This is a genomic window from Streptomyces sp. NPDC057694, assembly GCF_042799415.1.
In the GTDB taxonomy this organism is placed as follows: domain Bacteria; phylum Actinomycetota; class Actinomycetes; order Streptomycetales; family Streptomycetaceae; genus Streptomyces.
Window position 1 is genome coordinate 25,786 of the sequence record NZ_JBHVIX010000033.1, and the last position, 54,121, is coordinate 79,906.

Below are 54,121 nucleotides of genomic sequence, written 5' to 3' on the forward strand. Positions count from 1 at the left end.
GGGGGACGCGTTTTAGTTTCTTCCTGTCGGGATCCTCCTCTTTCCCCCCCCAACCCTTTTTCGGCCCCCCACTTTGCTGGTGCGGCCCCGGAAACGGTTCAGGCGGGATCGGGGATCCGCTCGAGATTCTCGTGCAGATCGTCGGTGATCTCCGCCAGAAGGGCGATCTGGCTGGGTGTGAGGTGGTCGAGGAAGAGCCGGCGCACGTCCTCGACATGACGCGGCGCGGCCGCCTCGATGGCCGCGTAACCGGCCTGTGTCACCTGCACATACACCCCGCGCCGGTCGTAGGAACAGCTTTCGCGGTCCACCAGACCCCGCTTCGCCATGCGCGCCAGATGATGGGACAGCCTGCTCTTCTCCCAGCCGAGTTCCTTGGCCAGCTCCAGAACGCGCAGTCGGAAGCCGGGCGCCCGGGTCAGTTCGGCCAGCACCGTGTAGTCGGCGGCCGACAGGCCGAACTCGCTCTGCAGCGGCCGCCCGGTCCGGGTGACCAGGCGCTCAAACACACGGAGCATGCCACGCCATGCCTGCTCTTCTGTTCCCGTCAGCCAGCGGGGTATTTCGGCTGCCATGACACCCCCATAAGTTGATGCATCACATACCCCCTCGCCCAAACTGTAGTCGTGGAACATGCGCTGGGACCATGCCTGCTACCGAGTCGCCCTGCGCAAGCCCGCCGGGATCAGCGCGCTGATCAGGACCGCGAGCGCGCCGACGGTGAAGGCCGCGGTGATTCCCTGATGGTCAGTCAGCAGGCCGCCGACGAAGGAGCCGACGGCGAGGAAGGTCTGCGACGCGGTGACGAGGAGAGCCAGGGCGGCGTCCGTGGCCTGCGGGTACAGGCGCATCACCCGTGCCTGGGCGATCAGGGGGACAGAGCCGAAGGACGCGCCCCACAGCAGGACGAGGACGACGACGACGGGGGTGGAGGCCGTGACGGTGAGCAGCAGGACCGCGGTGGCGAGGACGAGGGCGGTGACGGCGGCGAGGACTTGGAGGGAACGTCGGGCGACGATGAGGCCGACGAGGAAGTTGCCGGCCAGTCCGGCCAGCCCGTAGCCCAGCAGTACAGCGGTGACGGCGTCGGGGCCGAGGTGGGCGTGCTGCTGCAGGTAGGGGGTGATGTAGGTGTACGCGGTGAAGTGTCCGAAGAAGACGATGGCGGTCGTCACCAGGGCGAGCGCGACGGGTGGTGTCCGCAGGGCGTTGCCGAGCGTGGCCAGGCGAACCGCTCCGTTGGGCGGCAGGGCGGGCAGGGCGAGGACGAGGAACAGCAGGGCGAGGGCCGCGGCGACGGCGGCGATGACGAACACGGTGCGCCATCCGGCGACGTGGCCCACGAAGGCGCCGAGCGGGAGGCTGATGACGGTGCCCGCGGAGATGCCCGCTGTGATGAGCGAGGCCGCCCGGTCCGCGTCGGCGGAGGGAACGAGCCGACTGCCGACTCCCGCGCCCATGGCCCAGAAGCCGCCGACGCCGAGGCCCAGGAGCAGGCGCGCCGCGATCATGACCGCTATGTTCGGCGCGAGCGCCGCCAGGACGTCGGAGACCGTGATCAGGGCGGCGAGGGCGAGAAGCACGTGCCGGCGGTCGAGCCGGCCCGATGCCATGGTGAGAAGGGGCGCGGCGACCGCGGCGGCCAGGCCGGGGACGACCACGAGAAGTCCCGCGGTGCCGGTGTTCACATTGAGGCTGCCGCCGATGGCGGGCAGCAGGCCGACGGGCAGGAACTCCGAGAGCACCAGTACGAACGACACCGCCGCGACGGAGACCACGGCCGGCCAGCTGCCGCGGGCGCGCCGCGGGCGCGCTGCGGGCGCGTTCTCCGGGGAAGAAGCGGTCGGCGTGAGACGACTGCTCATAACTCTCCTTGTGTAACGGTGCGTGACGTCGTGTGGCCCTCGCGGGGGCCGGATCTGGGCATGAGCAGGGCTCATGCCCGCAGGTTGGGCGGGGGCCGCGGTGGGGGTGCCGCGGCCCGTGCCGTGTGTGGTGCTGTGTGGTGCTGTTTTGTGTGGGTTTTAGATTTGGTTGGCGCCGCCGTCGATGAAGATTTCGGTGCCGGTGATGAAGCTGGACTGGTTGGTGGCGAGGAAGAGGGCGAGGTTGGCGACTTCGCTGGGCTGTCCCATGCGGCCGAGGGGGACGGTGGCGGCGAGGGTGTCGCGCAGCTGTGCGGCTTGTTCGTCGTTGGGGGCGAGGCCGTCGATGCCGGGGGTGTGGATGGGTCCGGGGGCGATGGTGTTGACGCGGATGTTGCGGCCGCGCAGTTCGTTGGCCCAGGTGCGTGAGAGGGCGCGGATGGCGGCCTTGGAGGCGCCGTAGACGCCGAAGGCTTCGTTGCCGACGGTGGCGGCGGTGGAGCCGGTGAGGATGATGGAGGAGTTGTCGTTGAGGTGGGTCAGGGCCTTCTGGACGGTGAAGAGGGTGCCCTTGACGTTGATGTTGAAGGTGGTGTCGAAGTGGTCTTCGGTGACGTCGGCGAGGGTGGCGAACTCGCCGCCGCCGGCGTTGGCGAAGAGGACGTCGATGCGGTGTCCGGCCTCGGCGATGGTGGCGTAGAGGCGGTCGAGGCTGGCCAGGTCGGCGCTGTCGGCCTGCACGGCGGTGACGTTCCCGCCGATCTGCTCCGCGGCCTGGTCCAGGGCCTCCTTGCGGCGCCCGGTGATGTAGACGTGCGCACCCTCGGCTGCGAAACGCTGCGCTGCGGCCAGGCCGATGCCACTGGTACCGCCGGTGACCACCGCGGTCTTGCCGTCAAGCTGTCCCATGATCTGCTCCTGCGTGCTCGCGGTGGTGGCCTGGTCGGCTGACCCGCCATCCGTTCCGTTCAACGTTCAATCACCATAGATTCCGGAAGGTGACGTGTCAACTATAAAGGTGATGCTTCACCTACGCACGCTGTTCGCCCGGCCCCGGGCTTGACGCGCCATGGGCATACGTATTTGATGAGTACTATTCGGCCATGACGGAACTCTCCGCGGCGGGATCCGCCGACACTCTGCGCTGGTCAGAAGAGATTCAGGACATCACGGCGGGCGATCTGGTCACCGCTCTGTCCTATGGAACCCCGGCCGGCGGCGCGATCGCCATCCCGGTCTCACCCCTCGGACTGGTCGACCCCGAGGCCGGGACGATCGGCGTCACCACATCCCTCGCCTTCAACGGCAAGCTGCGCAACATCCTGCGCGATCCGCGGGTGGCCATGGCCTATCACACCCGTGACCACGGATTTGCGACGGCGGACGGCTTCGTGCTCGTCCAGGGGGCGGCCGATGTCCCCCTGAAGCCGTCACCCAAGGCCCTCGAAGCCCTGCAGCCACGCCTCACCCGCTTCCTCGGCCCCATGCCCACCGGCCGCTTCTGGGACTGGGCGCTCGGTGACTACCTCGATACGCGTGTCGTCATAGATATCGATGTCAAGCGCGTCGCCTCCTGGCCCGACACGCACGGTGCCGGTGACCTCACCGTCTCCGGCGCCGCCTGGCCCAAGCCGCCGGCTCCGCAGTCGGCACCGGCCAAGGGCAGCGGCCCCCGGCTCGACACGGGCAAGCTCCACCGCCAGATGGCCAAGCTTCCCCACCAACTGCTCGCCTACCGCGGAGCCGACGGCCACCCGGTCGTCCTGCCGGTGCGCGTCATCGGGCACGACGAGAGCGGACTCCACCTCGACATCCCCGCCGGACTGCTTGAGCAGGGTGGCCGCCGGGCGGGTCTGACCGCCCACTCCTTCGGCCCGCAGGCCGTCGGACTGGCCAACCGGATCTGCACCGGATGGCTCGAGGTGTCCGAAGCGGGCGACACGGCGGTGTACGCGCCGCACACCGCCGCCGGGTTCGCCGCGCCGGCGGTCAAGAGCATTCAGTTGTTCGCCAACGGGATGTTCGCCAAGCGCCTGTGGCGCAAGGCTGAACGGGAGGGCACGCTGGCGCAGCTCGCCGAGCTGAAGGCGGCGGCGCACCGGTCGGCCTAGGGCGTGTCTTCCAAATCCCCTCGTCGCCCGCGGGGCAGAGGGGAGTTGGAAGACAGGCCCTGGGGCCTCGGCCTCCTTCGCGGCGGTCGGTGTCGACTGTGGAGGAGGCCGGAGCCGGACGGAGGGAGCTGTCCCGGTGTGAGGCGATTCGGTACGCGGATGAATCGATGCCCAGCGAGAAACATATGATCGCGTATTTCGGCCACACCTAGTACAGTCGGCCACTGTCTGAAGTCAAATCGGCACCTCGGTGGGGAGGGGCGTTATGCGCGGCTCGTGCACCCGGCACCGTTTCGACCGCGTACATGTGTGTGCCCCTCTCCTGATCGCTCCCGGGGCCGGCTTCTGATGGCCATTGACGGGTTTGGCGCGGTTGTCGTGTTGGCGTTGACGGGGATGCGCCCCCCGAAGGGTGATGCGGGGCGGGTGCGGGCTGAGGTGGAGTACCCGCATGTGGAGTTGGCGGATGGTCTGGGGCGGGTGCAGGAGCTGATCGCGCAGGTGGCGGGGTCGGTGGCGGGGACGGCTGAGGGTGAGTGGAGTGCGGCGTATGTCGCTGCGATGAAGAAGTTCGCGGGGGGTGAGGGAGCGGATTACATCGCGGCGTTGCGGGAGACGGCGGTGCGGTTGGCTGAGTATGCGCATGAGTTCGCGTATCAGCTGGATTACACGAACCGGATGATCATCGCGCAGGTGGTGCAGTTCCTGCTGGAGTGGGCGTTGACGCTGGTCATGGCGGTGTGGAATCCGATCGGGGCGTTGATTGAGCAGTCGTTTCTGCGGGCGTTGTACCGGGGGGTGTTGCGGAGTTTCCTGTTGCGGTTCTTGGCGGCGGTGGCGACGCATGAGGTGTTGAACGTGGGGTTGGCGGCGGCGATGGACGGGTTGGTGCAGTGGTCGTTGGCGGCGGACGGGTTTCATACGTCGCAGGGGGGTCGGTATACGAAGCAGGCGGTGGAGTTTGGTGCGGTGCAGGGGGCGTTCGGGGCGTTTGTTCCGTTGTTGGGTGGGGTGTTGGGGTCGGGGTTGGGTCGTTTGGTGGGGCGTGATGTGGCGGGGGTGATCGGTCGGGACGTCGAGCGGGCGTTGGCTGGTGTGCCCGGTGCGGGGGGCCTGGGCGGTGTGGGGGGTGCGGCGTTCGGCCGTCGGGTGGGTGGTCTGGCGGCGGGGATGGCGCGGGGGTTCAGGTCCGGTGGGGTGCCGCATGAGGTGGGGCGCCAGTTTGTGCGGGAGGCGGGGGACGCCTTCGAGGCGGGCTTGGGCGGTGCGGTGGGGCGGGACGTGGCGCGGGAGATGGGTGGTGAGTGGGCGGAGACGCTGCTGCGGAACATCGGCAGGAAGGATCTGGGAGAGCAACTGTCGGGTTCGGTGGCGCGGTTGCCCGGTGGCGAGGTGCGTGGGGCGTTGTCGGACGGCGTGGCGCGAGCGCTGTCGGGAGACATGCGCTGGAAGGTGGCGGGGCTCGCGGGGGACGCGCTCGCGTGGGGGATCCACCAGAACATTTCCGAGGGGTTCTACAACCTGTTCACGACGGGGAAGTTCAAGACGTCGTGGGAGACGTTCGTCGGGGGTGTCGTTCCGGGGCTGGTGTCGCACGGGTTGACGCGGAACGCGACGTGGTTGGGGGCGGGGCTGCGGGAGAAGGCGACGTGGGGGCGGTTGCCGAGTCTGCCGGATCTGTGGGGGCGGCCCGGCGGCCCGGGCAGTGGTGCCGGTGCCGGTGGTGGCACCGGAGAGGGCGTGAACCGGGTCCCGGCAGGCGGGTTGAGGGTGCCCGAGGTGTTCCGGGTGCTCGCCCGTCCTGTCACTTCCCTCTTCGGCGGGCCGCGTACGGCGCGTGACACGGGTAGCGGCGCGGTGCCGCTGCTGTCCGACACCACGGCCCTGACCAGTAGCGGCGACGTCTCCGGCTTCTCCGACGCCGGTTCCGTCTCCGACGTCTCGGTGACAGGGCCGGTCATGGACGTGGGGTCGGTGGCGGGCTTCGGCCTGGGCCCGCGCTCTGACTCGGACGGGGAGTCGGATGCCTGGTCGGCCTCCGACTTCGACCCGGACTTCGACCTGAGTTCCGACTCCGGCTCGTACCTGAGCTCCGACTCCGGCTCGTACCTGGGCTTGAGCAGTGACGGTGATCCGAGCAGTCACCCCGGCTCCCTCGCGGGCTTCGACGCGGTCTCGACGGTCGGTTCCGACGTCGGCTCGGGCACCGGCCGCGACCCGCGTGGTGATTCCAGCCTCGGCGCAGATTCCGACTTCGATTCCGACTTCGGCTCCGACTCCGGGTCCGGCTCCGACATCGGGTCCGTGACGGGCCGGGCCGTGGATGCCGATCCCGTCATCCGGTCCGGCTCGGACTTCGGCCCCGGCGATGGTCCCGACCTGCACCCGGCGGCTGCGTCCCGCGCTGACGGAAGCGATGCGGAGTCCTCCTTCACCGATGACGAGGGCACGGGTGAGGGCGAGGGCGCGGCGGCCTATGGGGCGTTGGCGGATCCGCGTGCCGCGACGGGTGCGTCGGCTGCTTCCGGTGCTACGGCAGGAGCCCCGGTGGGTGAGGGGCGGAGCGGCTCCGGTGAGCCGGAATTCGCGGGAGCCACCGACCCCGTGTCCGCAGGGGACGAGCAGGGGGCCGGACCGGAGGACCGGGCGCTGTCGTACGACGAGACGGCGGCGCGGCTCGCGGCGTTGCGGGGGCCGTCCGGCCCCGTGGGCGGGTCGGACGGTTCTGCCGCGCGCGGGGCGGTCCGGGGCGACGAGACGAAGCCCGGGCCGGAGGGGCCCGGCAGGAGTGCGGCCGGGCCGGACGGCGCCGGAAGAGCCGCGGACGTGGCGGGCGCGGCGGACACGACGGAGACCGCGGACGGCGGCCACGATCCGTCGTACGACGAGACGGCGGCGCGGCTGGCGACGGTGAGCAGGACACCGTCCGACACGGGGGGAGTGGCCGACTCCGTTCCGCGCGCGATGAACCGGAGCGAGCTGGAAGCGGACGCGGACGGGGTCGGCACGCACGCGGACCCGGCGCCCGTACCGTTCGACCGGTCCGGCGCGGGGACGGACGGTTCCCTCCCCGAGAGCGGGCGGCCGGCGGCGGACGAACCGTCGACCGGCACGGAACGCGGGGCCCCGGAGGACGAGTCCGCGCGCGCCGTCTGGACGGACCCCGACACGCTGTCCGGGCGACTGACGGACGCACCGTCCGGACGGCCGCACGATCTGCTCCAGGACGCACCGGCCGCGCCGGTCACGCCGATCGTCTCCCCGGCGACGCAACTGCGGCCCGTGGTGTCCCGCATGGACGCGCTCGCCCGGCAGGCAGGGGTGCCGGCCGAGGAGCGGTCCGCTCACGTCCAGAACATCCGGGAGGCGGCCGCACGGGAGGACTGGCGGGGGGCGGCGAGGAACATCGCCGACTTCCGGGACCGGATCCTGGTGCAGGACCTGCGGACGCGCCTCGAAGCCTTCCAGGATCACGTGGAGGCCGGATACGAGCATCTCCAGGAGCTGGGTGTCGACCATCTCGAATGGAGGAGTGCGGTCGACGCGGTGGCGGACGCGCGGCGGTCCGGTGCGGCGGATCAGCTCGACGGAGCCCTGCGCGGCTACACCGACCTCATCGAACGCCACGTGCCGATCGAGGCGTTGACCGGACAAGACCTGCCCACCTTCCACAACGCGGAACTGGTCCGGCTGCGCAGGGAACTGTCCACCGCCCAGGAGGGGCACGAGGAGCGGCTGGCCGAATTGCGGCTGGCCGAGCGCTACTCGGTGGATCTGCACTCCAGCCTTGAGCGGAGCGCTCAGCAGGGGCATGAAGCACAGCGCGAGGCAGTGCTGCGCCAACGCGTGCTGAACGCGACGAGCGTCAGGGAGGCGGCCGCCGCCCAGCGGGAGCTGCGGCAGCTGCGGCAGGACGCGGAGCTGGCGGCGCGGATCGACCGGTCCAGGACGGTCGGCGGGGACGGCGACGACGCGTTGCAGCGACGTGTCGACAACTTGCGCGGTGACGACGAGGGCGGCCGGGGCGGCGACGATGCGTTGCAGCGTCGCCTCAACAATCTGCGCGACGACGACGACGGCGGCGGTGGTGGTCGGGAGGTCGACGAGCACGAGGCCGGTCTGCGACGGCAGGTGGCGGAGGCGAACTCCGAGCCGGAGCGTGCGCGCGCGATGCAGGATCTGCAGGAGTACCGCGACATGCGGCAGTTGCGGCAGCGGCTGGACCTCTTGCGGCAGGACGGCCCCGCTCCGGAGACCGAGGCGACACGGCGGGCGGAGGCGGAGGCGGACGAGGCGGTGGGCCGCCGGTTCGCCGACCTCACCGCACAGGACACGAGCCCCGTCGCGCTCTGGCGCCGGCAGGCGCTGGAGGCCTTCGACGGACAGGGCGACAAATTCCTGGGCAAGTGGCAGGAGGCCCTGGACGAGCAGACTCGGCCGCGCCGCGAGGAAGAAGAAGAGGAGAGCATCGAGCGCGTCCGAGGGGCGCGGAACGAACTCGACGCCCTGGAGGGGAAGCTGGCGGCCGCGCAGCAGGCCGCGCTGACGGAGTTGCGGGCGCCCAGCGACGTACGGGGAGACGGCGACTCCGGCGGCCGCCCGGGGGACGAGTCCTCCGGCGACGGTGATGGTGACGGCGGTGGTGACGAACCCGTCCGTGAGGCGGGCGGCGACCGGGCCGGCCTGCGCGAGATCTCGCGGCAGGTCGCCGAGGCGCGCCGACGCCTCGACCAGGCGTTGCCCGTCTCCGAGCGGCTCGACGAACTGCGCCGTCAGGCGGGCGCCGTGCTGCCGAGGCTGGAGAGCGAAGGACACCTCCAACGCATCACCGAGGAGGGGCTGAAGGAACGGCGCGAGCAGCAGAGCGCGTTCGAGGACCGGGGCACGGCGGACGCGGACCTGGAACGGCGGCTGGCCGCCTTGTCCTCGTCCGATGACCGGTCCGGTGAACGGTCTGGCGATGCGCGCGAAGCTGTTGATCGGTTCGATGCGCCGGAGGACCCCGCCGAGCGGCCGGACGAGGGGGAGATCACCGACGCCACCGACGACTTCGCCAGCACCGATGACACGGCTGGCACCGACGACTCCGCTGTCCTCAACAGTCTCGAAAGCCCTGACGACGGGACTTCTGTGCCGCGTGGGCCTGTTGCTCGCTTTGGTGAGGAGACTGTTGTGCAGCAGCGGTCGTTCGCTCCGATGTCGGCGGGCCGGGTCGGCGATGATGTGTCCGTCCGGGGCGAGGGGCCGGTTGTCGGTCACGGGACGGTGCTGCATCCGGATGAGCGCGTTGATCCGGTCACTGGCATACCCGAGAACGCCACGTGGTTGGGGTCGGCGGAGGTCAGCGTCGGCGTCCCGGTCGGCTCACGGGCCGAGGGCCAGGTACCGGCTGCTTATGAGGTTGTGCGCTATCAGCGTGGTGACGGAGAGACTGTCAGCCGTTTTGTGGTGCGTGTGGCTTGGGAGTTCGACCCGCACGGTGACCCTCGAGAGCTCGGCGGAGGCCTGAATGCTGCCGGTGCACGACGACCCATAAAGATCGAGAAATTTCAGGACGAGGTTCGGCAGGCAATCGATGAGATGTGGAACACCGGCCTGCGGCTGCCCAACGGTGATCTGCTCAGATATGATGTGCAGTTCGTCGACGAACTGAACCGGGCGCACCAGGTCGTGCTGCTCTCCTCCAGGTCGTTCAGGAACCATTCCACGGCCTTCTCGCTGCCGATATTTCAGCAGATAGTTTCGCACGAGTTCGGCCACCTGATCGGGCTCCCCGATGGTTATCGCGATACCCCCAAGGGGAGTCGCCCGGTGTACCTCGACCATTCGTTGATGGCCAATCAATATGTTGACGACCGTAACCGCCCATTGTTCGATGCGGGTAACATGCCGCGGCGCGAAAATCTTCGCTTTGGCCGGCCTTACGTCGCGCCGCGTGAGCTGCGTCGGATGGGTGCCGCGTCGGAGGCGGGGTTGCGGTTGGCGAATTTTGCCGCGGGGCCGGTGGCTGGTCGGGTTCGGGGGCTTCCGGAGCGGGCGGTGTTCCCGCTCGAGGTGCGGCAGGCGGTGCTGTACGGCGGGTCGGAGGGTGTCGGGGGGCACCTGATGCCGGCGGGGTTGTCGGATCGTGCCCGTCCCGAGCGAGCGATCGGGGTGATGAATGCCAACAGCACCTTCCTGGTGAAGACGCGGGCGCCGCATGTGGGTGTTCGTGACGGGGACAGGTGGCTTCCCGCTACTGGTGATCTCGCTGTCTCGTCCGACGGTGCCGGTGTGCGGGTGATGTTCCCCGCGTACTGGAGCGAGGACGACGCGGTGTATGCGGCCGAGCAGGCTTATCTGCATGCGGTGCGGCATGGTGCGGTGAGTGCGGTGCCGGGGCGTGCCGGGATGCGGCGTTGGACCGGTGAGTACGGCGGTGTGCGTATCGAGGGGGAGGTGAACGGTGAGGCGTTCACCGGTTTCCGGCCCTCTGCGGACCAGAGCGGGCTGGTGATTCCGCCGTACCTGCCGAAGCCTGCCGAAGAGCAGGAGTACCCCAGATTCTCCCTTCAGGCGGAGGATGTCTCCCGGTTCGGTGACCGCCGCACCCGTTCTGGTGTGCACCAGCTGTTCAGCAGGAACGGTGGCATAGCCCCCGGTGTCGCGGTGGACGCGGTGAGGAGGTTCGACAACGCGACGTATCAGGCGAGTGTGCGGTTCCTGGAGCCCTCCACGGACCCCTATGCCCTCGAAGCGTTGCTGGGCAGCCGGTGGGAACCCCATTCCGACGGCCACGACCACACCATGTTCCCCAAGAGCTGGCAAAGCGTAGATGTTCGCAATGCGGTGGAGGCTGCGCATACCGCGGCCGTGAAAAAAGATGCCGTCCTGAAACTGCCAGACGGCACTTATCGCTGGGTCGGTGAGGCCGCAGGAGTGAGCATCGAGGGTGTGGTCCGGGACGGGTACCACGCCATCTATCGTCCCACGGCGCACCAGCCCTACAAGTTCTGGCCAGACCATGGAAGATTGGCCCACGCGAGCCGCGTTCGGGTGCGCCTGCGCACCGTGGGGGCTGATCTCCGCCCCTTCTACTTCCCGGTGCTGTTCGAAGGCGGCCAGCTCGGAATCCGGCTGACTCTGGGCATCGCGTTCGTGCCGTACACAAAGGCTGGGCAGGAGCAGCTGGACGCTTACGCCCACGAGTTCTCCAATGTGTTCGAAGCTATTTTCCGCACGCTCCCTCGAGCCGATGGCGCCCCGCTGCTGAAGGTGTCGATCGAGTCGGTTGACAATCCCACTGAGGCGGACTTTACGGTCAGAGTCCGCAGAAGAATTAATCCTGACCGTCTGAAGAGCGACGTGTACTCGGTGCTGTCTCAACTGGACCTGTACAGCGAGCCCGCCCGCGACGCCTACCCTTTCTTTGATCAGTCGCTGAGCTCCGAGGGCCGGCTCGACCCGCTTCCCCTGCTGAAGGCTCTCAGCCCTCTTCCCGCGCCCCCGCGTGACATCGACGCCTGGAAACTCCGCGAGGGGGTATCGCTCAGCAGTTTGCGTGAGGCTCTCGACGCGCTGCACGACCCGCTGACCGTGCTGCGTGACTCCACCCTGCGGGAGAGCCGTCACAACCGCCCGAGCGACCCTTGGCCTTCTCGTGCGCAGCGTTCCCAGCGAGTGCTGGATCAGCTCAGAGAGGAGAGCGTTCTCTCTCCGGACCTCCTGGAGCCCCGTCGGGTTCCTGACGGATTCCCTGACGGCTGGACGTGGGTCGATGTCCTGGACGCCGTCAGTCACGTGGCCAAGAACCGACAGCTGCCCTGGTCCCGGGTTCCAGGCAGCGGCGAGTTTACCTCGCATGGAGTCTTCGGCGGAGGGCTCGGCATCGAGATGACGCGCCGGGACGACCGCGTCGTCAGCTTCCGGAGCACCGGCCTGATGCCGCACGACTCGAATGCACAGCCAACCCCGACACTGAGTGCAACCGTAGCCACTGACGACTCCGCTGTCCTCAACAGCCTCGAAAGCCCTGACGACGGGACTTCTGTGCCGCGTGGGCCTGTTGCTCGCTTTGGTGAGGAGACTGCTGTGCAGCAGCGGTCGTTCGCTCCGATGTCGGCGGGCCGGGTCGGCGATGATGTGTCCGTCCGGGGCGAGGGGCCGGTTGTCGGTCACGGGACGGTGCTGCATCCGGATGAGCGCGTTGATCCGGTCACTGGCATACCCGAGAACGCCACGTGGTTGGGGTCGGCGGAGGTCAGCGTCGGTATCCCGATGGGCTCGCGGGTCGAGCGCCTGGCACCAGCTGCTTATGAGGTTGTGCGCTATCAGCGTGGTGACGGAGAGACTGTCAGCCGTTTTGTGGTGCGTGTGGCTTGGGAGTTCGATCCTCAGGGTGACCCTCGGGAGCTTGACGGAGGTCTGAATGCTGCCGGTGCACGACAGGGCATAAAGATCGTGGAATTCGAGAGCAAGGTTCGGAACGCGATCGATGAGGTGTGGAACACCGGGCTGCGGCTGCCCAACGGTGATCTGCTCAGATTTGATGTGCATTTCGTCGACGACCCCGGCCAGGCGCACCGGACGGTACTGCTCTCCACCAGGTCGTTCAGGAACCATTACGAGGCGTTCTCATTGCCGATAGATGATCGGACAGTTGCGCACGAGGGCGGTCATTGGCTCGGGTTCCCGGATGAGTACCGCGACATCCCCCGCGGCTATCGGCCGGTGTACCTCGACCACGCGTTGATGGCCAATGAGAATGTTGACGACCGTAGCCGACCAAATTTCGATGCGGATTCCTTGCTGCCGCCTGGTTATTCACTCGGCCGGCCCTACGTCGCGCCGCGTCAGTTGCGTCAGCTCGGGGCCGCGTCGGAGGCGGCGCTGCGGTCGGCGAATTTTGACACAGGTCCGGTGGCTGGTTGGGTTCGGGGGCTTCCGGAACGGGCGGTGTTCCCGCTCGAGGTGCGGCAGGCGGTGCTGTACGGCGGGCCGGAGGGCGTCGAGGGGCATCTGATGCCGGTGGAGCTGTCGGACCGCCCCCGTCCCGAACGAGCGCACGTGCTGGAGAACGCCAACGGCACGTTCCTGGCGAAGGGGCGCGCGCCGCATACCGGTCTTCGTGACGGGGACGGTTGGCTTCCTACCACTGGTGATCTTGTTCTCCTCGGGGCCGGAGCCGGGGCTGAGGCCGGTGTGCGGGTGATGTTCCCCGCGTACTGGAGCGAGGACGACGCGGTGTATGCGGCCGAGCAGGCTTATCTGCATGCGGTGCGGCATGGTGCGGTGAGTGCGGTGCCGGGGCGTGCCGGGATGCGGCAGTGGACCGGTGAGTACGGCGGTGTGCGTATCGAGGGGCAGGTGAACGGTGAGGCGTTCACCGGTTTCCGGCCCTCTGCGGACCAGAGCGGGCTGGTGATTCCGCGGTACCTGCCGAAGCCTGCCGAGGACTGGAGATATCTCAGATTCTCCCTCCGGGCGGAGGATGTCTCCCGGTTCGGTGACCGCCGCACCCGTTCCGGTGTGCACCAGTCTCATAACCGGAACGGGGGCGCAGCCCCCGATATCGCGGTGGACGTGGTGAGGAGCTTCGACAACGGAACGTATCAGGCGAGTGTGCGGTTCCTGGATCCCTCCACGGACCATGGTGCGCTCGAAACGTTGTTGGACAGTCGGTGGGCACCTCATGCCGACGGCCGAGACCACACCATGTTCCCCACGGAATGGAAGCCCGCGGATGTCCGCAATGTGGTGGAGAATGCGCATTTCTTGGCCGTGAAAAGCGATGCCGTCCTGATTCAGTCGGACGGTACTTATCGCTGGGTCGGTGAGGCCGTAGGAGTGCGTATCGAGGGTGTGGTCCGGGACGGGTACCACGTCGCCTACCGTCCCACGGTGCACCAGCCCTACATGTTCTGGCCAGACTCCGCAGTGCTGGCCCACGCGAAACCCGTTCGGCTGCGCCTGCCCACCATGGGAATGGAATTTAACCCTCTCTATGTTCCGGTGCTATTCGAAGGCGGCCAGTTCGGAATCTGGCTAACTCTGAATGTCGCGTTCGTTGCGGGCGAGGGTGTTCAGCAGGATGAGGTGGACGAATATGTCGACGAGTTCCGTCGTGAGATCGATGTCATTTTTGACACACTCCCTCGGGCCAGCGGTGCATCGCTGCTGAGGATCTCAATCAAATCGGTCGACAATCTCGCTGAGGCGGACCTTACGATCGAGGTATTTGAAAATTCCCGTGTCGATCTCCTGAAGAGTCACTTGCGTGCGTTGCTGTTGCATCTGGAGCTGTACAGCGAGCCCTCCCACGACGCCTACACTTTCGATGATGAGCCGCTGAGTTTCGAGGGCCGGATCGACCCGCTTCCCCTGTTGAAGGCTCTCAGTTTTCTTCCCGCCCTCCCGCGTGACATCGACGACTGGACTCCAGAAGAGGGTGTATCGCTCAGCAGTTTGGGTGAGACTCTCGGCTCGGCACACGATCCGCTGGCCGTATTGCGTGACTCCACCCTGCGAGAGATCCGTGACAACCCTCCGAGCGCCCCATGGCCTTCTCCTGCGCAGCGTTCCCAGCGAGTGCTGGATCAGCTCAGAGAGGAGGGCGTTCTCTCTCCGGACCTTCTGGAGCCCCGTCAGGTTCCGGACGGATTCCCTGACGGTTGGACGTGGGTCGATGCCCTGGACGCCGTCAGCCAGGTGGCCAAGGACCCAGCACTGATGTGGCTTCGTACCCCAGGCGGCAACCTTTCGAGCGCGCATGGCATGTTCGGCCAGCGGCTCGTCATCGGGATGACGCGCCGGGGCGACCGCATTGTTCACTTCCAGAGCACGGACCTGCTGTCAGTCGCCCCGAATGCCGGGCCAACTCCGACACTGAACGCACCCTTCGCCACCCGCGACCCTCAGCGACGCCCCGGACCGATGGACGACGAGTGGGGCGACGGGCCAGACGCGCAAGCACTGCCCTCGGCCGCTTTGCAGGATCAGTCACCTGTGAGTGCCGCACCTGGCGACGACGTCACCAGGGCCGCCGACCCGCGGCCGGTGACCGACGAGCCCGAGCGCGTCGGGCCCGTCACCCCGCCGCCGGAGACCGGACCGGACACCGAGGCGTCCACTCCAGCCCTAGCCCCAGCCCTGGCACAAGCCACTGATGAGAACCCCCAGGGCCAGGAACCGGCGCCCTTCGACGGCGCGTCGGCCGGCCCCGTCGAGGAAGTCCCGCCTGCCCGTGCCCCCTGGTACATCGAGCAGGGCATGCTCGGCATGGGCACGGTGGGCGGTGTCGGGAGGTGGGAGCCGGGGCGGGCCGCGCAGGAGGCCGGCAGGCTGACCGCGGGCCTTCCCGACCAGCAGAGTGCTCTGACCCGGGGAATCCGGGACGCGATCGCCGAGGTCCTGGCCGTCGACGAACCGGTGGCGTGGGGGCGGCTGCTCGCCGAGGGAGCGATGCGCGTCGTCGACGGCCGGCTGGTGTGGATCCGGCCGGTGCTGACCGAGGTGAGAGCGGCCACGGACGTCCCGGAGCCGGCGGAGGTACGCAGGTACGGCGTGAAGTTCGCCTCCACCGCGGCGACCTCCGAGCACGCCAGGACCGTCACCCACACCTCCGATCTGGTTCTGATGACGGCGATCAACGTGGCGTCCGCCGCGGCCTCCGCGGTGGTGCTCGGCGCCCCGACGATCCACATGGAGTCCGCGCGGAACCGGACCGGCGGCGTACGTCAGACGGTCATCAGCGGACAGAAGCTGTTCAAGGAGGGCGTGACCCCCTTCACGGCGAAACTGCGGATCCGTCTGTTCGTGAACGGTCAGGAACGGACCGCGGACGTCGTCCTGGACCGTGGTCTCGTCATCGAGCTGCCCAGTGTCCTCTCAGGGCCCGACGCACCACAACCGGACCCCACGGAGGAGTTCCTTCAGGTGCCGCCCGGTGCCGCCCGGCCGAGGCTCGGGTTCGAGATCCTGCACGCCATCGACCTGACCGGTGTCCTGGCCGCCGAGCAGACCCGGCTGCTCGCGGCCGGGGTCCCGGTGCCCACGGTGCTCAAGGTCGTGCGGGACATGGAGCGCATGCTCAACGAGGACACGGTGATCAACCGCTACCGCTGGTCGTCCGCCGCCGGTGACCTGTCGGAGAGAATCAGCCACGGAGTCGTGCTGCCGGGACGCGACGGGTTCCGGGGGCACTTCCGGGTGCGGCTCGTCCCGCGGGCCCTGCGGTTCCTCGGTGTGTCGGACGGGGTGAAGGTCCGGGCGGACCTTGGCGGGGGACTGTCCGAGACGACCGGCGGCGGTGGCAAGAGCACCGCCGCGATGACGCTCTCCGCCAACGTCGCCGGGCTGGTGGACCCGGCGGTCGTCCAGCACGGTCACCACGCCGGTGCCAAGGGCATGGCCCCTCTGCTCGTCGGGACGTTCGGTTCACACCGGGCCTGGAGCAGCCACGTCTCCTCCCAGCCGCTGACCCACACCATCTTCAACACCACGGGTGAGCAGGCTCGTTACCAGGCCGAGGTAACTGTCAGCATCACATGGGAGTCCGGTAGCCACGAGAAGCTGCAGAACCCTGCAACCCCCGTACTGGCTGCCGCGGACCTCGGGGTTCCGTGGCACGGCGGGCAGGGCGCCGCCGATTTCGAGGAACGTGCGCTGGGCCGGGTACGCACTGAGCGCGTGCTCCGGGCTGTGGGGAAACTGCCGGTCTCCACGGAGTCGGCCGGGACGCTCCCGCACGTGAAGGAACTGTTGCGGCGAGCCGACGTCATCGACGTCACCGCCACCACCGAAGCGGCCCAGGACCAGGCTTGGGTCCCCGGCATCACCGCAGGTCCCAACCCCACCGACGTGTCGATCACGCCGCCTGCCTCGCTGGTTGGCGAGCGCCGGTTCTTGTTCCACCCGAGTGAGCCTCCGGCCCTGGCCGGCGGGCGTGGCCTGGGCTATGCGGCCGTCGCCGCGCTGCCCGGTGCCGAGAGGGTGGAGGAGGTGATCCGTGACTGGCTGGCCGGGGAGCTGCGCACACGCAAGCTCCGGGTCGACCGGGCCGAGATCGACCGCCAGATCGGCGTGTACTTCGCCCGTACCGCCATGGAGGGCGGTCTGGACCGGTACCTCCGTGAGACCCCGCTCACCATCCGAGTCGACAAGCACCGCATGACCTTCACGGTGCAGGCGCATCTGCTGGACACCGTGCACTCCCGTAGGTACGAGATGGTCACCAACCAGCGGGTGGCCAAGGGTGATTCCCTGGTCAGCGGCAAGAACGTGGGCTGGACCGGGACGCTCGCCGTCGGCGGCGCCGCCCGGATCGAGTGGGGCGGGGTCAGGCTCCAGGTCGGCGGTTTCGCCTTCAACGGAAGCCGTACCTCGACGAAGGGCGACCACTTCGCGTCGACCGCCAAGTCCTACGACCGCATGGAGAACACCGGCTCCGTCACCGAGATCTTCAAGAACGTCGCCTACTCCCTGACCATGAGAGTGGACAAAGGGCGGCCGGAACGGCTGTGGCTCGAACAGCCGGGCATGATGGGCGCTCAGATCATCATCCCGGACGAGCACGCACCGGCCGTGCCGGTCACCTCGAAACAGGCCCGCTCGGCCGGGGCGATGCGCGGAGCGACGCGGGCTCCACGGAACCTGGGCGCCAATCCCCGGAGCCTCGACCTCTCTTCCGGCACCGCTGGGCTGTACCCGGCGTTCACGCGCCTGATAGCGCTGGAGAAGGTGGTCGCGCACCTGTACCGGGTGCAGCATGCCGGTCAGCAGCTCCCGGACGAGTTCGCGCGGATGCTGGAGGCCCCGTCACTGGCCGCCAATTTCGACCGGCTCACCGACGCACGAGGCTGGACGGTCGACAGGTTCTCGCCCGACGGCACTCAGTCGACGCTGCGACTGAAGTTGAGCCTGCACCGGCCGGAGCAGCTCGCACCGAACGGTGGCGAGACCGAGATCGAGCACTACCTCCAGGCCGTTGAACGGCACACCAGGCAGCGGGAGTCGGGGTTCAGCCTCGGCGTCCAGGGCGCCGCGGGGCCGCAGTTGCGATTCGGCTCGGACTCCGGTGGCGACGTCGAGGTGACCACCGGCCACGACGGGACGGACGGCGCGCGGGGCGGCGGCGAGCCCGGGGGCCGGTTCACCGCGGCGGTACACGTCGGGAGCCGGTGGAGCTGGAACACCGTTCGTGAGCACGACGAGGGGTTCATCGGCGTCACGCGTGCCACTTACGCCGGCACACCTGACTTCTACCGTCTCAAGGTCGCTGATTTCGGCATCGACCTGATCAAGGTCAAGTCCGGCCGGACCGTCGAGTCGGCAACCAGGTACCTGCGCTTCGAGGACGCCGTCGACCTGATCGTGCCGCAGGGCCGGGTCCGCGACGTCGTGCCGCCGAAGACGGTCGCTGCGGTCGCGGAGGGCGTGGTGGATGCGGCGGGCACCGCAGGCACGGCGGGCGCGCAGGGCACGGTTGGCTCGGCGGACGTGGCGGACGTGGCGAGCACCACCGACAGTGCGGACACCGCGAGCACTGTGAGCACCGCGGACAGGGCGGACACCGCGAGCGCTGCGGCCGACGCGGACAGCACTCACAGCGCGAACCGTGCGGACACCACCAGCAGCACGGACAGCACCGGTAGCACCGGTAGCACCAGCAGTGCGGACAGCACGGGAAGCGTCGGCGCGCCGGTCGCGGCGGCGCCGGTCACCCGCGGCTATCTCAGCGGCGGTCAGTTGCCGCGCACCGCCGCCCACCCCGAAGTCCTGAGGGCGGACGACATCGTCGGCACGATCCTCACCCGTCTGTCGCGGCGCGGCGTGCTGCCCCAGCAGCGGGAGGGCGAGGTCCAGGTCCATCCGACGGCGCGCTGGATCGACACGGTGTTCCGCCCCAAGGCGCTCCTCGCCCGCTTCGGCAGCCTGCTCGGCAACGGCGTCTGGGCCCTCATCCCCACTTCCGGCATCGGCGGCACGACGACCTGGGTGTCGGTGCGCGTCACGGCGGAGCGGATCGAAGCGGCCCACGCCCACCGCCCCCGCCCCGAGGTGAAACTGACGCTGCGCAGCGAGAGCCTGCGGCAGGACAAGATCACCCACAAGCGCGGGCGCACCACCGACGCGGGCGGCGCCGTCACCGGCCGTGCGGGGACGCACGACGCCACCGGCCGACAGGGGCACGCCGGCGGCGAACTGCTCGCGGGCTTCCACTCCACGCAGGTCTCGGCACGCACCGAGCAGCTCAAATCGGTCGACATCTATCGTGCGAACACCCGCGACCGGGACGGCTCCCACGAGTTCGAGCACAACGTCGCCTTCCGCATCGAGATGGGGGCGACGCGTGACATGCCGGAGGTCCTGGCCGCCCCCGCGCGCGCCGTGGTCTGGCTGGCCGGCGCGGTCGCCCGCGTCGTCGACCGGGGTGACGCCTGGGAGCGGTTCCGTCAGGACCGCCGGTCCTGGCTCTGGTACGACGGCGGCGCGGACGATCTTGTCGCCGGCAGCGTCCGGCTGCTGGTCCCCGACCACCTCACGACGCCACTGACCGAACCGACGCCCCTGCCGCAGCCGTTCCGCCGGCTGGAGGGCGTCACACCGCGCTGGAACCACCAGCCTACCGAGCCCAAGTCGCCGCCGGATGCCCTCTGGGAGCACTTCCACCCCTGGGACGTGCCGTTCGCCGACGCGGTCCACCAGTGGGCCCGGATCGCTGTCTCACGGTCCCGCCGGGCCCCGGAGTTGAACGGCGAGAACGCCGCGCGCCGCCGGGCCGGGGACCTGCTGTCCGTGCCGGGCCTGAAGTACGGGCACTACGCCTCACGCACCATGATGCTCCCCCGCCTCAAGGAGGTGCTGACCCACCAGTACGAGATTCCGGTCGGCGACAGGACGGTACGGGTCGGCTTCCGGATCACCAGCGCGAAACTGTTCGGTCCGGCCGACGGCGTGCAGTTCAAGGCTCGCCGGTACCGGCAGGACGACAAAGACCATGAGAGCACCGACGAGCAGGAGTCCGGCTTCTACTACGGGGGTGGCATCGACGGAGGAGGCGGTGCGGCGGACTACGCCGTATTGGGCCGCGCTCCGATCGAGACCACTGTGGTCGAGGAGAACAAGCAGGGGTCGGCGAAGTCAGAGACCGAAGAGCACAACGCGGAAGGCGTCACCAAGTACAGGTTCGCCGAGTTCGGCGGCACCCTGGAGATGAGCGTGGACGGCGGTCCCGCCAGGACGCTTGAGGTGGACGTCCCCGGGGGCCTGGTCGGCATGATCCGGCTGCGGGGCGGCGAACTGGCCGACGGTCTGGAGGAATGGCTCAAGAACTTCCTCGATCCCGCCGACATGGAGCGGAATCCCGCCCCGGCTCAGGTCCCGGCGGAAGCCACGGCACCGGCGCCGGCGGGAGAAGCCGTCACGTCGGCAGATCTCGGCGTCCTCGCCATCCAGCCGCCCTCCGCCTCCGGGATCCCTCTGCCCACCATCCCCGAGGAGACGGAGGACACGGCGGAGACGGAAGGCGCGGAGGAAGCAGGCGCCGCCGTCTCCCAGGCGTCGGTGCTGCCCCCCGTCCCCGTTCCCGACCCCGTACGCGTCGAGGAACTGCTGGCACAGGCCCGGACGGTGGCGCTGGACGGAGGCCGGCCGGCCGCCGTGCTGCTGCCGGGATCCGAGGCGTCGGTCACGGCCGCCGGCTTCGACCCGGAGGACCCGGCGCGGTTCCGGTCGCTGCTTCCGGACCGGGTCGTCCTGGTCATGGGCGACGTACGGGACGGCGGCCTGACCGCGGCCGGCCGCCCGGTGAACGCCGGCACGCTGGCGGCCCTGCTGACGGACCGGGCCCCGGGGTACGTCCCGCTGCTGACCGCTCCGGGCGCCGACCGGATCGCCGTGGAACTCGCCGACGCGCTGGGCGGGCCGGTCATGGCGACGGCACGGGGAGTACGCCTGGCCTCGGACGCGGGCACGCTGACGGAGGCGCCGGTCGTGTCCGGCGAGGTCACGGCACCCGGAGATGCCGAAGTCTCATGGGGAACTCTTGAACCGACCGACGGTTTCCGGCTCTTCGACCGCGAGCACCCGCTGGGCGCGTTCCTGTGGTCGCAATGGAGCCCCGAGGCGGGGACCACTCGGTCCTTGGAACTTGGCCCCGATGTCCAGGAGCCGCAGGAAGCACAGGAGCCGCAAGAAGTACAGGAGCCGCAAGAGCCGCAGGAAGCAGGAGAACCACAAGAACCGCGAGAACCACAGCAGTCGCAGGAACCCCAACAGCCGGACGGGAACGGTCCGGCGCCCTCGGCCCTCGACGTCTCGGCCACCCCGGCCCCGGCCGCAGCCCACCCCGCGGCCCTCTCCGCCGCCGTCCCCCGGGCCGGTCTGCCCTACCTGCCTGAGATGATCCAGCAGATCCGGACGATGACCGAGGAGGCCGGGCAGCGCGTCTCCGAGGCCGAGCTGGAACAGCTGGCACTGAGCCTGATGGGCAACTTCCAGCTACTGCTGGCCGGCACGGTGGTCCCCTTGGGACGGGCCGAGGTGCTGATCCGGCTCAACCCGACGGACCCGCTGGAGGTACTCGACCCGGCCGGAGCGTACGACCGCCTCCCGGCCGACCGCGCGCTCTCCGGCACGGCGCTGTCCGGCGTACCGTCGGCCCGGTCGGAGTCGGAGTCGGAGCCCGAGGACCCCGTCGCCGCGCCGCCCGGCCCGCAGAGCCTGGTGCCCGCGGTGGACGAAGGGGCCGCGAAACCGTTCCACGCGGCCGACATGGTCAACGCCTCGCTGGGGACCGGCGCCCACGTGCACACCGAAGCGGGAGCCACCAGCGCGCTGCGCGGCGCGCTCTCCGCGTCGTTCGGCATCGGCATCGGCGCCGGCGTGCTCGATGCGGCCCGGGTCGCCGCCGGAGTGTCCGGCACGGTCAACGCGTCGTCCCGCACCACCAATCAGGTCACCGACGTCGAGCGCGGGCAGACCGAGGTCTCCAAGGGCACGTCGAGGCTGTACGCCTACAAGCCGGGCTGGTCGGTCCAGCTGCGTACGGACGCGAGGCACGGCTGGGAGACGGTTCCCCTGGTCGCCGTGGCACCCGAGAACGAGCACCGGCTCATGCTCTACGTACCGGAGTACTACGTCGGCGACGCACCCGAGCAGATCGTCGCGACCGGCGCCGACGTGGTGCAGGACCGGCTGCCTTCGGTGTACTTCGCCTCGGGACTGACCGAACTGCCGCGGCTGTTCGAGAGCCTCGTCACGACTCTGGGCGCGCAGGGCCTGAAACTCCCGCTGGGCAGCCCCACCCGGCGGGAGCTGCTGGAGAAGGTGACGAACCTCGGCGCCCATCTGGACGTGGCCATGGACGGCGGCTACGAGTTCGCGCTGCACGACCGCAACGGCAGGCCGGTCGCCTCGGTGAAGCTGCGCACGCGCAGGGGCGAGGGCGCCGAGCGGGTCGGCGTCACCAGTGACAAGGCCAACCTGGAGCGGGTGTGGACCGCGCTGGGTGGCGCGGGCGGCAGCCACACGATCAGCAACTCCAGTACCGTCACGGCCCTTTCGGGTGAGATCGACCTGCTGCCCGTACCGTTCAAGAACCCGGACCTGGGGCTGGGCATCAGTGGTTCGCTGGCGATGACCTGGGCGAACTCCGACAGCATCAGCGCCGGCCGGAACCACCTGTGGGTCTCGGTGAACCGGGAGGTGGGCCAGACCGCCGCGTACCGGCTCGCCCTCACGCACGACGCGATGGTGGCGGCGCGGGGCCGCGGGGCGGTGCGCACGCCGGAGGTCGGCGGGCACGGGCTGGTACGGCTGCCGGAGCGCGACGCGTTCCGGCACGGCCTCCCCGTGGACCGGGAGGCCCTGCTGAATCCGCTCGGGACCGGCGCGGAGAGCGGAACGGGCACGGAGACCGGGGCCGGGGTCCCCGCCTCGGTGCGGTACGAGCCCAACCTGCTGCGCGGCACCGGCCCCCGCCCCGAGGACACCGAGCAGGTGGCCGCCCCCGAGCACATCCAGCGGGGCCTGGGCATCGGCATGGGCCTGGTCGACATCGACGCCGGCACGGTCAGGGCGCTGCGCGACGGGGCCTACGCGATGCTCCGCGAGCACGGCTTCCTCCCCGAGAACCCCGACGCCCCGCTGGCCGAGAGCTCGTTCTGGTCGTACGGGGCGAAGGTGGACCACAGGCTGGAGAACCTGCGGCTGTTCAACATGCTGTTCTCCGCACGCGGCCAGGGCGTCAACTGGACCGAGGCGGCCCAGAACGGGATAGTCCTCACCCTGCACGAGCCGGGGGTCGTCACAAACGCCGCCGCCCAGCTCGTCATCAGGGCCACGCCCACGGAGGGCGCCCCGCCGGTGTTTCGGGGATCGACCGACCAGGTGCAGGCGGTCAACCTCGGGATGGGCATGGCCGTCACCGGCATGTCCACCGGCGGCAGCCGGAAGCTGGCCCTGAGCCTCCGCTTCAAGACCCTGTTCAACCAGCTCAAGGGAGCCGCCACCGGAGTCGACCTGTACCGGCAGGTGGGCGCCACCGAGAATGTCACCCAACTCAACAACCGGCCCGAGCTCCTGGAGTCCTCCGGTCTCATCGACATCTGGGCTGTGACCACCAACTGGAATATCGCCCTAGTGCTCCAGCCCAGCGGCGTGCCGGGCTGGCTGTGGCCGGGTGCGCTCAATCCCGCCGAGGTGTTCCGGCTGGAGCGTCAGCGCGCCGAGGTGTACGTGCCGCGGGTGCGCGCTCCCGCGGTTCCCGTCCGGGAGTCCGCGGCCGACACCCCGTCCTCGGTGCTGGAGCACGCGGCGATCTACCACATCGACGCCTCCGGGCTGCGCGAGGCCGGCATCACCGTGCTCAGGCGGCTGGCCGGACCGCAGGGCACGGGCGACCATCCGCTGTCCGCCATCCTCAGCACGCTGCACATCCGCACGCACGCGAAGGAGGTTCTGGGCCCCGAGGGCATCACCTACGACCAGCTGTTCGACCCCGGCTGGTTCCGCGACACCTTCGGCATGATCCACGTCAAGGGCACGATGGGGCCCTCCTCCTACACGGGCGTCACCGACGACAAACTCGTCCTCGGCAACGTCTCACTGGCACTGTCCCAGGTCGGCACCACCGACACGGGGTCCTACGGGATGAAGTGGGCGCAGGCCGACGTCACCGTCGGCGGCCCGGTGTCCTCCGACGGCACCGGTGCCCTCCAGGGCGGGGTGGACGCCGGCCACACGCGGCAGTGGAACACCACCGCCAGTACGACACGTGAGGCCGCACGCGAGGAGATCAAGCTCAACTTCGACCGCGTCTACTTCTTCAAGGCCCTGGCGACGATCGCCATCACCAGCAGGACGGAGGAGCACGGCAAAGCGGCCCCGCAGAGCGCCAGTTCGGACCGGCAGGAGCTCACCGACCGCAGTGTCGTCTACATCCTTCCCGAGCCGCAGGCGCTCGCCCAGTACGCGGCCGGCGTCCTGTCCGTCCCCGGCGAGCAGCTCGCCGACGCGATGGAACGCTGGAGCCGCGGGGAACTCAGGCTCAGCGGCGACACCGTCGCCGGTGTGCTCACCCGCTGGGAAGGGGAGACGTCCGAGCTGGGACCGCGTCCGCTGTTCTCCCCGGCCGACCAGGCGGCGGCGGACGCCCACGAACGCCACGTCACGGACCGGCGCCGCTGGGCCGAGGCGCTGGAACAGGTGCACCGCAGCGGTGTCCTGCCCGTCCTGGACCAGGGGAGGAGAACCGCTCTCGCCGATCACTACGGCCTCACGGAGCTGGGGGCACCGGGCGAAGCCTGGCCCGGCGTGTCACTCCCCGAGTACCTGGAGCGCCGGGACCGGGGCGGGGCCTTCCTGGGCCACGGCGGAGTGCACTCCGTCTCCTTCACGGGCCGCTCGGTCTACGAAGCGGTGCGCGAGCAGGTCGACCTGATCGCGCCGGGCCTGCTCACCCGCGATCCCGATACCTGGCTCACCGGCACCGGGCGGCACATCGGCCACACCCAGGGCGCCCGGCAGCTCCTGGAGAGCCTGCTGGACCGTGAGCGGTTCAAGGGAGGACTGGAGGCGATGCTGTCCCGCGCGGGACAGACGTTCCACCTGCCCGTGACCGACGGCCTGTTCGGCATGCACATCGTCGAGGTCACCCTCCGCGCCGCCTTCACCTCGGCGCCCGAGGTCCACGGTTACGAACCCGAGTCCGGCGTGGAGACGTACCGCTACGGCGCCCTGACCAGCGCCGCGGGCACCTCCCGCGACTCCACCCGGACGGTCACGCTCGCCAGGCCGGGGGGCGGCACTCCCCACAACTCCGACAGCGGGGGCCTCGCCGTCGGCTGGGGTGAGCACCGGGGCACCACCCAGACCCGCACCGGCACCCGCATCCAGACCGCCTACGCCTGGAGCGGTACCTACCTGGTCAGAACGGACCTCGCGGTCACCGTCGAGGCCACGCTGAAGGACATGGCGGGCCGTCCGCTGGTCAACGCCCTGAAGCGGCTCTCCCGCAGGCCGCGCGCCATCCCCGCCGCCACGGTCACGGGTGCGGTGGAGCTGCGGGTGCCGCGCGGCGTCGGCGAGTTCCAGACCCAGTACCGGCCGTTCCCGGTGCGCGACCTGCGGCCGCTGCCCCCGATTCCCGGTGACGCCTTCGTGGCCGGCGTCGTCATGAACGACGGGCTGCCGGCCGCGCTCAAGCTGATGGGCCGGCTGTTCGGCGAGCACGCGATGGGCGCGCGCGTGCGCACCAGCCTGAGCCTCTTCGAGCTGATGTCCGGCGGGCACTTGGCCCAGCAGATCCCCCGGCTCTCGGAAGGCCGCACGGTCGTCCTGACCGACAAGCTCTTCGTTCCGGGCCACACCTCCGACCGGGCGGTGCTGTCCCTGCGCGGCGCCTTCCACGACCTGCGGGTCCTCGGCACCATCGGCGGCAGCGGAACCGGCCGCTACGCCAAGTACCAGCAGGGCACCTCGGCCAGCGGTGTCACCGACCGCGTACGGCCCTCCACGAGCGTCGCAGTGGGCGGATCCGGCGTCATGCAGGCCCACGAACCGCCGTACACCGGCGGCGGCGACACCAGCGCGAGCCGGGTCACCAGCAGCGGTGTCACGGACGCGGGCAACATGAACGCCCGCAAGGAGAACCACGCGAAGCAGCAGTTCCGCGAGACGGTGCTGGTGGCGGTGCGGGCCCGCTTCGTGCTGGAGGCGCAGAAGTACCGGCGGCACCTGCTGCGGGGCGACACCCAGGGCGACACCCTGGTCAGCGACTGGTTCGGCGGCGATGTCTACCTGGAGCTGGCCGCGGCCGAGGTCGACGAACTGCGGCACCGGCTGGAGCAGACGAAGCGGGAGGCAGGCGCCGCGGACCGCTGGGCGGATCTCGCCGGAGCCCCCTCGTACGACCTGACCTCGCTGCTGGCACAGGCGGCCGACGAGCCCGACGCCGACCTGTTCCGGCTGCCCCACGAGGTGGCCGGGCGGGTCAGGGAGCTGACCCGCGGCCCGCTGACGGCGGCGGTGCTCCGCTTCGACCGGGCGGCGCTGGCACGACGGACCGAGCAGGACGTGCTGCGGTGGGCGCTGCGCATCGCGGACACCCGCCTGTCGGAGAGCAGGGCTGTCGCCCCGGGCACCCCGGCACCCGAGGAGACGGCGCGGTACCGCACCCGGCTGGCAGACCTCGACCGGGGACGGCGGAACATCGAGCCGTCCACCGAGGACGGGATCGCGGAAGCCGTCAAGTGGGCACACGATCAGTTCGGCACTGGCGCGGACACCTCCGCCGCACCGCTCCTTCTCCCGCCGACCGTGTCCTTCCTCGCCCTGTCGCCCGACCACCTGGTCCGCGACATCGCGGTGGAGCTGAACGTGCCGGTCCACGCGCACATCACGGACGCGCCGACCCGGCAGCGTCCCACCGAAGGCGGCCCGGACACCCCGCGGACACCGTCGGCCCACGACCGCTGGGCGGGCCCGTCGGGCACCGTCCACGCCTTCGATCCGCGCCGCCCGGCTCCCCATTCGCTCACCCTCCAGGACGCCGTGGCAGCCGGACTGCTCACCGAGGAACAGCACAGGACGCTGGAGACGGCGGGCCTCACCGGTGCCGAGCTCGGCGACCTGCACCGGACCTCCTGGGAGCACGGCCAGAGCTTCGCCCAGGCCGCTCTCGTCGCGGCGGACCGCCGCCGGTCCGAGGCGGCGGCCGACGGGCCCGCGCGGGACACGGACGCCGCTGCCGTGGCCGCAACGGCCGACGGCGAACTCCTGACCCCGGAGCAGCGGGCACACGTCCGACGGGCGTTCCGGCTGTGGCCCCGCTCGGCGGACGGGGGAGTGACGGCAGCCGTGAACCGGGCGCTGGCCGGAGCAGGGGCAGGAGCACGGTCACTGGTGCTGCCCGCATCCGGAGGCCCGAGCCGTCTTCTCCAGGCCGTCAACGTCCGCGGGACCGTCCAGTGGTTCGACCACACGGACACCCGGCTGACGCGGGCACCCCAAGTGGCGGAGTTCGCCTGGGCCTTCGTCGTCGGCGCGGACGGCACACCGCTCGACCTGTCCGGGGCCGCCCTGCCCGGGACGGAACGGGTCCCCGCGCTCGGTGTCGGCGCCCCACTGCCCGAACTGCTGGCGCCCGTGGCGGCGACCCTGACCCCCGGTCACCCCGAAGCGGGCGCTCGGCCCGGGACGGCAGGTGCGACCGACATCCGGCCGCGGACGGTCCTGGCACCTGTCGCGGAGGAGGACGAAGCGCCGTCCACCGGTACGCGGGCCGCGGACGGTGAGACCGGCGCCGCGGTGGCCGGTGCATACGGCCTGCCCGGGGCCGCGTCCGTCACGGCTCCCGGCGACGGTGGCTCCGGCACCGCGCCGGGGGGTTCCTACGGCGCACCCGAGCCGGCCGGTGCGCGCGGGCCGGGGGAGCGGCCGGTGGACAACACCCCGGACTTCTACCCCGGGGCGCCGCGCGAGCACGCAGGGATCGACTCCCTCATCACGTCGGGCGGCGACGGCCCGCAGCGCCCGATCGCTGCCCGCAACGAGCTCGTGCGGCAGCTCACGCGCGTCCTCGGCGACCCACAAGTCGCCCGCCGCGTGCGGGACTCCGGCGTCCGGGTGCTGCTCACACCGCGCGGCACCCGGCCCACCGACCTGCCCGGCTACGCCGGCCTGCGCGACCTGCACGACCCGCGCACGGAGGGGAACGCCCGCCCCGCCGCCGAGGCCCGCGGCCTCACCGACGTGACCGCGCGCGTCGTGGCCGTGGCCGAGGAGAACCTGCTCGGCGAGGACACCGGCCTCGACGCGCTGCCGGAACAGCCCGACGGTTACTCCAGCGTCCTGCACGAACTGGCCCACATGGTCTACTTCTTCGGCCTCGACGACCAGGAAAGGGCGGCGGTCCGCGAGGCGTACGACGCGATGCGCGCGCGGGGCGAGCAGGCCCCATGGGTCGACGGACCCCGGCAGGACACCGAGGGCCGGCCTGTGGACAACTACGCGTCCACCGGCCCGGAGGAGTACTTCGCCCAGTCCAGCACCGCCTTCCTAGGCGCCAATCACGGCCACGACCCGTACACCGGACACCCCCGCAACAACGGGGCGGCCTGGGTCCAGGAGCACGACGAGGCCCTCTCGGCACTGCTGGTCCGGCTCTACGGCGACCACCCCGACACGGTGCCGCCGGGCAACCCTGTGGCGGCCACCCGGGCGGAGACGGGCGCCCTGGAGGCGGCCGCCGACCTGTACCGGCTGACGGATCGGGACAGTGGGCCCGCCGCCGACGCGCAGGGGCGGCTCAGTACCGCCGTCAGGGCGTTCGGTGGCGACTTCGACGGCGCGCAGGGGCTGGTGTACGTCACGCCTCTCGAGCACGAGACCGTCGTCTGGATCCAGGACCGGCTCACCGAGCTGCTCCAACAGCGGCTGGACACCGACGATTCGCTCGCGGCCGCCGTACGCCTCGCCGTGCCCGGCCGCCTGCTGGAGGATTCCTGGGCCCGGCTGACCAGCGGGAGCGGCCTGCCCGTCGAGGTGCTCCACCGGGGGAGCACCCATTACGCCGTGCTGCGGGCCTCCCTCCGCGACCCGCACCCCCTCGACCCGGGGGAGCTGGGGACACCGGACGGCCCCGCGGTCCGGGTCCAGCGCTGGATGTTCGGCCCCCAGCAGACCAGCAGCACCACCGGCGGCGGCCGGCCCAGCACGCTGTCCTTCACCGTCGGCGGCACCCTGCCGGGCCGGGCGTCGGGCATGTCCCTGACCTTCACCCCGACCTTCAAGCACAACGAGACGGCCGGGTCGGGGACCGTGGGCCGCACCGTGCAGCCGATGGGGCTGCTGCGCAGCGGCGAGCCCGCCGAACTGTTCGGCTACCACATCGACGTACAGATGCGGGTCACGTCCTCGCTCCGCCAGGCCGTCACCACCCCGCTTCCCGGACTGTGGCACACCCCCACCAGCACACCGCCCGGGGAGGTGTCCGTCTGGTTCCCCCGGCACCTGGTCGAGGACGAGGCCGACCCCGCCGCACTGACCGGAGAGGACCCCGCGCAGCGTCCGGCGCCCATGCGGACGCTGCTGGAGCAGGTGCCGCTGTACATCGCGGAGACGGTGCCGCGCGCCGACGAACTCCTCACCGACGTGCTCGCCTCCTTCCCGGAAGAGCTGAGGGACCTCTCCGCCTCGTCCCTGCGGGAGTTGGGCCAGTTCCTGAGCGAGTCCGGGGTGCGCGCCAACCTGCTCTCGACGGCGAGCGGCGGACGGGTCGTCTCACCCACCCTCTGGACCGACCGGGGCGAGATCATCGGCGCGCTCACCATCAGCGCCGCCGTGCGGCAGCGCCCCGGCGGCCTGGCCGGCCCGCCCACCCGCAAGTCCGTCCTGGAGACGCATGTCCTGCGCCTGGTGGAGAACACCCACAGCACCGGGGTGGCCAACGGGACCGGCGCGGAGCTGACTTTCGCCTACAACTGGTCCGCCGCCGGACTGAACTGGGCCGCCACCGTCCCGGCGGGCACCCGCCGGCAGGTCACCCACACCCTCGGCTCGGGCGGCACCGCCAAGACGTCCCGCTCCCTGCGGACCGCCGCGAGCCTGCTGCGGGTGCACGCGAACGCCGTCTACCGCGTAGCGCTGGTGCGGCCGGACGGGCCGGACCGCTCGCCGGCCGAGGGCAGCCCCCTGGCCGGGGAGAGGCCCTACCCGCTGATCCTGCGGGTGCCCTCCGAGGCCACCGTCACCGGCGCTCCGGAGACCGCCCGGCACCTGCCGCCCGAGGTGCTCCACCTGAGCACCCTCGGCGTGTCGACCACCCCGGTCGCGGTGCGGGGCGCCCACCCGCTCCTGCGGGAGCTCGAACGGCGTCTCGAAGTGCTCGGATTCCTGCCTCCGCGCCGGGAGACCGGCGGTTGGCGGCTGCGGCCGCCATCGAGGACCACGGCCCTGGAACAGCTGAACAACCTTCGCAAGATCGAGGACATGAGCACCATGCTCGCCCTGCGGTCCGCCACGGAGGAGCTGACCGGACGCGGTCTTCACGTCGCGTTCGAGAAGGGCGGCGAACGCGTCGTGTTCCGCCTCGCGGCCGAACGGCGTTACGCGGAGGGCGAGGAGAACGGGGGAGTCACCCACGACCTGCACCTCCGCCACGTGCAGACGCTCAACTACTCCGGCTCCTCCCTCACGGGCGCACAGCAGGTCACCCGGACCGGCAACGAGTGGCACGCCGGCGCCCAGCTCTCCGCGACCACACAGGTCGGCGACGCCGCGGTGACACCGCTGCGCGCGGGCTACACCTTCACCCGGCCCGCCAGTTCACAGACCGCCTTCGCCACGGGTCTCGGCCACGAGAGCTACTCCCTGGGCCCCACCGACGACGGCGTCCACGTCTACGGCGTCCCGGTGACGTTCAGGGCGACGCTGCACGGCGGGGGCACCACCGAGCAACTGGGCGAGGCGGACGGCGTGCTGAGTCTCGCGGTCCCCCACTACCGCACCCTCGAACAGCCGGCCGGCCAGGAGCGCCCCGAGGACCCGAGGCCGCGCCCGCTGACCGGCGAGGACACGGCGGACGACCCGCTCAGGCTGCCCCAGACCGCCTGGGTGGACCGCTTCGAAGGCGGCCGGTCCGTGCACGAAGCGGTCAACGAGATGCTGGCCGCTCTCGTCTCGCAGGCCGCACCTGCCCCACAAACCGCACCTGCCCCGCAAGCCGCACCGGAGCGCGGCACCGAGGAGACCGCCGACGACGGGACGGACACGCCGCCGATGCCGGGCGCCTTCCCCACCGCCTCGCAGCGGGACCTCGCGGCGCCCGCGCAGGACCCCGCAGACCCTCCGACCGCGGCCGTGGCCGGGACCGCCCAGCGGCACACCCCGCGGCAGCGGTACCTCGCGTGGCGGCAGTCCTTCCTCGCGCCGGAGAGCGACGTCCAACTCGCCCTGGGAGCCGCCCTTTCACCCCAGGGAATGATCGCCAACGCCGAGCGAATGCTCGACGGCTCCTACGTCGTCCATCTGGGCCAGGGCGTCGAGATCCGGGTCGAGGCCCGGATGACCGACCCCCGGACGCTCGCGAAGCCGGGGAAGATGGACTACGAGCACTGGTTCATGTCCACCGGGGACCGCAAGCACACCGTCACCTCCGGCGGCAGCCACACCTTCTCCTACACCGTCGACGGCGGCTCCGCCTCCACGTCCGGCGGCGCCTCCCTCCAGTACACGGGACGCACCGCCCGCACCGACGCCTCCACCACGGGCGACGCCACGACCGTCTCCCGCGTCCTCGCCGAGAACGACGTCCACCCCTACCGCTACGCCGCCGGTCTCGACTACCGGGTCACCGTGCGGGCCGGCGGCCTGGGCGACGCGGCCCGCGCGGTCACCGTGCCGGACGCGCTGGAATTCCTGCTCTCGGCCAACGACCTGACCCGGCACGGGCAGTTCGTCCTCGCCGACGTCCCCGCACCGGACCCGACTCCGTCCCCGGACCGGGCGCTGCCGCGCCGGTTCGTCGACAGCGGGGGCCAGCTCGGCTATGGAGCCGTGGCCGAGGCAGTGGTGGAGCGCGGCGGCGCGCGTGCGCTGCGCACCCTGATCCGCGACCTGGTCGGACAGGTGGCCCCCGAAGCGACCGACCCGGCCGCGTACCGGGCCGTGCCCGACCTCGACCCGCGCATCTCCGAGATCGCCTCCCCGCTGGGCCTGCGGAACCTGATCGCCGCCGGACCGCAGGGCCTCACCGCCATCGAATTCGTGCACGGGTCGACGCTGTTCGGCCCGGTCCTGGTGCGGGTCGACCTCCGGGCCGTCCCCACGGGAGGTGAACAGGCGCTCTCCGCGGTGCGCGGCCGCCCCGTCCCCGGCATCCCGGGCCTGGACACCGTCCTGGGACACAACAGCGGCGAGGGCAGCAGACTCGGCAACGGTGCCGTCCGGCAGGCCACCTCGCGCAGCACGACGCACACCTACGGTCTCGCGGCGCGCGGCCGGGCGGACGACCACCGCCTGACGGCCCCGTACTCCCGGGCGAACCAGGGTGACACCGTCCAGACGGCCACCTCTGAGTCCACGCGGCGGGTGTGGGAGCACGCCATGGGGAACGTGACCCAGTTCGACGTGGACTACGACGTCGAGGCGACGGTCACCTCCCAGCGGCTGACCGAAGCGTCGGTCAGCGCCCAGCTGCGCAACCTCGCGGGCCACGCGGGCCGGCTCAGCGACCGCACCGGCCTCACCGGCCTGGCCGCCACCGCCTGGCAGGCGGTCCCCGGCATCGTCCGCGAGCCCCTGCACCAGCTGGCCGCGCTGCTCCCCAACCCCGTCCAGCAGGTCACCGGGCGGATCGGCGCCCGCGCGGTGCTGTACTTCGACGGCTCCGAGACGTCGCACGACCCGGCTCCGCCGCAGCACCCACAGGCACCGCGCCACGAACCGGCCGTGTACGACGTCGACCCGGCCCGTCTGCCCGCCGCCCGGCCCGGCGAGACCGTCATCGATCCGCAGGTGCCGTCCGCGCTGGCCGAGCGGCTGCGGGACAGTACGCCCTGGCGGCCCCAGCGGCCCTTCACGGTCTACGGCTTCGACGCCACCCGACAGCTCGCCCAGGCGCTGGTGGAGGTGGGCCCGGAGCCCGGGCCCACAAGCCCGTCGCCGTGGTCCGTCGCGGCGGAGAGCGTCCTCATCAGCCTCACCCGGTACGCCGTCACCGGCCGTGCCACCGAGCTGACGGAGGCCGCCTTCGCGGCCCTCACCGGCCGGCCGGGCACGAAGGGCACGAGCCTCACGGTCTCCATGCACCGCCCGCGCGTCCAGGACAGGGCGAACATCGCCCTGGACGGGCTCGGCATCCGTACCGACGGCTCCTCCTCCACGGCCGGGTCGACGGTCACATGGACGTTCACACCCTCCTACGGTCATACGTCCGGCAGCGCTGTCGAAGGTGTCTCCGCGCCGTTCGGAACGCACACCACCGTGGGCGGCACGGCCTCCACCTCGGCGGTGCCCCGCGACATGGCCCGCTTCGGCACGGCTCCGGCGTCCGCCAAGGACGGCGTACTGGCGTACCGCATCGAAGTGGACGCCGTTTTGAAGGTCAGCGGTCCGCGCGGCGACCGGTGGATAGCGGGCACGCTGCTGCTCCGCGCCACGGAAGCGCCGCCCGGCCTCACGGAGGGCGGGCCGCTGCCCGACGAGGCCGCCCCCGGCACCGCCCGCGACGCCGCCGGCGACGACAGCCGTGACCCGCAGGCCACGCCGCCGAGTTCGCGCACCCCGGAGCCGCTCCCGGTCGATGCGGACGCAGCGCTCCCCGGCGACAGCGGGCCCGAAGCGGCGCCGGAACACGTCCCGGACGCTCCTGACCGGGCCGTCCCCTCCGAACAGCCACCGGTGCCGTCGGACCCGGACATCCCCGCGGACCCGGGCCGGGTCGCGGCCCCGGTCGTGCCCCTCGCGGACGCGGACCTCTCCTCGCTCTCCTCGGCCGAGAACGCCCCGCACGCGCAGCCGTCGATCGAGGACCAGGTCCTCCTGGCGATGCGAGGACTGGACGCCGATCCGCGGCCGTCGGTCTCCGAGGCGGCACAACGGCGGTGAGCGTATGTGCGGCACCGTACGGCGGCCGTGGCGCAGGTCACACCTCCTACGTTCAACATATTTGTCTCGGTGTGCGCATCCCCTCATGACATGTACGAACGAGAGAGGAGCCGGCCGGTGCGGATGCGGAGCAGCGGAACGTCGGCCGGCGGGGCGGTGTGATGGCGGGGCGAGTGCGGTGGCCGCGCCGCAGGACCGTCACCGACGGCGAGTCCGCCGTACGGTCCCTGCGCAGTGAGGAGGACGTACGGGCCGCCTACCAGCGCTACAGCGGCGAGTTGCTGGGCTTCGCCTCCCGCGCCCTCGACGACCGGCACCTGGCCGAGGAGGTCGTCCAGGAGACGTTCCTGCGGGCCTGGCGGTCGGCACCGTCCTACGACGAGCGCCGGTCGGGGCTGCGGACCTGGCTGTACGCCATCGCGCGCCATGTGGTGACCGATGCCAGGCGGCGCAGGTCCGTCCGGCCGCCGCTCGCCGGTGACGAGACCGGACGGGCCGAGCCGCCGGAACCCGTGGCCGAGGCCGATCCGTTCGACAGGCTCCTGATGCGCATCGAGCTCGACGAGGCGCTCCAGCGGCTCTCCCCGGAGCAGCGGCGGGTCGTCACGGAGGTGCACCTGCTCGGCCGTACCTGTGCCGATCTCGCCGACGAACTCGGCATCCCGGCTGCCACGGTGCGCAGCCGGCTGTACTACGGCGTCCGCGCTCTGCGGGTCATTCTGGAGGAGAACGGATGGCTGGCCCCGTGAACACGTCCTGCCACGCGGTCCTGGTGGAACTCACCGAACTGTTCATGCTGGACCGGCCGTTGCCCGCGCCGGTCGCCCGGCACCTGGCCGGCTGCGAAGCGTGCGCCGCCGAGGCCGAGGGCGTCCACCGGGTGGTGCGCACCTTCGAACGGGCGGAGTCCCCGCTCCCCGTCCGCGACACCTCGCGCCCGGCACGCAGCCCGCTGCGCGCGGTGTCCCCGCACCGGCCGGCCGGAAGCCGGGGCCGTCGTCGTGCCGCGGCCGTCGTGACGGCCGTGATGCTGGCCTCCTGCGCGGTCGTGGCGCTCGTGAGCCACGAGGAACGGACCGATGCCGTGGCCGCGCAGGTGACCCTGTCCCGGGAGGGGCGCATGGTCGAGCGCAGCTGGGGCACCGAGGTGCCGGTGACGCTGTCGGGTCTGAGCCCCGGGAAGACCTACCGGATGATGACCGCCGACGCGGACGGCCGGACGGTACCCGCCGGCAGCCTGCGCGCCGGTGAGGACCCGTCCTCCTTGCACACCCGCATGATGACGGCCATGCCCCGGCAGCGGATCACGGCACTGCTCGTGCAGGACGAGCACGGCCGCATGGTGGCCAGAACCAAGGTCACCCCGCCGGACTCCACGGGGCGGCCTCGGCCGTCGACCGACCGGCAGACCGACTGAACGGCCCCCGGCCGTTCCCCTCCCGCGCTCTTGGCCCCTCACACCTGCCCAGATAAGTCCCTTTTATGGAGGTTTATTCATGTTCTCTGCACGACGTATCGCCGGCGCCGCCGCGGTGCTCGCCGGTCTCGGTGTCACCGCGTCGGGCGCCGTGGCCGCCGCCCAGGACCAGCAGGCCCGGCCCGCCGCGTCCCGGGCGGCTGTCGCGACACCGGCGAGCGCGACCGGGGCGACGTCCGCCGCGGTCCCGGTCTCCGGCCGCGACCGGGTCTATACCGCCGACCAGACGTCCAACACCGTGTCGGTGATCGACCCCTCCACCAACCGCACACTGGGCACCATCGCGCTGGGCGCCCAGCGGCTGGGTGCCGCCCTGAGCCCGCAGTACACCGACAACGTCGGTGTCCACGGACTGGCCTACTCTCCCGACCACAAGCGACTCGCGGTGGTCAGTGTGACCAGCAACACCGTCGACATCATCGACACCGCCACCAACACGGTGCTCAGCCAGACGGACGTCGGGCGCGCCTCGCACGAGGGTGTCTTCACCGCGGACGGCAAGCAGTTCTGGGTCGCCGACCGGGGCCGCGACACCCTCACCGTGGTCGACGCCGTGCACGGCGGCGTCCTGGGCACCGTGAAGGTCGGCGCCGGGCCGTCCAAGGTGGTGCTCAGCCCGGACGGGAAGCTCGCCTACGTCAACCACATCAGCGAGCCGGAGATCACCGTCGTCGACGTCGAGAAGCGCACGGTCGTCGATCACATCACCGGGCTCGGCGACACCTTCTCCTCCGACGAGTCCATCTCCCCGGACGGCACCGAGCTGTGGGCCGCGCACAAGCGTGTGGGCAAGACCAGCGTGGTCGACCTGGTGCACCGCAAGGTCACCACGGTGCTGAACAGCGGCCCGGACACCAACCACCCCAACTTCGCCACCACGAAGGCGGGTTCCTTCGCCTACCTCACCGTCGGCGGCCTGGACGAGACCCTGGTCTACCGGCGCACCGCGGACGGCGTCCCCAAGCTGGTGACCCGCATCCACGACCACGGACACGCCCCGCACGGCATCTGGCCGAGCGGGGACGGCAGCCGCCTGTACGTCGGGATGGAGAAGTCCGACGCGGTCGACGTCATCGACACCGCCACCAACCGGGTCGTCGACACCGTCGGAGTCGGACAGGAACCGCAGGCACTGGTCTACGTCTCCGACGCGGCCCCCGCCGGATCCGCCGCCCACCTCGGCCGGCAGGGACTGGGAGGCTCGCCCCGCAACGTGCCCACCACGCTGCCCGACGGCACCGCCGGCGAGACGATGCGCCGGGGCAACAAGGGCCGCTCCCTGGAGGCGACCATCCGCCCGGTCAGCGGCCTCGACATGATCCAGATCCAGGCACGGGACCTCGAACCGACCACCACCTACCAGGCGTACTCGGTCGACGCGCGGCACCACCGCATCCCGGTGGTGTCCTTCACCACCGACTCCAGTGGCAACGCCGCCCAGGTGCTGGCCTTCGCCGACTTCACCGGCAAGAGCATCTCCCTGGAGTCCAAGGGCAAGGCGAGCCAGCAGACCCTGGCGCAGGCGGCGGCGGCCACCGCGGCCATGCACCCCGGTTCCGACAGCAGCGTGGCGACCGCCGACCTGCTGTACTGCGACTGCTGCTGAGCCCGACGCGCTGGGCCGCGGCCCAGCGACGAGATGACGCCCCCTCATGAGAAAGTCCCTGCCACGATGGCACATCACCCCCCTCGTCCGCGTCGCGTCCGCCGGGCGGTCCTGACCGTTCTCAGCGCCTGCGCCGGATCAGTGCTGTGGCTGGCGGGGCCCGCCTCGGCCCATGTCCGCGTCTTCTCCGACGGGGCGCGCGAGGGGCACGCGGCGACCCTGCGGTTCCGGGTGCCTGCCGAGAAACCCTTGGTCACGACCGTACGGGTCGACGTGGCCCTGCCGGCCGGGGTGCGGCCGGTGTCCTTCCCGGCGGTTCCGGGGTGGACACATGCTGAACACGCCGTCGGTGCCACGACCCACGTGGTGTGGACCGCCACGGCCGGACACGAGATCGAGCCGGACGGGCACCAGTACTTTCCGGTGCGCGTCGGCCCGCTGCCGGACCGCGCCAGCCTCGGCTTCGACACCGTCCAGACCTACTCCGACGGCACCGTGGCCGACTGGAACCAGCCCACGACCGGGGGCAAGGAACCCGACTTCCCCAGTCCCCAACTGGTTCTGGACGCCGGGGCGGTCAAGGCGGCGGCGAAGGCTGAGTCCATGCCGCCGTCCCCGTCCCCGAGCGTCTCCGCCTCCGCCGCCCCGACCGCGCCGACCACGGCCACGACGTCCTCGCACGGTGTCTCCTGGGTGCCGTGGACCGTGGCGGCGGCAGCCGTCGTCGCGGCTGCCGCCGTGGTGCTCGGCACCCGCCGGCGCACCCGGGCCTAGAAGGAGTACATGCTCGGCGAGGAGGCCGAGCCGGTGGTGGCCAGTCCCGCGCCTTGGGCGATGTCTATGTTCGCGCTCGCGATGTAGGTGCCGCCCGAGACGTAGACGGTCGCCGTCACCACGTAGGACGAGGAGCTCGTGGGCTGGAAGTAGGCGGTCTTGCACTGCCCGGCCGGGACATTGAGAGCGGTGCCGGCGAAGTAGGCGTTGGTCTGGAAGCTGCCCTTCGAACAGACCTGGACCTGCCAGGCGGGAACGCTCGACGCGGAGGCCGAGCCGGCCAGGCCGAGAGTGAGGGCGCCCGCGAGCGCCCCCGCTCCGGTCAGGACGGCACTGACGCGACGGGACCTCTTCAGCATGCTCATCACGATCTCCTCGGCTTCTCCGGGTAGCGCCGGAACATTCCACACACCGTATTCATATGTGTGCGCATGCGGAGGGTATAGAGAAACGTATGAGGAGCACAACCTTGGTCTACTTCCTTAGTAGCGGCGGCAGTTGCTTGCGCGAGCCGGCCCCCGTCTTGATGAAGACCTGCGAGAGGTGGCTGGCCACCGTGCGCGGAGTGAGGCCGAGCTGCCAGCCGATCTTCTGGTTCGTGAGGCCGGCCGCGGCCAGCTGAGCCACCTCCGTCTCGCGGGGTGTCAGCCCGTACCGCTCCGCCCACGCCGGATTCGCGCCGGGCGAGCCGTCTCCGGCGGCGATCAGCTCGGACGCCGCACGCCGGTACCAGACGTCCGCCCCGAGAGCGCCGAACAGGTCGCGGGCCCGCTGGAGTTCCTCCCGCGCCGCCGAGACGTGCCGCTGGCGCCGCAGCCACTCGCCGAACGCCAGATGCGTCCGCGCCTGTTCGAACCGCAGCTCGTCGTTCCCTGCGAGAGCCTCGGCGAAATAGGTGTCGGCCTCGGCGCCTTCACACAGCAGCGCCTGTGACCGGGCCACCAGATGCCGCAGCAGCTCGCTCGGTGACTGCTCGTTCAACCGGCGCACCTGCTCAACGTACGGCCGGACGTCGTCGCCCTGGCCGGAGGCGACCGCCGCGGCGACCAGGTCGCCCAGAGCCCAGCGTGCGACGGAGGGGTGGGACGCGTCACCGTCGTCGTGCCACAGCAAGCGCAGTTCCTCGTACGCCTCTTCCGGCCGGCCGTGAGCCAGTGCCATCAGCCCTCGTGACCATCTGGCGCGCGCCGCCAGCAGGCGCAGTCGGCGGGGCAGCGCATACGAGAGGATGCCGTCGGTCAGCCTGCGGTGGTGGCCGTCGTCGCCCTCCCAGGCCCGGACCTGGGCGACACCGGCGTCGAGCATCATTCTGGAATGGGACTTCCCGTCGGTTCGGGCCCAGTGCCGACCCGCCTCGGCGAGGTCGAGGACCGCGGTCCGGTCGCCGAAGTGCAGATGCGCGATCTGCAGTTGCATCGCCACCGTGACGGCGACGCCGCTGTGCCCGTCGTCCAGCGCGCGGCGCAGAGCGCGAGAACCGATCGTGCGGGCGGCGGCCGGGTCGTCGAGCGCGACCGCCATCGCCACCAGCGCACCCTCTCTCGTGGGGTCGGCCTGCCGCGCCTCTGCCGCGGCACCGCCTTCTCGTGGCCAGTCACCGTCCGCACGGCTCGTCGCCTCGTCCAGGAGCGCGCGTCCCGTCGGCGCGTGCACGGCGCGGTCGGCCCAGCACAGGGCGGACACGAGAGCGGCGGACTGCCGGCGCGCCGGGTCGGCGTGGAGCATGTCCGCGAGCAGTGGTTCCAGCATCCGGCTCCACGCCGGTTCGGACAGTGCCGAGGAGAGAGCCGTGGGCAGGGGAAGGAAGGCTGACGGCCACTGGGTCTGGGGGGTCGAGAACGACTTGGCGAGCAGCGACAGGGCATGGCCGGGGACACTGTCCTCCATGCAGGCGAGCCGCGCCTCCAGTGCCGCGGCGGACGCCGCGTCGTGCGTGTCCAGTGGCAGGGCGGCGATCCGCTTGATGAGGTCGCGCAGTGCATCCCCCTGGGCGCGCAGCGCCGCCGCCTCCGCCGCCTTGATGAGCCGCCTGACCTGGTCCTGGGGGGCGGGGCTGAGATCGGCGGCCAGCTCCAAGACGGTGACGGCCTGCGGAAGATCGCCGGTGACGCCTTCTTCCAGCGCGGCGGCCGTCACCTCGTCCGGAAGGGCGGAGACGGCCGTGACGTGCAGGGCGCGCCGATAGGGGTTTTCGGTGAGCGACTCGGCCAGGGCCAGGTGCACCCGGCGTCGCTGCGCGAAAGAGGCAGTCCAGTGCACCGCCGACGGCACGAGCGGGTGCCGGAAGCGCAGTTGCCCGTCCTGGACGGTGACCAGGCCGGCGTTCTCGGCCACCGCCGCTCCGCCGGCGGGGATCCGGGCCGTGCGGGCCACATCGAGGACGGTGTCCAGCCGGTCGGTCTCGGCGTGCACGGCGAGCAGCAGGAATTCGTGCGCGGACGGCGCCAGGCCGTGCAGCCGTGCGGCGACAGCCTCCTGGAGCCGGTCGCCGAGCGGCAGCCGGGGAGCGAGCAGGGCAGCGGGCGACGCGTCCGGCCCGCTGAGGGCGCGGGCCATATCGGTGATCCCGGCGGGATTGCCCGCCGCCTCGTTCAGCACCCTTGCGAACAGGGGCGTCGGGAGGAAAGGGGCGCACCGTTGCAGCAGCCGGTCGGCGGCGTCGGCGTCGAGCGGGCCGGTTGCCAGCAGAGGCAGATCCGTGACGCGGGAGTCGTCCGACGTCGTCGCGATCAGGAGGCCGACCGGACGGTGGGGCAGGCGCCGCACGGCGGTCACGAGCGCGTGCAGGGACTCGGTGTCGAACCACTGACCGTCGTCGAGGGCCAGCAGCAAAGGGGCGTCGGCGTTGGCGCACACCGTGGTGAGTGCGGTATGTGCCGCCCAGTTCGTGAAGCCCGCGAAATCTGTGGCGTTCGGCGCTTGGATCAGCCGGCGCACGTATTCGTTCAGGCCGGCGGGAAAGCGCGGCTGCGTATCGGCAGCCTCCAACCGCGACAGCACCTGGGTGAGGCCGGCCCCCGACAGACCGGACTCGGCCCTGCGGCCCTTGGCCTCCAGCACCACGAAGCCCTCGCGGCGCGCGGCCAGCACGGCCTCCTGGAGCAGCGCGGACCGGCCCGTGCCGAGGTCGCCGGTGACGACGAGGAGCTCAGCGGAGCGGGACGTCCGGGAGAGGAAATCGTCGAGGGCCCGAAGTTCCCGGTCGCGGCCGATGAGCGGACCGCCGGTGAAGCGCGAAGACGCTGTTTCCTCTGTGGTGATCGGCTCTTTGCCGGCCTGCGCTGTTCGCACTCGCCGTCTCCTCGTGGTGGGGACCGCGCCGGTTGTGCGGCTGGGTCCGGCCATGGGGCTGACCGGTCCGCGGGGCGTACGGCCCCCGGACAGGTCACTGTCTCCCGCGGCGGTGTGCGGACCGCGTCGTCCACTGGAACCGAGGCGTACGCATGGAACCGAGGCGCACGCGGAGGGAGGACAGCCTGAGTCCCCGGTGTGCAGTCAGGCTACACACAGCGTGCTTGCCTTTTGCGGGACCAGGGGGGAAAGGCTCATTTCGGCCATCGGTGGCGCACCTGACCTGCCCCTTTACGGGGGGTGGCGGCAACAGGGGCAGAGGAGGTGCCCGATCGGGCAAAGTTGGTGAACAAGTCTGGAACCGGGGTAGGAGCGACTGCATTTTCGGCTCGTCAGTCAAACGACGGATCCGCCCAGGACCAGCGCACGGCAGGATGAGATTTGCTGGCAAACGGCAGCGCAGCGCAAGAGAAGCGCGGTGCCGCCGCCTCCGCAGGGCCGTTTCCGCCGTGGGTGCACGGCGGAAACGATGACACTCGAGGAGGAGCCGGAAAACGCAACGGTGCGTGGGGCTTGCTCGCGCACAGCCTCACGCACCGCCGTGTTCACCCTCGGGCCTGCCGGTCGGCCAGTGGCGACCGTCCGACGGCCGTCAGCCGGTGTGGACGACCCGGTAACTGACCACCGGGTAGGGGAAGTTTGCCGTGTGCAGGCTGCCAAGAGCGAAGTAGCCGTCGCCGCCCTGACCCGGTGCGCCGGTCTTGCAGTCAGCGTTGTAGTAGGCCTGGATGTCCACGTCCGAATAGTTGCGCGCGGACAGTGCGGGCGTGTTCAGGTTGTGGCACGAGGTGTCGTCGAGGCTCGGGACGCTCGCCGTGCCCGTCTGGCCGGTGCCCGTGTAGAAGGCCACCTGCCAGGAGTCCGCTGCCGAGGCAGGCTGCGCCGCGATCGCGCACATCAGCGCGACCACCGAGCCGGTCATGGCGAGGGCAGGAGAAATCCGATGTGCCATTGCTGCTCTCCATCTCATCGTTCGGGAACAGAACGTCCGGGAAGCGGATGTTCGAAAAATGCGGCCGGACATGTGAGGGCCACGGTGTGACAGTATTTCAGCCCTGAGTGTGTTCCTCGAACGTGCGCGGAAGTGTGCCCTGTCACGGCGTTTCGTCCGTGGCGCCGACGTCCGGCTCCACGGCGCTGTACAGGACAGACCTGTTCTGCTTGTGCCGCTGGGCATGCCCTTTTGCCACCACGGTCTCCAGGGTGTTGCGCACCACCTGGTACGTGGGTTCGCGGTCGGGGTGGGCCCGGAGCAGTTCTTCGCGCAGTTCAGTGGCCAGACACGGTTCGTCGCGCCCGCGCAGCAGCTCGAGGAGCACCTCCCACAGGGGAGGCTGTCGATCGGTCTTCCTTCGGCCATCGGCGCCTGCCGCGCGAGCGGCCCCGGGCCGAGCCGGAGCAGCGGTCGGAGAGCTGTCGGCAGCAGACGACAGCGCCTCGGCCGAGGGCACGGTGGCGGGATTCTGATCCGAATCATCCGGATCGTCCTGTGCCTGTTCCGGCACATGTGATGGTTCGAAGGATGATCCGGCGGGGTGGTCCGCGAGGTTCAGGATGCCCAGCAGCAGGGACTCCTCCCGCTGCAGCAAGTTCAGTTGCTGTGTGAGTTTGTGCTGGCGGCGGCGGTTCTCTTCGAGGTCCTTGGCTGCTTGGCCAGCGTAACGGGACCAGTTCGTGGCGGTGGCTGATTGGCTGGACACAGCCGTTCACTCCCCTGTGTGTGGATGACGCTGCGCATGTTACTGGGATACGCAGGGCATGCCGACATGAGGGAGGCATATCGTGCGCTCCGCAGAAGCATGTTGCCCGAGCCACGTACGCCTCGCCAGGGGTGTGCAGTAAAGCCGGACCGAGTGGCGCCGCTCCTTGAAGCTTGTGCGGTAAGAGACGATGGAGGGGAACAGCCGGCTGCTGCACCGGGTTCCCCTCCGGGCGAGTCATCCACTACCCGCCACATGCATGGTGCACCGCACCCGGCGCTCGCGGAACAGGATCATCTTCTTGGGAATCGCTGGTGCATTCTCGTTGCCCTTTCACGCATACCTGCCCGTTGCTTCGAACCTTTCCGGTCAGGGCAGTAGACCCGGACGGTTGGAGAGATAGCGGTCGGCGGCCTGTAGCGGGGAAAAACCCCGGGTGGCCACCAGGGCGTCGATCTCCTCAATGCCCTCCGCCCCCAGATAGAGGTTCTCCAGGCACGTGACAGCGTCCGGATGGACGTGCTCCAGCCCCTCCGCGCTGATCACCGAACTGGCCGCGACGGCCTCACCGAGCATGCCCTCGGGCTCCTCCAACGGGCGCAGCCCGTGGGCGGTGCCCACGCGGTGGGGGCGCAGCAGCTGCACCACGAACCACTTGCGGTCCATCAGCTCCTGCCGCACCCAGCGCCCGAGGACCGCCTCGGAGATGCCGACGACGGAGTAGCCCAGGACGTCCAGACCGAACTCAGCCAGTACTTTTGCCGAGTATTCGCCGACGTCCGCCTCGACACCGGCGATGATGCCGCTCATGTGCCTGACCACGGCCGGACGTGCCAGGTCGGCCACCGTACGGACCATGCTCGTGGGGACGTAAGGAGGTACGGCCCATACCTGCCGCGGGTGGTAGTGGGGTGAGAGCACACGCGCCGAGTTCTGCGTGCGCAGCGACGGGGAGGCATGCGGGGCGGTCGGCCACGCCGAGACGAGGATGTCGAGCCAGCCACGGACCTGTAGGCCGAACAGTTGCTTCGCAGGGGCCTCGATGCTGGTCACCCGGTGCCCGTGGGCCTCCAGGACGCGCCGGGTCACGGCGGCGATCGCCCGGTGCGGGGGCGACGCGACGTTACCCACGCTGATGCGCAGTTCGGGCGGTGCGGGGGGCATCACGCCTCCTTCCGTGGACGGATCGCTTCTACGGACCCGTAACAGGCGGGACGCCCGGTCCTATTGGCCGGGCGTCCCGCTGAACAGGCTTCGGGTCAGTGCTGAGTGCCCGCCGACCACAGCGTGGCGCCGCCCGAGGAGAGGATGGCGACGTTGCCATCGTTCTGGATCACGAGTTCCGCACCCGGATGACCGGCCGTCCCGGAGGACCAGGCCGTTCCGCCGCTCTTGGTGTAGACGACGAGGTGGCCGTCGTTCTGGAACACGGCCCGATAGCCGCTGCCCCGGGTGTGCGAGGACCATCGGGTGATGCCGTTCTCGTCCGTGATGACGAGATCGCCGTCCGTCCGCATGGTGATGGTCATGCGGTTCGATGCCACCCGCTGGCCCGGATCGAGCACGGTGGTCCCGGTGATGACGCGGGTGTTCCACTTGGTGGACGACGACGCCGTCTTCACCGGTGCCGCGGCCTTCACCGGCTTGATCACGGTCTTCGACGGCTCGGTCGCCTTGACGGTGGTGGCTGTCGTGGCCGGCTTGGCGGAGCTCCTCGCCGTCGCATGCGTGGTCGACGCCTTCGTCGTCGACTTCGCCGTCGTCGACTTCGCGGACGGTGCCTCGGCCGCGACCTTTGCCGACACGGAGTGGTCAGACGTCCTGGCCGCTGTGGCGCCGTCGGCGGCGTGCGGGGCGGGATCACTGTCGTCCGCCCGGTCACCGGCCGACAGCAGGCCGATCCCGGCGCCCGCCGCACCCAGAGGCCCGAGGGGGCCCAGGACGCCCTTGTGCTTGCCGGACGGTGAAGAGGCCAGGGGACTGCCGGACTGGTCCGACGCCGCCGAGCCGTCCTGCTCGGCCGAAGGGGGCACGGACGGACCGTACGCCTTGCCGTCCGGTCCGGCGCTTGCCGCACCGTCATCCTGTGAGCCGACCGCCGGTGACGGATCGGTCTCGGGCTGCGGGACGACCGGTGCACCGGTTCCTGCGGCGGGATCCTGGAGCGGCATGGTGCTCGCCTGGCCGTCGGGACTGGCCCCGCCGTCCGCGCCGGGCGACTGGGAGGCGACCGGGACCTGCTTGCCGAGGCCCTCGTAGTTGACCGTGCCGCCGTTGTGCTGGGCGATGAACGGTATCGAGGTCAGCACGGCGCCCGCGAAGGCGGCAGCGACCAACAGCGGCTTTCCGGCGCGGCCGGAACCGCCCGCACGCCCCGGCGCCGTCCCGCCGGCGGGACGGGCGGCCGATTCGACGGCCCCCGGGATGCCCTGCTGGGTGGAGCCTTCGGTTTCGGACTCCGCCGTGCCCGAGGCGCGGCCGGCCGTCAGCGTGCGCCGGCCGACGGAACGGCCGCGCTCGGACGGGACACCCGATTCGGACACCGTGGGGGAGGGAGACGACAGGGACAGGTTCGTGCCGGAGAGACCGGTCACGACACCGGTGGACGGCAGTGCCTCCAGGGCGGCCGGGTCGTCCGCGGTGGGCAGTACCACGGCACGGCGAACCCTGCGCGGTGGCACCGCCTGCACGGCCGCCGCGGCCGGCGGCGCACCGGAGGGCGCCGAGTACTTCGATGACATCCATGCTCCTTCACGTGAACTGGTCATGAGGGACGTCCGCCCTCCGCCCCGCCCGGAGGGCGAGGCAGGGAAGGGAAGGACGCGGCTGGGCAGTGGACGATGAGGGCGGAGGTCACACGGCGCTTTCACCGTTCGCGCCGTCGACCAGCACACCGAGCAGCCCGCGGCTCCGGGCGGGCCACGCACGGTCGCCCTCCAGAGCGGGCGGCTGATTGGCCATGGCCGTGAGACGGTTCAGAATCGGCAGGTCGGAGGGGTCCAGCCGGCCCGGGACGGCCGTGGCCATGTTCGGCGGCAGTTCGCGCAGCAACACCACGGTGGCATCGGCGCGTTCACGCACCTGGAGCACACGCAGCCGGGTGCCGGGGCCGAACACCACCTCGTCGGTGTGTTCCGCGGCACCGGTGTCCAGAAGGGCGCCGACCCTGCGGCCCGTCATCGACCAGATGAGGTAGTGGTCCTCAGGAGCCGACGGGTATCCCCTGTCCAGGGCGCGTGCACCGACCGGCGTCGCGGCGCCCAGCTCCTCGCCGGGCAGCAGCGTCCTCGTCCCCTCGTCGAAGATGCCGGCCGTTCTGACGGCCGCTCCCCGGAAGGACGGCAGCCTGCGCAGACCAGAGGCCAGGCAGCCGAGGTAAGCCAGCGCGCCGGCGTCTCCGCGATCCAGCGCGGCGGCCAGACTCTGTGCGTCCGATCCGCTCTCCTGAGCGCCGAGGTAGGCGTGCAGGGCGGTGAGGTCGGCGCTGAGCTCCTCGTCGGCCCGGCCCTCCGAGCGCAGCCCGGGAAGACGGGTCAGTACGCGCTGGACGGCGCCGGCGTGCGACTCCATGGCCGGGCCGAGGTAGGAACGCAGCAGCTTCCGCTCCGATTCGGTGCTGCGGTGCGAGGCGCCGACCGGGACGTGGGACACCTCGCGCAGCGTGGCCGGTGCCACCTGAGACGGAATCTCCTGCTGAGCCTCTTCCCCGTCGGCCCCCTCGACCCCTTCGAACCCCTCGACCTCTTCCGTTTCGGGTTCCGGCTGCCGCTGTTCCTCGGGTTCCTCGCCGTGGCCGTCGGGGGCCGGGGGCGTCCACGACGCCGAGATGTCGCTCAGGTCGGCGTCCGTCGAGGTGAACAAAGGCTTGAAGGGCTCGGGGTCCGACACCGGTTCGACCTGCTCGACGGGCTCGACGGGCTCGACGGGCTCGACGGGCTCGGGCAGGAAAGGGGCGGGAGGCGGCCAGGCCGCGCGGGGAGCGGAAGCGGCGCTCTCCGGGGCGGCGGCCGCCTGTGCCGGGGCCGCTTCCGCCTGGGCGGTGGCGTGGGCCCTGTGCTCCGGCGCGGTCGGTGCGAAAGGAGCCTCGGCAAGGTCCGGAGCCGCGGGGGACGCGGTGTTCTCCCCCGGCAGCGCGTGGTTGCTCGGTCCGGCGTCGCCGGTGGTCGTGACGTACTGCACGGGCGGCGCGATGGGCGCCGGGGAGGGCGTCCGCGGGGCGGGAGCCTCCGACGGCGTCGCGGACGGACGCGGAGTGGCGGTGCCGGCCAGGGGAGTCGTCAGTACGTGGGCGGCGGCTCCCTCCGGGCTGGATCGCCAGCCCTTGGGCGCGAGGACCATGCCGTGCCGGACGGCGAGCCTGCGCAGCGTGCGGATGCCGCCGGTGCCGGTGTTGCCGTGCACCTGGATCATGGCGCGTTCGCGGACCTCGTCCTCCAGAGAGCCGAACAGCTGCTCCAGGGCGGGCCACAGCGAATCGTCCAGTGCCCGGCCGGGCACTCCCAGGTCGATCGCCACCACGTCACTGTCGGTGGATCGTGCCGTGGGCGGCGGCTGGTCCCCCTGCCGCCCCACCCACAGGCCTGCCCAGGTCAGTACGGTCTGCCAACGGTCGTCCAGCAGGAACACCCCCGGCGCGGCACCTTCCCGCAGTCCGGGGGCGGGGGACCGCCAGGAGCCCACGCGCAGTTCACCGGGATCGTCGCTCTCGGCCGGCGTGCAGGTGACGCTTTCCACGTACGGTTCCCAGGTGGGCGCGCCGTCGGGGCCGATGAGCAGGGTCCGGGTGTCCCCGGTCAGCGGGTCGTCGTCCAGCAGAACGGGAAGACCGCTGGAGACCTCCACCTGAAGACCCAGCGCCTCGGCGGTCTCCTGTCCCACCGCCAGCAGGTCGCGGCCGTCCGCGGGCAGCAGTCGTACGGAGTCCCGCGCCCGGACGGGCAGCGCCGCCAGGACGCTCGCCAGGGCGTCCGCGCTCACCGGCGCGGCACCGGCCGCACCGACCAGCAACTGCGGCCGGTGCGGGTCGACGGGAACGGCGTACACGATGCCGTCCGACGTCCCGGCGGGCACGTTCGCGGGCTGGATGAGGAGCCCGGCGGGGATCGGCTGCACCAGGTGGTCCTCCGCCACCTCCGTGTCCAGCCGGCCCAGATGCCCTTCCCAGTCCGGTACGGGGAAGCGGGCGCCGAGCCGCTGGGGCACCGAGCCCGGTGAGAACAGCCACCAGCCGCCTGGCGCGGACGCGTCGTCGGGTGAGAACAGGGTGCCGCCGGGCACGACGAGGGCCGGACCGCTCGCGGCGACCACGTCCAGTCCCCAGTCCTCGCACAGCCGGCGGGCGGGCGAGGGTGCGGCGGCACGGTCGACGGCTCCGTGCGACATCACCAGCCGCAACAGCTTCGCGTCCTTCGCCCGCAGCTCTCCTACCAGCGGTGCCACGCGGCGTGCGAAGGCGTCGAGTTCATCGTCCGCGCAGACCGCGGCCACCAGGACCGTGCCCTGTCGGCCGGACGCCTCGGCCAAGGACGCGGCGGCATCGACGAGTTGGTCGGCGAGTCGGCCGTCCCGATGCACGATGTGCACGCCGTCGACGGTCGTGACGGCGAAGGTGTCGTCCGCGGTCACAGGGGCGCCGGGGGCGGGCACCACACTGTTCCGCTGCCAGCGGCTGGCCCTGCGGCTCATGGTCGGCTCAACTCGCCTTCGTCTCACGCATGTTCTCAAAAAACGTATCAGGCCGCCGTTGGCCGAATGGTTTGTCGAGGCACACTGTTTACCGAACCGACACCTGACATTCTGCAGACATGTGTCCAGACCGTGACACATACGTACCTGGTGTCCTGTCGGCCGGATCCGGTGCCGTGTGGAGCTACGATACGCACACTTTCCGGCAGAACGGCGTCGGCCAACATCACGACAGCGGCGGAGGTTTCCGTGACCCTGAGGTTCCTCCGGCGGCAAGCAGGCCTCGTCCGGGGCTGTGCCGGTACCGTCGCCGCGGCGGTGCTGTTGTGCGGGCCCGCAGGTCAGGCCGTCGCCGCCCCCTCACCTTCACCCAGCGCCAGTGAACTGCGGCTACCAGTGCTGCCCACGAGCCTGAGCGGCACGGGAACGACCTGCACCAAGGGCTCCACCACGATCATGACCCAAATACCGTGGGCGCAGCGGCTGCTCGGTCTGCGCCGGGCCGGGCTGTTCACCGAGGGGGAGGGCGTCACGGTCGGCGTCGTCGACACCGGTGTGGCGACGCGGGCGCCGGCACTGTCCGGGCGGGTCACCGCACAGGCGGGCGCGGGTAACGACTGCGTGGGGCACGGCACCTTCGTGGCCGGGCTCATCGCGGCGGCGCCCCGCAGCGGGGTCGGCTTCGCGGGTGTGGCGCCGGGGGCGCGGATCTTCGCCGCACGGGGCACCGACGCGGCGGGGACGCCCGATGCCGCGACCGTGGCGCGCGGCATCAGAGCGGCGGTGGACGCCAAATGCCAGGTCGTGGCGGTGTCGGCGGCGCTGACGCGGAACACGTCCGCCCTCGCCTCCGCCGTCCGCTACGCCGCCGCGCACGATGTGCTGCTGGTCGCCCCGGCCGTACCGGACACCGCCTCCACCGCGTCCGACCCGTCGCCGTCCCCGAAGTCCTCCTGGCCGGCCGCGGTGCCGGGCGTGCTGTCGGTCGTGGACTTCGGCATCGACGGCAACCGTCCCACCGGCGCGCTTCAGCCGGCGCGGGCGGACCTGGCCGCACCCGGTGACCAGGTGAGTGGCGTCGGACCGGCCGGCAAGGGCCACTTCGTGGGCAGCGGCGCCTCCCTCGCCGCGGCCTACACGGCCGGCGCGGCCGCGCTGGTGCGGGCCTACCACCCCGAGCTGAGCGCCGCGCAGACCGCCGACCGACTGCGCGGCACGGCCTACCCCGCCGACGTACCCCACCTGGACATCAACAGCGCGCTCACCGGAGTCCTGTCCGACGGACCGGTCACCGCCCGGCCGTCCCCGGCCGCGTTCCGGATGCTCGGCCTCGTGCACGACGGTGGTGCGGTCCGTCTCGCGGGCCTGCTGGCCGCGGGGTGCGCCGGGCTGCTGCTGATCCTGGTCGCGGCGACCGCGCTGCACCGCAGGAGCCGGGGCGACGGCAGCGGCCGGGGTGGCACCGGCGCACACGTTTGAACCTTTGAGTGTTCGAAAACGTGGTAGAGGGTGAGAAGGTGTTGAGTGGGACGGCTCACGGCACGTTGCGGAGCCCGTCCTTGTGGTCGCGAACGCGGCGTGCTTAGACTCCCGGCAGCTTTGGGCGTACTGGCATGTTCCGGCGCCTCCCGGCGACGGTGACGAGCCCAACCTCCACACTTCCGGGCGTATTTCGCGCTGCCGAGGCATGCCGCCCTTCTCGATCCGCTGTCCGAACGGAAGGAATTGGCACGATGAGCACTCCCCCCAGTGGACGTCAGCAGTCATCCACAGCTACGTACAACCAGGCGATCACCAGCCTGGAGAACGCCAGGTCGCGTATGACCACCATCCAGGGTCAGGTCCAGGACGCGAAGACCACGCTCCAGGCCCACTACCAGGGTCCCGACGGCCAGGCCTACTCACAGGTCATGGACACCTGGCTCAGCGAGGTGGACCGCATCAAGCGCACGTGTGAGGCGATGGAGAACCAGCTCGGCGTCAGCATGCAGAGCAGCAACAAGGCGCAGGGCTCGGTCCTGGACGCCGTCGTCGACCAGGGTCGGCTCACCCCGTTCGGCAGCTCCGTCGCGAGTGGCGCCTACTCGGCGATGAACGGCAACTAGCCACAGGCCACCGGCCCCGCCCGTCCCCCTCCCTCCCCAACCCGACGTCACAAGGAGACTCCCATGCCCGGTGCTGAAGACGGCATCTACATCGACCACGGCCAGGCCCTCAGCTTCGCCACGGAGATGCAGAACCAGACCACCCAGATCGCCTCCGTCGTCCAGAGCCTGCAGGACGAGCTGGCGCCGATCGTCAACAGCTGGCTCGGCCCCGACCGCGACGTGTACTTCCAGAAGGTGCAGCCCACCTGGAACAGCGAGGTGGAGGCACTGTCGAAGATCCTGCAGAGCCACGCGCGGACGCTGGACGACGTCTCGGACATGTACAAGAGGACCGTCAACCAGAACGCCCAGGGCTTCGAGGAGATCAAGTTCTGACCTGCGTCCGGACGGAATGAAGGAACAGGAACACCATGACCGACCTCACCAAGCTGGACGCGAAAGTGCTCCAGTCGTTCATCGACAACGATGTGCACCAGTTCCAGGCCGACATCGCTGCCCTGCGCGTCTCCAACCCCGACCGTCGTTCCCTGTACGACGTGGGCAACGCCACCGACGTCTTTGTCCTCGGGTCGATGGCGAACGACTCCGACACCGCGGGCAAGAGTGTGGTCAGCAACACGGTGACGGCCGCCAAGGCGATCGACGATGTGTTCAACCGGCACTCGACCGCTTTCGCGGACCTGGACCGCAACCTCCGGTCGGTCATCACCACCATGCTCAAGACTCAGGGGGACAGCCTCGCGGACGTCGACGGGCAGAAGTTCCTGTCGGCCATCGTCGACTACAACGGTGACATGTACGGCACCCAGGGGGGTTCCGCCGCCGGATCGTCCGGCGGGGCTTCATAGGGCGCCTGACCCCGGCTGCCTTTCCGTTCCGCTTGCCCGCTGGGAGTCCTCATCATGGCCGTCGACAACTGGGAACACACCATCAGCCTGCTCACGGGCTGGGACATGCCGGGGCGTGACAACATCACCGGCAGCAAGGGCGAGGGGGGGATCCCCTGGCTCAATGTCGACATCAAGAAGATCGACCGGAATATACATCCGCAGAACGAGCTCCTGGACATGGGAGCGTCCTTCCAGTTCTACACCCGCAAGGGCAAGGACGACGTCGCGATGTACCAGGCCACGGTGCATTACCCGGATCTCTCGGCGGGCAAGGCTTTCTGGGAACGCGGTGACGCCGCGCTGGTGAGTCTGGTGAACAACTTCCAGTCCGCAGGGGCCTCTTCGCCCTACGGAGGCGACCCGACCGTCACCACCGGCGTCGATCTGCACTCCTTCGCCAAGACAGCGGCGTCGTTCGATGCGGCGGGGGACTTCTTCGCCAAGCACACCGAGACACTGAAGCAGTGGCTGGAAAGCCTCGGGAAAGAAGACGCGGCCTGGAAGGGGACCGCCGCCGGAGTCTTCTACGACCTGCTGGACGACCTGCACAACAAGTACGAGCACTTCACGGGAGAGCTGCGCCCGCCGGGATTCTCGCCCGCCAACCAGTCGCTCGCGATGCCGGGTTACCGATCCACCACGCTCCACGGTGACCAGCTGATCGGCGCGGAGCTCGCCCTGCACAACGCGTACTCGCGGCTGTACGACTATCACAACAAGTTCTTCTGGCGGAACGCCCAGCCGATCAACGTCAACCGGGCCGACGGCAGCACTCTGGCACACAACCTGCCGGCCGATCCCCGGGACATTCTCAACGAGATGATGGCCGACATCGCCGAGTTCATCACTCGGCACAACTGGCCGAACATCCTGGTCAATACGCGTGAAGTCCGGAATGGCCACTACGGCACCGCTGAAGTCACCAAGTGGGTCGCGGGACCCGACCTCACCTCCAGCCCGATCTGGGGAGACCTGAAGGACACCAGCACCTGGTCGGCCGTCTCCAACGACGCCATCGGGCGGTGGACGAACAACGTCAAGACCAACCTCGACGCCCCGGCCCGCCCGGTCGTCGACGAACTCCGCGAGCACTGGTCGCGTGTTCTCGACCCCAGTTGGAACACGCGTTTCGCGTTCCAGGACCTCCCCGGCGCCGACCTGGCCCAGAAGTACGCGCAGGACAAGGCGCAGGCGGATGCCGACAAACAGAACGACGAGTTCGGCAAGACCATCGACAGCCTGGGCAAGGGCATCGGCGGCGTCAACAAGAACCTCGACTCGTTCGGCAAGGGCCTGGGCGACTTCGGCAGTGGGCTGAACAAGAACCTCGACTCGTTCGGCAAGGGGATCGGGGACGTCGGGGCCGGCCTCAACAAGAACCTCGGTGCGTTCGGCAGCAACCTGGGGAACTTCGGGAGCAACCTCAACAAGAACCTCGACACCTTCGGCTCCGGCCTCGGGAACCTCGGCAGCGGGCTGAACAGCAATCTCAACGCCTTCGGCAGCAACCTGAGCGGAATCGGCGACGGCCTGGGGAACTTCGGCAAGGACCTCAACACCGGCCTGGGCAACTTCTCCAGCTCCCTCGGCACCACGGGCAGCAATCTCAACGACAGCCTCGGGGCGTTCGGGAACAACCTGACGACGAGCCTCCTGGGCGGGGCGACCGGAGCGAACGGCTCTAGTGGCCTCACGACGAGCAGCGGCCCGGACTACTCGAACCTCCTCGGTGACGGCAACCTCACCACGACGTCCACGCCCGACGGCGCGACGCTCGGCGGCAGCCTCGTGTCGAACCCGGACGGAAGCACCACCACGACGGGCCCGGACGGTCTTCCGCTCACCACCTTTCCGAGCGGTATGACCCAGACACTGACCGGCTCTGGCAAACCGTCCGTCACCAGCCCCACGGGCAGCACCAGCGTCGGCAACGACGACGGCAGTGTGACGACGCAGTATCCGGATGGTTCGTCGGTGACGGTGGCTCCCGACGGGACGGTGACGACGACTTCGCCGGATGGGGTGACGTCCACGACGCATCTGGATCCGGGGCAGACGCTGACCAATCCGGATGGTTCGGTGACCGGGATCGACGCCGGGGGCGGGGTGAGCACCCACTATCCGGACGGCTCGTCGTTCACGGCGAACCCCGACGGCAGCACCACGGTGACCAACCCGGACGGGTCGTCGACCACGCAGTTCCCGGACGGGCTGACGCAGTCGGTCGGTTCGGACGGTCAGGTGCAGGTGACGTCGCCGGACGGGAGTGTGTCGGTTCCGGGTGACGACGGCGGTATGACGACGCAGTATCCGGATGGTTCGTCGGTGACGGTGGCTCCCGATGGGACCGTGACGACGACTTCGCCGGACGGGGTGACGTCCACGACGCATCTGGATCCGGGGCAGACGCTGACCAATCCGGATGGTTCGGTGACCGGGATCGACGCCGGGGGCGGGGTGAGCACCC

At 70.6% G+C, this 54,121-nt stretch carries 21 protein-coding genes; 11 read left to right on the top strand and 10 right to left on the bottom strand.

Annotated elements, in window-relative coordinates; genetic code table 11:
• Window positions 1-98 precede the first annotated feature (98 nt).
• From ACFVDP_RS39740 to ACFVDP_RS39750, 3 genes are all read right to left on the bottom strand, one after another.
• Complete coding sequence (locus tag ACFVDP_RS39740) at window positions 99-518, bottom strand: MarR family winged helix-turn-helix transcriptional regulator (RefSeq protein WP_383501302.1); 420 nt, start codon at window positions 516-518, stop codon at window positions 99-101.
• Between the two features lie 135 nt (window positions 519-653).
• Window positions 654-1,865: an MFS transporter gene (locus ACFVDP_RS39745; RefSeq protein WP_383501305.1), complete on the bottom strand. Its 1,212-nt coding sequence runs from the start codon at window positions 1,863-1,865 to the stop codon at window positions 654-656.
• Window positions 1,866-2,024: 159 nt separating this feature from the next.
• Window positions 2,025-2,774 carry a glucose 1-dehydrogenase gene (locus ACFVDP_RS39750; RefSeq protein WP_383501308.1) on the bottom strand — a complete coding sequence of 250 codons (750 nt, stop codon included), beginning with the start codon at window positions 2,772-2,774 and terminating at the stop codon, window positions 2,025-2,027.
• Window positions 2,775-2,968: 194 nt separating this feature from the next.
• Here ACFVDP_RS39750 and ACFVDP_RS39755 point away from each other — a divergent pair, with 194 nt between their 5' ends.
• From ACFVDP_RS39755 to ACFVDP_RS39780, 6 genes are all read left to right on the top strand, one after another.
• The gene (locus ACFVDP_RS39755; protein WP_383501310.1) at window positions 2,969-3,976 is read left to right on the top strand and encodes a hypothetical protein; all 1,008 of its coding nucleotides are present in this window, start codon (window positions 2,969-2,971) and stop codon (window positions 3,974-3,976) included.
• Window positions 3,977-5,185: 1,209 nt separating this feature from the next.
• Complete coding sequence (locus ACFVDP_RS39760; protein ID WP_383501313.1) at window positions 5,186-34,063, top strand: hypothetical protein; 28,878 nt, start codon at window positions 5,186-5,188, stop codon at window positions 34,061-34,063.
• 161 nt (window positions 34,064-34,224) lie between these two features.
• Window positions 34,225-34,812, top strand: coding sequence for a sigma-70 family RNA polymerase sigma factor (locus ACFVDP_RS39765; RefSeq protein ID WP_383501316.1), 588 nt, complete (start codon window positions 34,225-34,227; stop codon window positions 34,810-34,812).
• Complete coding sequence (locus tag ACFVDP_RS39770; RefSeq protein ID WP_383501319.1) at window positions 34,797-35,480, top strand: hypothetical protein; 684 nt, start codon at window positions 34,797-34,799, stop codon at window positions 35,478-35,480. The genes ACFVDP_RS39765 and ACFVDP_RS39770 overlap by 16 nt, the downstream gene beginning before the upstream one ends.
• 79 nt (window positions 35,481-35,559) lie before the next feature.
• Window positions 35,560-37,146 carry a beta-propeller fold lactonase family protein gene (locus ACFVDP_RS39775; RefSeq protein ID WP_383501322.1) on the top strand — a complete coding sequence of 529 codons (1,587 nt, stop codon included), beginning with the start codon at window positions 35,560-35,562 and terminating at the stop codon, window positions 37,144-37,146.
• A gap of 66 nt (window positions 37,147-37,212) precedes the next feature.
• On the top strand, window positions 37,213-37,920 hold the full coding sequence (locus ACFVDP_RS39780; RefSeq protein ID WP_383501325.1) for a DUF1775 domain-containing protein: 708 nt from the start codon (window positions 37,213-37,215) through the stop codon (window positions 37,918-37,920).
• On the opposite strand, the gene ACFVDP_RS39785 is transcribed toward ACFVDP_RS39780, so the two are convergent.
• From ACFVDP_RS39785 to ACFVDP_RS39815, 7 genes are all read right to left on the bottom strand, one after another.
• Complete coding sequence (locus ACFVDP_RS39785; protein ID WP_383501327.1) at window positions 37,917-38,285, bottom strand: hypothetical protein; 369 nt, start codon at window positions 38,283-38,285, stop codon at window positions 37,917-37,919. The two genes, ACFVDP_RS39780 and ACFVDP_RS39785, sit on opposite strands and share 4 nt — an antisense overlap.
• 109 nt (window positions 38,286-38,394) lie before the next feature.
• Window positions 38,395-41,211: an AAA family ATPase gene (locus ACFVDP_RS39790; protein WP_383501330.1), complete on the bottom strand. Its 2,817-nt coding sequence runs from the start codon at window positions 41,209-41,211 to the stop codon at window positions 38,395-38,397.
• Between the two features lie 652 nt (window positions 41,212-41,863).
• A complete protein-coding gene (locus ACFVDP_RS39795) occupies window positions 41,864-42,223 on the bottom strand; it encodes a hypothetical protein (RefSeq protein ID WP_383501333.1) in 360 nt (119 codons plus the stop codon).
• Between the two features lie 142 nt (window positions 42,224-42,365).
• Complete coding sequence (locus ACFVDP_RS39800; RefSeq protein WP_383501336.1) at window positions 42,366-42,971, bottom strand: hypothetical protein; 606 nt, start codon at window positions 42,969-42,971, stop codon at window positions 42,366-42,368.
• 369 nt (window positions 42,972-43,340) lie between these two features.
• The gene (locus ACFVDP_RS39805) at window positions 43,341-44,135 is read right to left on the bottom strand and encodes a glycine betaine ABC transporter substrate-binding protein (protein ID WP_383501339.1); all 795 of its coding nucleotides are present in this window, start codon (window positions 44,133-44,135) and stop codon (window positions 43,341-43,343) included.
• A 95-nt stretch (window positions 44,136-44,230) separates the two neighbouring features.
• Window positions 44,231-45,712: a hypothetical protein gene (locus ACFVDP_RS39810; protein ID WP_383501342.1), complete on the bottom strand. Its 1,482-nt coding sequence runs from the start codon at window positions 45,710-45,712 to the stop codon at window positions 44,231-44,233.
• A 112-nt stretch (window positions 45,713-45,824) separates the two neighbouring features.
• Window positions 45,825-48,656, bottom strand: a complete 2,832-nt coding sequence (locus ACFVDP_RS39815) for a hypothetical protein (protein WP_383501344.1) — start codon at window positions 48,654-48,656, stop codon at window positions 45,825-45,827.
• Between the two features lie 456 nt (window positions 48,657-49,112).
• Between ACFVDP_RS39815 and ACFVDP_RS39820 the strand changes: the two genes are divergently transcribed.
• The 5 genes from ACFVDP_RS39820 to ACFVDP_RS39840 all read left to right on the top strand — a co-directional run.
• Complete coding sequence (locus ACFVDP_RS39820; RefSeq protein WP_383501347.1) at window positions 49,113-50,135, top strand: S8 family serine peptidase; 1,023 nt, start codon at window positions 49,113-49,115, stop codon at window positions 50,133-50,135.
• 254 nt (window positions 50,136-50,389) lie between these two features.
• Window positions 50,390-50,761, top strand: a complete 372-nt coding sequence (locus ACFVDP_RS39825) for a hypothetical protein (RefSeq protein ID WP_383501350.1) — start codon at window positions 50,390-50,392, stop codon at window positions 50,759-50,761.
• A gap of 63 nt (window positions 50,762-50,824) precedes the next feature.
• Window positions 50,825-51,139 (top strand): WXG100 family type VII secretion target, encoded by a 315-nt coding sequence (locus ACFVDP_RS39830; RefSeq protein ID WP_383501352.1) that lies wholly within the window; start codon window positions 50,825-50,827, stop codon window positions 51,137-51,139.
• Between the two features lie 35 nt (window positions 51,140-51,174).
• On the top strand, window positions 51,175-51,612 hold the full coding sequence (locus ACFVDP_RS39835) for a type VII secretion system-associated protein (RefSeq protein WP_383501355.1): 438 nt from the start codon (window positions 51,175-51,177) through the stop codon (window positions 51,610-51,612).
• 54 nt (window positions 51,613-51,666) lie between these two features.
• Window positions 51,667-54,121: AAWKG family protein (locus ACFVDP_RS39840; RefSeq protein ID WP_383501358.1), on the top strand; the 2,455-nt coding region annotated here is incomplete at its 3' end.

Bases quoted from the DNA above. Each gene is read 5' to 3' on its own strand.
- ACFVDP_RS39740 (WP_383501302.1), bottom strand. From the start codon at position 518: ATGCTCCGTGTGTTTGAGCGCCTGGTCACCCGGACCGGGCGGCCGCTG.
- ACFVDP_RS39745 (WP_383501305.1), bottom strand. From the start codon at position 1,865: ATGAGCAGTCGTCTCACGCCGACCGCTTCTTCCCCGGAGAACGCGCCC.
- ACFVDP_RS39750 (WP_383501308.1), bottom strand. From the start codon at position 2,774: ATGGGACAGCTTGACGGCAAGACCGCGGTGGTCACCGGCGGTACCAGT.
- ACFVDP_RS39755 (WP_383501310.1), top strand. From the start codon at position 2,969: ATGACGGAACTCTCCGCGGCGGGATCCGCCGACACTCTGCGCTGGTCA.
- ACFVDP_RS39765 (WP_383501316.1), top strand. From the start codon at position 34,225: ATGGCGGGGCGAGTGCGGTGGCCGCGCCGCAGGACCGTCACCGACGGC.
- ACFVDP_RS39770 (WP_383501319.1), top strand. From the start codon at position 34,797: ATGGCTGGCCCCGTGAACACGTCCTGCCACGCGGTCCTGGTGGAACTC.
- ACFVDP_RS39775 (WP_383501322.1), top strand. From the start codon at position 35,560: ATGTTCTCTGCACGACGTATCGCCGGCGCCGCCGCGGTGCTCGCCGGT.
- ACFVDP_RS39780 (WP_383501325.1), top strand. From the start codon at position 37,213: ATGGCACATCACCCCCCTCGTCCGCGTCGCGTCCGCCGGGCGGTCCTG.
- ACFVDP_RS39785 (WP_383501327.1), bottom strand. From the start codon at position 38,285: ATGAGCATGCTGAAGAGGTCCCGTCGCGTCAGTGCCGTCCTGACCGGA.
- ACFVDP_RS39795 (WP_383501333.1), bottom strand. From the start codon at position 42,223: ATGGCACATCGGATTTCTCCTGCCCTCGCCATGACCGGCTCGGTGGTC.
- ACFVDP_RS39805 (WP_383501339.1), bottom strand. From the start codon at position 44,135: ATGCCCCCCGCACCGCCCGAACTGCGCATCAGCGTGGGTAACGTCGCG.
- ACFVDP_RS39810 (WP_383501342.1), bottom strand. From the start codon at position 45,712: ATGTCATCGAAGTACTCGGCGCCCTCCGGTGCGCCGCCGGCCGCGGCG.
- ACFVDP_RS39815 (WP_383501344.1), bottom strand. From the start codon at position 48,656: ATGAGCCGCAGGGCCAGCCGCTGGCAGCGGAACAGTGTGGTGCCCGCC.
- ACFVDP_RS39820 (WP_383501347.1), top strand. From the start codon at position 49,113: ATGACCCAAATACCGTGGGCGCAGCGGCTGCTCGGTCTGCGCCGGGCC.
- ACFVDP_RS39825 (WP_383501350.1), top strand. From the start codon at position 50,390: ATGAGCACTCCCCCCAGTGGACGTCAGCAGTCATCCACAGCTACGTAC.
- ACFVDP_RS39830 (WP_383501352.1), top strand. From the start codon at position 50,825: ATGCCCGGTGCTGAAGACGGCATCTACATCGACCACGGCCAGGCCCTC.
- ACFVDP_RS39835 (WP_383501355.1), top strand. From the start codon at position 51,175: ATGACCGACCTCACCAAGCTGGACGCGAAAGTGCTCCAGTCGTTCATC.